We start from the raw sequence: 53,437 nt of genomic DNA, 5'->3' as shown, positions 1-53,437 counted from the left end.
TCCAACGTGACCGGCACAACCCGCGGATGGAAGGCCGCATTGAACGCACTGTCACTGCACTACGGCGACCGCATCACCCTCAACTGACAACGATCACCGCCTCACCCACAAAATTCAGGACAGTCCCGCACGCTGGCGCAGGACGTCAGCAGTACGCGGGCAGTGGAGATCGTGGTTCGTCCAGGCCGACGCCGACAGGGCGTGCTGGGCGGCCTGGTCGGGAGGGGATGGCGCTGATGGCGGTGGCGTTCGTTTGATCCACAGTGGGCGATCGTGGCGGCGGGTGCGCGGCGTGTAGCGGCTTGCCGCGCTTGCTTGGGTGGACGGTTAGCGGGGACGGACGAGGCCAGTTTCGTAGGCGATGATGACGAGCTGAGCCCGGTCACGAGCTTGGAGCTTGGCAAGCAGGTGGCCGATGTGGGTCTTGACGGTGGCCAGGCTCAGCTGCAGGTGCTCTGCGAGCTCCGCGTTCGACAGACCACGAGCGATGAGTGTCAGCACCTCGCGTTCGCGTTCAGTAACGCCGTCGAGTTCCCGGGCGAACTGCTGGGACGGCTCAGGTCGGCGAGCAAACTCGGCGATCAGCCGTCTGGTGACCGTGGGCGCTAGCAACGCCTCGCCCGCGGCGACCACGCGGATGGCGGTCAGGAGATCGCCAGGTGGTGTGTCCTTGAGGAGGAATCCGCTCGCGCCCGCGCGCAACGCCGAATAGACATAGGCGTCCAGGTCGAACGTCGTCAGGATGAGCACGCGGACGTCAGCGGTCTCGGGCGAGCCACAGATGCGGCGGGTGGCCTCAATACCGTCCATCTCCGGCATCCGCACGTCCATCAGGACAACGTCCGGGTGCTCCTTGACGGCAAGCTCACATGCCTCGGCGCCGGTCCCCGCCTCGCCGACGACCTCAAGGCCAGGAGCGGTGTCCACCAGGACGCGGAAGCTGCCGCGCAGTAGTGCCTGGTCGTCGGCTACCAAGACCCGCACTGGGGCGTCTTTCGTCCGCGGCGGTGGTCCGGTCACGCTCACCTCTCCGTGGGGTTGTAGGGCAGGCGTGCCGACACTCCGAAGCCGCCTTCGGGGCGCGGTCCGGCACTGAAGTCCCCGCCGTACATCATCACTCGTTCCCGCATGCCGATCAGACCGTGGCCCTCCCCCAGCCCGGGGACCCGGGGCAGAACGCGAGTGCCGGGGCCGTCGTCGGTCACCGTGATCCGCACTTCGTGCTCGTCAGCCCACACCGAGACCTGGCAGCGCGCGGGAGCGGCGTGCTTCACGACGTTCGTCAACGCCTCTTGAACGATGCGGTACGCCGAGAGTGCCACTCCTTCGGGTAGGGCAACGGCCTGCAGGTCGAGTGCGACCCGTACGCCCGCCATCGCTGCACGGTCCACGAGGGTGGGCAGTGCGGCAAGGCCAGGTGCCGGTGCCAGCGGCACGTCCTGCCAGAGGTTTGGTACCGCGGGAAGGCCAACCTCACCAACGCGCATGGCTTCAGCCCTCGAACTGTGCTGTGGCCCGGTCGCGTCGGTCTCATACGCGTCCGCCACCGCGTCACTCCACCCAGTTGATGCGACGTCCCCCTGGGCGGTCTGTGCTTTGTCCGGCCGTTGAGTCGGCGCGCAGCCCTCTTGGCGGGCCGATCCCTCGCAGTCCCGATGGGGTGTCACATCCGAGCCGCCTGGAGCGTCTGCCGCATGCATACGGTCGGAATGCACGTTGCGAAGCCGCTCAATCGGGCCATCGTCTGTCTGGCTGGCCAATCCATCCCGATTGTCGGAGCCTTGCGGGGTGGATACGCCCTGTGCTCGAGGAGGCGGGGTGTTGTGAAGCTGCCGGGCCGGAGCACGGTCCGCTTCGCCGGTCGAGCCCGTGTCGCCCAACTCAGACATCACATCGGAGCCCTGCGAAGGGAACGCACTGTGCACTCCCGCGAGCCGGATGTCGCGAGACTGCTGGACGGCGCCCTTGTCCGCTCCGCTGGATGACCCCTCGTTGCCCAGCTCGGACGTTGCCTCGGAGCCCTCTGAGGGGAATGCGGAACGTCCTTGCGGGGGCTGGGCACCGTGACCTTGCCCAGCGGCGCTCTTATCCGCTTCGCTGGGCCGGTCCTGGGGGTCCTGCTCAAACGCCACATCGGACGGCTGTGAAGAAGATGCGCTCTGGGCTTGGGCGGGCTGGGTGGTGTGGGACTCCTGGCTGGGAGGGGTGGCCTTGCGCTGGGCGGGGTGTGCTTGCTTGGGCTGGCGTGGATCGGTGTCGGGTTTGCGGTCGTGGGTGTATGAGGCGAAGGTCCTGCTGTGGGGAGCGCCGGGAGTGGGTTTGGCGGCTTGTGGTGTGGGGTCGTTGTAGTCCGGCGGCGCGGGGAAGCCGTAGTCCATGCCGGTACGGAGGACGCCCAGGAGCTGGCGCATCTCCGTTAGCGCTGCCCGGCTGGTGGCCTCGATGACACGGAGGGCATCGCGGGCCTCGTCGGGGCGGGCTTCGGCTACGTGGTTGGCCACTCCGGCCTTGACGACGATGAGGCTCATGCTGTGCGCGACGACGTCGTGGAGTTCGCGGGCGATGCGGATGCGTTCGTCGGTCACGGCTCGGTCGGCCAGCTGGGCGGCCGAGCGCTGCGCGTAGGCCCGGCGCTCACGGAGTGCGCGGCCGAGGGTCCAGGCGCCGCCCATGATGGCGGATCCCATGATCACGCCGCCGGCTCCCTCGGCGGCCCAGCCGTTCGGCCCCACGGTCGCTCCGAACACCAGCGACAGAACGCTCAGCACGCCGATCGCCGATGTCGGGATCCAGCGGCGGCGGGGCTGGGTGAGGGCGACCAGGTAGAGCGCGAAGGCCGATGCCACGAACCAGTCGCTGGGCATGTCCAGAACGATCGACAGCACCGACATCGCCAGCGTCACGCCGAACACCGGCAACGGCCACAGGCGCCGGACAGCCAGGGGCAGCCCGTTCACGGCGACGATCAGGCACTCGGCCCAAAGCGGTACGGCGGCCGGCCCCTGGCGGGCGGTGAAGCCCATGACCACGAACGTGTACGCCAGCGCCGCCAGGGCGTCCAGCCCCATCAGCCGCCGCCGGTCGAGCCGGCGGACGACGAAGGAGCGCAACTCTTCGTCCACGGATCCGACGGTATCCACCCAGGTCCGGGGCCGCCTCCGGCCGGGGGACGTCATACCTGGGTCTGAGCCCGCCCGGTGGTCCTCGAGCTGTCTCCGACCTGGGGGCGAAGGCTCGTTCCCGTCCCCGCTCCGATGTGCCGGAACGCCCCGTACACCACGGTTGAACGCGTGATCGAAGTACGTGAGCTGACCAAGAGTTATGGACGGACCGTCGCAGTCGACGGCCTTTCCTTCCAAGTGAAACCGGGGTCCGTGACAGGCTTCCTCGGGCCGAACGGCGCGGGCAAATCCACGACGATGCGGATCCTGCTGGGCCTGGACGCCGCCTCATCGGGTGAGGCGCTGGTCAACGGCGGGCGCTACGCCAGGCTGCGGCATCCCATGTACGAGGTGGGAGCGCTGCTGGACGCGAACGCCGTGCACAGCGGAAGGTCCGCGTTCGACCATCTCAGGTGCCTGGCGCGGAGCAACCGGATCGGTACGCGGCGGGTCGCGGAGGTGCTGGAGCAGGTAGGCCTGGCCGGGGTCGCCCGCAAGCGAGCCGGGGGGTTCTCGCTCGGCATGAAGCAGCGCCTCGGGATCGCGGCGGCACTCCTCGGAGATCCGGGCGTGCTGATGTTCGATGAGCCGGTCAACGGCCTGGACCCGGACGGGGTCCGCTGGATACGTGAACTGATGCGTTCGCTGGCCGCCGAGGGCCGCACCGTACTGATCTCCAGCCATCTGATGAGCGAGATGGAGCTCACCGCCGACCGCCTGGTCATCATCGGCCGGGGCCGCCTCATCGCCGACACGTCGGTCCGCGAGCTCGCCGACCGTTTCCGGCGAGGCGTGATCGTTCGTTCGCCACGGTCGGCGGATCTCACTGCGGCGCTCGCGACTGCCGGCGCCACAGTGGACGCCATGGCCGGCGGGGCGCTCTCAGTGCAGGGGCTCGCCGTGGATGAGATCGGCGATTTGGCCGCTGCGCGGGGAATTCCTCTGTACGAGGTCACGCCGCACACCGCCACCTTGGAAGAGGCCTACATGGAGCTGACCTCCGACAGCGTCGACTACCGCGCCGAGAGAACCGCGCGATGACAGATGTGCTCGTCGCTGAATGGCTCAAGCTCCGGACGGCCCGGTCCACGCAATGGATACTCGCGACAGTCGCGGGCTTCGTCACGCTGTGTGCGGTCTGGTCGTTCTACATCGCGCGCTACTGGGACGGGTTGTCGCCAGAGCGGCAGGCCAAACTCCAGGCTGCACCCGCCGAACACCCCTTGGTGCTCACGCTGCCGCTCTGCATGGCGGTGCTCGGCGTTCTCGCCGTCACGTCCGAATACGCGACAGGCATGATCCGATCCAGCCTGGCGGCGGTGCCTCGACGGGGGGTTCTCCTGCTGAGCAAGGCAGCTGCCGTGGGCGGAGTGGCATCGGCAACCGGGCTGCTCAGCGTCGGCGTCGCGTTCGCACTCGGCCGGCTCATCGTCGGCGACCGGGCGATCGCCGACTTCCGTACACCGGTGTCGGACGAGCTGCCGTGGCTGCTCAGCCTGGGACTCTCGGCGGTCGTGGTCGCGCTCGTCGGGCTTGGACTGGGGACAGCGGTCCGTTCGACAGCTGGGGCCGTGACGGGTTTGTGCGTGCTCCTCTTCGTTCTGCCGGGACTGGCGCCGCTCCTGCCGACGCCCTGGGACGAACGGTTCGCGGCGATCCTGCCGTCCAACCTGGCTGAGCAGATCGCCGGCGATGCCGCCGATCCGGTCCTGGGGCCCGTTCCCGCGCTGATGATCCTGCTTGCGTACGCGGTGATCGCTTTGATCGCCGGCCTGATCGTTCTGATGCGGAGGGACTCATGACGAAGGACGTCATCGCGGCGGAGTGGCTCAAGCTGCGGTCGGTTCGTTCCACGTACTTCACGCTCGCGATCCCCGTCGCGTTCCTGGCCATGGCGGCGCTGCTCGCGCTCTACGCCGCGAACAGGTGGGACGGCCTCACCTCCGAGGATCGTGATCACTTCGCCCTCTCGTCCCTGTCCACGCTGAACGCCGACGTCACCGGGGTCTGCCTGGCGGTCCTGGGGGTTCTCGTCGTCACCGGCGAATACCGCACCGGCATGATCCGCACGACTCTGACCGTCGTCCCCAGGCGCGGCTCGCTCCTCCACGCCAAGGCGGCCGTCGTCGGGTCCGTCGCTCTGCTGGCCGGGCTGACGGTCACCCTCGGGACGTTCTTCACGGTCAAGCTGATCATTGGCGACCGGCCGATCCGGGGACAGCCGTCCGGTGTGGTCGCCGAGCTTCCCGAGCTGTTCTCCCGGGGCTCGGCCGTGGCCGTCTACGCCCTGCTCGGCCTCGGCCTCGCGGTCATCCTGCGATCAACGGCCGGTGCGATCGTCTCGGTCTTCATGCTCTGGTACGTGGTCCCCATCATCGCCGCGAACCTCCCCGCGCCGTGGAACGAGCGGGCCGGTTCGTTCATGCTGGGCGGACTGCCGGACCAGGTGATCGGCGGCGACAACGAGAACTCCATCTACGGCTCCGTCCTCCCTCCGCCCATCGCCCTGCTCGTCCTCATCGCGTACGCGGCACTGCCACTCACGTCCGCCGCCATACTCCTTAACCGCCGGGACGCCTAAACCAGGAGAGTGACGCCTAAGCCGGACTTTGGACCACCCGCACCACGAACGGCGCGTCCCGAGCTCGGGACGCGCCGTTCTGTAAGAAGCGCGCCATTTGGTAGGGAAGCACGACTTCGGTTAGGCGAGCGCGGTGTTCGCCTAGCGGCGGGCGGGGTCAGCCGGCGCGTAGGTAGGCGGCGCGGACGGCCAGGCGGTCTCGGAGGAGCTGGATGGATTCGGACAGGGTCGGTGCGGCGGCCTGCGCGCGCAGGCGCCGACCGTTCAGGTCTACGACGGCTTGGGCGAGGGCGGGGCGCGGAAGTGACGGGTCGTCGACGACGCTCAGGGTCACCTGGGCCACCGTCACAACTCCTCGGACCTCCGACAGCACGGCCCGGACAGCTCGGTCCGCTGCCTCACGATCTGCATCGGACACGTCACCCGAAGTCAGAAAACGGACCTCAGGGAGCCCACTGTTGTTCGAGTGCATGATTTCCCCCGGATACGCGGTGGTCATCTTTGAACGGGAACGCATGGTCGCTGTTCGGCACATGAGTCCCCAATGAATAAGACTTCGCGGGGATTCCCGGCGTTGACACGGCGTAGACGAGAGCTTCATCACTTAGGGGACGCAGTGCACGGACGCACAAGGGATAGATCATCTGACCGAATGCCGCACAATCGGTCATCTCCGAGTCCACAAGGCAGGCGAGCCACGGCGACCTTCCCGCAGGACAGCCCTGGCTAGAGAGGGGCTCCCGGCGAGAATGACTCCGGAGAGTGACGGCATGTTCTCGTTCCGGAGGAATCACGAGTTCGTCCCGCCACCACGCCAGGATTAGTCGTACAGTTACCTGGCCGGCGCCTCCGGATTTGTGACCACCTGGTCGTTCAGGTCACGAGCGATAACGATCTGACAAGGCCCATACCACGGATGCATCGAGGCACCGAGAGCAATTTTTTCACTCTTCCCAAAAACAGGGTCTGATCCTCTACGATGAGGACCGTTCCTCCGCTTGCGCGGGCCCGTCGACTGGCTGGGTGACCCTTTGCCCCAGGACGCAGCTGCCAACACCCCTCTGGCCGAGGGCGACACCGAGACCGGTCAGTTGATCGACTATCCCCGTCGTGGCGGCCCGACCGTACTGCGCATCCTCCTCGGTTCGCAGCTCCGCAGGCTGCGTGAGGCACACGGCATCTCCACCGAAGAGGCCGGCTACGAGATCCGCGGCTCGCACTCCAAGATCAGCCGGATGGAGCTCGGCAAGGTCGGGTTCAAGGAACGCGACATCGCCGACCTGCTGACCCTGTACGGCGTCGACGACCCGGCCGAGCGCTCGTCACTGCTGGAGCTCGCCCGCGAGGCCAACACGCCCGGCTGGTGGCACCGCTACGGCGACATCCTGCCGAGCTGGTTCGAGGTCTACCTCGGGCTGGAAGAGGCCGCCTCCCTCATCCGCACGTACGAGGTCCAGTTCGTGCCCGGTCTCCTGCAGACCGCCGACTACGCCCGTGCGGTCGTCCGGCTCGGCTTCCCCGAGGCGTCCGACGACGACGTGCAGCGCCGCGTGAACGTCCGGATGACCCGCCAGGAACGCTTCACATCGCCCGGCGCCCCCATGCTCTGGGCCGTCCTCGACGAGGCCGTGCTGCGCCGTCCGCTCGGCGGCGCCACGGTGATGCGCGCCCAGATCGAGCACCTGATCAAGATGGCCGGACTGCCGAACGTGACACTTCAGGTCGTCCCGTTCGGCGCGGGAGGCCACGCGGCCGCCGGCGGCCCGTTCACCATCCTGCGGTTCGCCGAGCCGGGGCTGTCCGACGTCGTCTACCTGGAGCAGCTCACCAGCGCGCTCTACCTCGACAAGCCCGCCGACGTCGACCTCTACATGAAGGCCATGAACAACACCTGCATCACTGCCGCCCGGCCTGATGACACCGTGGCCATCCTCAGCGACATTCTCAGCCAGACCTGATCGCTAGGAGGCGTTGAGCTCCGCTAGGAAGCGTTGAGCTCCGCCAGCGCCCGCCATTCCGCCAACGGCAGTCCGGTGCGGTCCTCGGTGATGACCTGGAGGGCGACATGGTCGGCGCCCGCGTCCAGGTGCTCGTTCGTACGACGGCGGACCGCTTCGACGTCGCCCCAGGCGAAGACCGCGTCCACGAGCCGGTCGGAGCCGCCGTTCGCCAGGTCGGCCTCGTCGAAGTCCAGGCGCAGCAGGTTGCTGGTGTAGTTGGGAAGCCGCAGATAGAGCGCCAGATGCGCACGCGCGGCGGCCCGCGCCTGAGCAGGATCCTCGTCGAGAACGACCTTGACCTCTGGAGCGAGCAGTGGGCCTTGGCCGAGGACCTCCCTGGCTTGCCGCGTGTGCTCGGGGTTCACGAGGTACGGATGGGCTCCGGCAGAGCGGTCCCGGGACGCGGCCAGCATCTTGGGGCCCAAGGCGGCCAGCACCCGCTGGGACGCCGGTGCCCCGGCCGCGTCGAGCCGGTCGAGATAGTCGATCATCGCGCTGTACGGCCGCCGATAGCGATCCCCCACCAGTGGCCCGTGGCTGGCGCCGAGCCCCAAGAGGAAACGTCCGGGATGGTCTATGGCGAGCGCAACCTGTCCTTCGGCAACGGCCTCCGCCTCGTACTGCCAGATGTTGAGAATGCCGGTCGCAACGACCAGCCGCGATGTCGCCTCCAGCAGCGGTACCGCATGGTGCACGCCGGGGCTTGAGCCGAGCCACACCGCGCCGTACCCAAGCTCCTCCAGCTCCGCGGCGGCCTCAGCAATACGCGACCGCGCCGCCGGATCCTCCGAACGAAGCCCGATGCTCCACAACCCCACCCGTCCGATGTCCATCCCGTACCTCCCGACGACGACAACGATGACGACAACCCGGCCGCCCCGCCGCCTATTTCACCCACGTCGGACGGTGCGGCTGGTGCCGCGGAATTCGGCTATGACGGTGGCGTCGGAGCTGCGGCGGACGGTGACGTCGTAGATGCCACTGCGGCCAAAGCGCGTTCGTTCGGTGGCGAAGGCGTCAAGTACATCGCCGTCGTGCGCGGGGGCCACGAAGACGACATCGGCGGCAGCGGCGACGGTCACGGCGTCGTAGGTGTTGCACGCATAGGCGAAGGCGGTGTCGGCCAGGAGGAAGAGATAACCGCCGTGGACGACGCCATGGCCGTTGACCATCGCCTGCGACACGGCCATGCGCGCACGTGCCCGGCCCGGCGCCACGTCGGCGATCTCGATGCCGAGCCGTTGGGCCGCGGTGTCCCGTTCGTACATCGCCTCGGCGCACCGCCGCGCCACCTCCGCTGCGTCGTTCATCCGCTCAGCGTATTGATCGGCAGGAAGGGAAGGATGCATGGAGCGTACATATTCATGAAGGGAACGACGATGTTGTTCGGCAAGGAGCACGTCAAGCGTTACCAGGAGACCGACGGCGCCGAGGGGCACGAGTGGCAGGGCACCACGACCTTGTTGCTCACCACCATCGGGCGGCGCAGCGGCGAGGAGCGCACCACGCCGTTGATCTACCAGAAGAACGGCGACGACCATCTGGTGGTCGCGTCCAAAGGCGGCGCGGACGAGCCGCCCCTCTGGTATCTCAATCTCCAGGCGAACCCCGAGGTGAAAGTCCAGGTGAAGGCTGACAAGTTCACCGCGCGGGCACGGACGGCGACCCCGGAGGAAAAGTCCAAGCTCTGGAAGAAGATGACGGCCGTCTGGCCCGACTACGACAACTATCAGAAGAAGACCGACCGGGAAATTCCCATCGTCATCCTCGAACGCAGCAGCTGATCCGCGGTTCGCTTTCGCCAGGCGCACAGGGGCGTGTACCGTCGGCATGTGAACATTCGTTCGAGCAGCTGAGGTGCCGAGGTGCCGACGTCACAGAACGATCCGCCGCCCCGTCTGCTGAGGCGCTGGGAGATCGGGGACGCCGAGCCGCCGGTCCCGGTCGGAGACGGCCGTTGCTGGCGTGTCGACACCGCCGACGCCTCGTACTTCCTCCGGGAGTACGAGGCGTACGACCGGCGCGCCCTGCTCTTCCGGCACACGGTCACCACCGGGCTCGACGCGGCCGGCCTGCCGGTGCTCGCTCCGGTACCGGCACGCGCCGGCCGCACGCTGGTGACAGCGGGCGGCCTCGGATACGTGCTGCACCCGTGGGTCACCGGGCGCCGGCGGGGCGGTTTGGAGCTGACGTTCGGGCAGTGCGAGCGGCTCGGTGAGCTGCTCGGCGGCCTGCACGCCGCGCTCGACCGGCTGACCGCACCCGTGCAGCAGAGCATGCTGATCTCCACGCCGTGCGCCGCGGACGCCATGGTCGCCGTCGACCAGATGCTCGACGCGCTGCCCGGTGAGGGCAATGACTTCGACGCCCTCACCGAACGCCGCCTGCGCGAACGCCGCGCGCTCCTGAACGAGTTCGCCGACCACCAGCCGCCCGAGATGGAGGTCACCACGGTCGGCCACCTGCACGGCGCCTTCCACGAGGGCAACCTCCGTTACGGCGGATCGGGCAACGTGACCGCCGTCCTGGGCTGGGACTCGCTGACCACCGGCCCGGTCGCGGGTGAGCTTGTGCGCGCGGCTGCCCGGCTGTTCGCCGATGAGGACGAGCGCGGCCTCGACCTCGATCGTGTACGGGCTTTCGTACGCGGTCATCGGGCTGCCTTCCCGCTCGACGCCGGGCAGATCCAGTCGGCCGTCCATCGTGTGTGGTGGGAACGCCTATGCGATGTCGAGCCCCTGCGGGATCGCTACCTGGACCACGACCGAAGGGCCGGACGCGGCCTCCCCGCATCTGACGTGGGCCTGGTCACGTGGTGGTCCGCGAACCTTGAGCTCACGCTCGACCTGTTCGCGACCCCCTACACCGAGCTGCCCGCCGAAAGCCCCGCCTACGGCTGAGCGTCCCCCCGGACTGCCTCCGCCGGAGGCACTCCGCCGGAGGCACTCCGCCAGAGGCACTCCGCCAGAGGTACAGACAGTCACGGCTTGTCAGCGGAGGGCTTCGGATAGGGAACGGATGATTTCGCCTGCCTCCTGCCGGGCCTGGGAACGGTCTTCTGCGGCGGCGATAGCTAGGGCAGCCTCGATGAGGGCGCCGAAGAGGATGCCGGACAGCAGGTCGGGCGAACGACGGCGGATGAGGCCCGCAGCCGTCAGGGACTCGACCTGGGCCCGGATCAAGCCGAGGGCATGGCGTTCCTCGATTTCGCGCCAGCGCGTCCAGCCCAAGGCGATGGGGGCTTGGCGGAGGGCCAGTTCCTGAGTGCGGGGATCGAGGCAGAGGTCGAGATACGCGTCGATCCCCGCCATTGCCTGACTCCAGGCATCGCTCTGGGTCGCGACGGCGGCCACGATCTTGTCGACGATACCGAGTTCGACGTCCTCGAAGACGGCCTCGAAGAGCTCCTGCTTGCTGCGGAAGTGGTGGTAGAGGGCGCCGCGGGTGACGCGCGCCTCGCGGACGACGTCCTCGATCGAGGTGGCGGCGTAGCCGCGTTCGGCGAACAGGTCGGCGCCCGCGTCGAGGAGGGCCTGGCGGGTCGCCTCGGCGTACTCCTCACGGCGGCTCTTGACGGATGGCACGAAGCAAGAGTATTCACATACTAAGGTTATGTTAAATACTACGAGTACGGGAGGTGTCCGGCATGGCACAGAGCACGGCTCTCGGCGAGGCGCATGAGGCACGGCTTCCCCAAGGCGTCATCCGCTATCGGGTCACCGGTCCAGAGGACGGCCCGGTGCTGGTGTTCGTCCACGGCTTCCTGATGAACGGGGATCTGTGGAGGAAGGTCGTCCCGAGGCTGGCCGGCACCTACCGGTGCGTCACCCCCGACTGGCCGGCGGGGGCACACCGGGTGCCGCTCAAGCGGCCGGCCGACTTCTCCCTGCCGGGGATGGCCCAGCTCGTGGCCGACTTCCTCACCGCGCTCGACCTGCGCGGCGTCACGCTGATCGGAAACGACTCGGGCGGGGCGGTCGTCCAGCGCACCGCGGTCGACCATCCCGAACGCCTCGCGCGCATCGTGCTGACGCCGTGCGACGCGTTCGACGTCTTCCCGCCCCGCCCGTTCGGGCTCGTCGTCGCGTCCGCGCACGTGCCGGGGATGCCCTGGCTGTCCCTCCAGGCAATGCGGGTCCGGGCCTTCCGGCGGCTGCCCATCGCGTACGGATGGTTCGCGAAGTACCCGATCGACGAGGCGGCGACGCGCTCGTACATCGAGCCCGGCCTGCGCAGCCCCGGCGTCCGGCGGGACATGCGCGACCTGTTGCTGGCCTTCGACCGCGCCTGGACGCGCGACACCGCGGAGCGGCTGCACGAATTCACCGGTCCGGCGCTGGTCGTGCGGGCCGGGGACGACCGGCTGTTTCCGGCCGAGGACGGCCGCCGGCTCGCGGAAGTGCTCACCGACGCGCGCCTGGTCACGATCCCCGACTGCTACACGGCCATCCCCGAGGATCGTCCCGGCGAGCTCGCCGCGACGATCGCTGACTTCCTGGCCGAAACGGCATCTCTACGGCCCACAGAGGGAAGGCTCATGTGACCATTCGAATAAGGACGTTCGAATAGGGACGTTCGCATCAGGAAGCAGGAGATCATGCCTACCGTCGCGCTGCTCGGCACCGGGATCATGGGTGCCCCGATGGCCCGCAACCTCCTCAAGGAGGGCCTCGCGGTCAACGCCTGGAACCGTACGAGGGCCAAGGCGGAGCCTCTCTCGGCCGACGGCGCGGTCGTGTCCGGATCGCCGGCCGAGGCCGTCGAGAACGCGGACATCATCATCACGATGCTGAACGATGGTGACGCCGTTCTCTCGACCATGGAGTCGGCCGTGCCGGCGCTCCGTTCCGGGCAGATCTGGGCACAGATGAGCACGGTGGGCATTGCCGCGATGCACCCTCTTGCCGTGCTGGCGTCCGAGTACGGCCTGACGTTGGTGGACGCTCCCGTTCAAGGCACGAAGCAGCCCGCCGAGGACGGTCAGCTGGTCATCCTGGCCGCCGGTCCCGAGTCGGTGCGTTCCGCACTGGAGCCGGTGTTCGGCGCGGTCGGCCAGAAGACGCTGTGGCTGGGCACCGAGGGCGCCGAGGGCACCGCCACCCGGCTCAAGCTGGCCGGCGTCAACCTCGCCATCTCCATGACGTCGATCATCGGCGAGTCGGTCGCGCTGACCAAGGCCCTGGGTCTCGATCCGGCGCTCTTCCGCGAGCTCATCACCGGGGGCCCGATGGACAACCCCTACCTTCAGGCGAAGCTGAAGGCCATTCTCACCGACGACTTCACGCCGAGCTTCGCCGTGCGCAACGCCGAAAAGGACACGCGGCTGGTCGCCGAGGCGGCCGCCAGGGCAGGCGTCCGGCTGGACATGACCGAAGCGGCGGGAGAACGTTTCCGGCGCGCGCTCGCCCTGGGCCACGGTGACGAGGACATGGCCGCGAGCTACTTCGCCAGTTTCCCGGCTTGAGCCATCCGGCCTCTGTCGCTGAGCCCTGGGGCCTGGCTCTGGGGCTCTTTGCGCGGTGGCGTCACGGGGTCGTGAGTGAGGGGCGGCCGGTGGGGTGCCAGGAGCGTCAGGTGGTGGGGCGCCAGGAGCCGCCCGTCTCGCGTTCGAACGCCGTGCGGGTGGTCACGGTGTCGTAGAAGATGCGCAGGTTGGTGATCAGTCCCTCGTCGTCGAGTTCCAGGATGTCCACGCATTCGAAGCCGGCTGCGGTGCCCGAGGGCAGTGTCCAGTCGAAGTCGAACCAGACGCCGACGAGGCGCTCGCCCTGGGTGACGCCACGGAGGTGGAGTTCGGAGCGGCCGGTGTCGGTGAGCAGTCTGGGGTAGAACTCCGCGGCGGGCGAGGGCCCGTACAGCGGGGAGTGGACGATCGCCTCAGGGTGGAAGAGCGCTAGGACGCCCTCCAGGTCGCCGCGCTCAAGGGCGGCGAGGTAGGTCGCGGCCAGCGTGCGGGCGGTCAAGAGCGCTCCTCGATAAGGGTGGCCAGGCCGTCGAGGAGGCGGTCCAGGCCGAAGGCGCGGGCGTTGTCGTCCAGGGCCGGCGTGGGGCCGCTGAGCGCCTCGCTGAGCTCGGGGAACAGGTCCGCCCGGCTGCGGATCAGTTCGGCCATCTCGCTGCCGCCCGACCAGGCCTGGGTACCGGCCGTGGTCAAGGACTGGGTGTTGCGGACGTGCCCGAAAAGCACGAACGCGGCGGCCATGCGCTCGTCGCCGGTGAGTCCGGTTCCGGCCAGCGCGGCCACCGCGCTCTCGGTCCATCCGGTCTCGCGTGGGCCCATGACGCGGGCGCCCACGGTGACGGTGGGCAGCCAGGGGTGCTGCCGCCAGACCTCGGCGAGCCGCCGGACGAACTCCTCCAGCTTGGCGCGCCAGCCACCGGGCACCTCGCTCAGGTCGGGCGGTTCTCCCACCGCTGTGTCGATCATGATGCTGAGCAGCTCGGACTTGTTCGAGACGTGGCGGTAGAGCGACATCTTGGTGAAGCCGAGATCGGCGGCGACGCGCTGCATGGAGACCGCCTCGATGCCATCTCCGTCGGCGATCGCGATCGCCGACTCGACGATCGCGGACACCGAGAGCGGCATACGCGGTTTCTTCTCCGGCTGGTCGCGGAGATCCCAGAGCGCCTTCATCTCACCAACCTCTTGTCAACCCGACCACGATGTGTCTAGCTTACATCAAGTGTCCGATGGACACATTGCTTCCATCGGAGATTACTCCCCACGCGAAAGGTCAGGTCAGACCATGACGAGCAACGTCACCTCCAGCAGCCTCGGCACCGCCCAGGTTCCGATGACCGGCGACACGACCACCGCCCGCACCCTCCCGATGTGGCGCACCGGCCTGTTCGCCTGCGTCGCCGCCGCCGTGGCCACCACCGTTGCCGCCGCCGTCGCCAGGGGCGCGGGGGTCCCCCTGAAGATCGACGGCGAGGCGATCCCGCTGCTCGGCTTCACCCAGCTGACACTGCTTTTCAGCGCGATCGGCGTGCTGCTGGCCGTGGCGCTGCGCCGCTGGGCCGCGTCACCCAAGCGCATGTTCCTCACGGTCACCATCGCCCTCACCGCGCTGTCGATCGTGCCCGACCTGCTCATCTCGGCGACGGTCTCGACGAGGCTCACCCTGATCGCCACCCACCTCACGGCCGCGCTGATCGTCATCCCGCTGGTCGCCGGCCGCCTGCCCGTCCGCACCCGATAGCGACCGGCCGAGCTGGCCCGCGCAATCGCGGTACTAGCGCGGCAGACAACGTTCGCCTCGTTTGACGGTGTGACACGCCCGTCGGTCTCCCGGATCGGCGGGCGTGGTCGTTTCAGACTGCGGGCATGGGTGAACGGGTGCGAGTGAGTGAGACCGATGACGACGAGGCACAGCGGCTGCTGCGGATCAACCTCGAAGTCCGTGCGGCAATGCCTAGGAGGAAGACCGTGCGGCACTGCCTAGGAGGAGGCGGACTCGGTGACGGGAGGCGGAGAGGAGGTCAGCGGGGCGGGGAGGTGTGCCGTGGCTCCGGCCACCGCCCGGAGGCCCTCGGGACCGCCTGGACGCAGCTCGACGATGGCGCCGTTCGGCACGACGCAGGTGGCGGTGAACGTGCGGAAGGCACGCATGGCGGCGGGGTCCGGGGCGACGGTGCCCGTGAACAGAGACCAGAGGAGCGCCCGCATGAAGATTCCGTGCGTGAAGACCGCGATGAGCCCGTCTTCCGGGCGTTCCGTCAAGCGGGTCACGCATGCACGGGCCCGCGCGATCAGGTCGTGGAAGGACTCGCCGCCGCCACCGTTGACGTAGGCGGGGTCGGAACGGTCCCAGTAGGCATCGGCGAACGGGCGGCGCTCCGCGCCGGTCGTGCTGGGCCCGTGCAGGCTCCCGAGATAGGTGAACTCCTGGACCGGCCACTCCTCGTACGGCACCTCGGGGAAACGCTCCCGGGTCGGCGCGGCGGTCTCGCGCGCCCGGACGAACGAGGAGCTCACGATGAGGTCGGGCGGCTCCGGGAACGAGGCGGCGACTCGTTCCGCCTGGTGACGGCCCAGCCGGGTGAGCGGAGAGGTCCCGGGGCCATTGGTCGGCAAGCCCGCGTTGGACTCGCTCTCGCCGTGCCTGATCAGCCATACGCGCACGAGGGACAGGCTGGCATGCCCGGGCTGTGGCCAACAAGAGAGGATGGCGGGCAGGGAGGTAACCATCATGGAGGTCCTGAGCAGCCGGATCCTGCTGCGCCCTGCGGATCCTGAGCGCAGCCGCCACTTCTACCGCGACGTGCTGGGACTCGCGGTCTACCGTGAGTTCGGACCGCCGGAGTCACCAGGAGTGGTCTTCTTCCTGGGCTCCGGCTTCCTGGAGGTCTCCGGCGGCCACTCCCCCGGCGAGGGCGGCGCGCCGATGATCTGGCTCCAGGTACGCGACGTGCGGGCCGAACACGAACGCCTCGTCGCCGCCGGAGTGACGATCACCCGTGAACCCCGCGAGGAGCCGTGGGGGCTGCTCGAAATGTGGATCAAGGACCCGGAAGGGGTGCGTATCGTGCTGGTCGAGGTCCCCGAAGACCACCCGCTGCGCCGCGATCAGCGCACGCCCTGAGGACCAGCCCACCGCACATCCTGAGACCAGGGAGCACGATGACGTCCCCGCCCGACGCGTATTGGAACCACAACACCCACTACCACCGGCTCGTGCTCAGCTCGGTCCCACGCGGGTGCGGTAAGGCTCTCGACGTCGGCTGCGGTGACGGGCTGCTCGTACGCAAGCTCGCACGGCGCGCGGAACACGTCACCGGCATCGACCGCGCGCCGGAGATGGTCGAGCGGGCGCGCACGCTGAGCGCCGGGCTGGCGAACGTCGACTTCGTCGAGGCCGACTTCCTCGCCTACGACTTGAAGCCCGAGAGCCACGACTTCATCTGCAGCGTGGCGACCATCCACCACATGGACTTCACTGCGGCCATCACCGCCATGTCCAAGGCCCTGCGTCCCGGCGGCAGCCTTGTCGTGATCAGCCTGGCCGGCAACGCCGGGCCCAGGGACCTGGCGTTCGGTGCGGCTGGGCTCCCGGCGCACTACTTCCACAAGTTGCGTAACCGCGCCACGGCGGGTGACCCGGACGCACCGGTCGCCGATCCCACGATGACGTGGGGCGAGGTGCGCGGCGAGGCGTTGCGGCTGCTGCCGGGCGCGGTCTTCCGGCGCCATCTGCTGTGGCGCTACTCGATCGCCTGGCGCAAGCCACGCTGAGCGGCCGGCCAGCCGCGGAGTCAGCCTGCGGAGTCAGCCGGCGCTGTCAGCCCGGCGGTGTCAGCTGCGGTGTCAGCCGGTGGTGCTGCCGGCCTTGCGGCTCGGGGCGTAGACGTTCTCGACGAACCGGGCCAGCTTCTCCTCCGGAAGGTGCTGGGCCAGGTCCGCCTCACTGATCATGCCGACCAGCCGCTTGTTCTCGATGACGGGGACCCGGCGGATCTGGTGGCGTTCCATCATCCGTACGACCGCGTCGGCGTCGTCGGTGGCGCTCACCATGTGCAGCCGCTGCTGGCCGAACTCACCGGCCTTGACCTTCGCGGGGTCCTTGCCCCGCGCGACACAGCCCACCACGATGTCGCGGTCGGTGATGATGCCGTGGAGCTTGTCGTCGTTGCCGCAGATGGGCAGCGAGCCGACATCGAGCTCGCGCATCTTCCGGGCCGCGTCGCGCAGGCTGTCGTCCTCTCCGATGCATTCGGCGCCCGGGTGCATGATGTCGCGTGCCGTGGTCATGAAACCCCCTCCGTTGAAGATCTGGTGTCGATCAGACAATTCCCCCAGCGCGACTTTCTAGGGCAAAGGCCGCGTCACGGAATGCCCCGTTCAAGCAAAGCCTCCCAAGCCACCGACCAGCAGTAAAGCTGGAAATCACTGGAACTGTCTGGAGGCCGCGCTACAGTCTCCGCCATGCCCGCCGCCCCCGACGTGCCGCCCGCCGAGACGTCCGCGGGTGCCGACGCGCTGGAGGCTCGCATCGGTGAGTTGCGCGCGGCGGTCCGCAGGGCGATCGCGAACGGCGACCGGCAGGCCGCGCGGGTGTTGCGGAGCGAGCTGCGCCGGGCCGAGGAGGCCTGGGACGAGGCGGTGCTGGGTTCCGGCCCGGGGGAAGACGTGCGGCGCCCGCTCGTGCCGGTCCGCGACCAGGTCCACCAGGCGCTCACACTCCTCGGCGTGCCCGCCGCGCCCAAACTGATCGGCTCGGTGTACGCAGCGTTCTTCCCCGGCGAGGTTTCCGGGACACGGCTGACGAGCTTGCGCCGCGACGAGGAACGTTCGTTCCGGACGGCACCGTACGCGCGGCCCTACTATCTGTGCCCGGCGCTGACCGCCGACCTGCTCGCCCCTGCCCGCGGCCTGCTCACGGTGAGCACCTGGCCGCAGGCCCAGCGGATCGTCGGCCCGCTCAGCGCCCGCGCCGACTTCCTCAGCGCGGCCGTCCGGGTCGCGGAGCAGGCCGGGCGCGGCCCGGACGACTCCGGTGTGCAGCGGCTCCTGTGGCGTTTCGCGGCCAACATTCCCGGTGCGACGGCGGGGACGGTCGGTACAGTCGATCCGGCGGTGCTGGCCGAGGCCGCCCAGGCGGAGCTGGACGTTCACGTGGAGGCCGACCGCCACCAGCGGGAGCGGGCAGCCGAGCGCGCCCAGGCCCAGCTCGACGACGCCGGACGGCTGTTCGGCAGCCGCCTGCACGCCCTGCGCCGGACCGGCAACGGAAGCGGCAACGGCCCTGACGGAGAGAACAAGCGATGACGCACGACAGCGCACTGGAACGCCTGCGCGGTGGCGCCGAGCCCCGCAACCATGACGCCCGCACGATCGCGGCGCTGACGGCCAACCCCGGTTGCGCCCGGCGTGGGATCATGGACGCCGCAGGGGTGGACAAGGACGCGGTCGCCCGCGTGCTGGGCTTCCCCGCTCCGTTCGGCCAGTCGCAGTTCGCCATCACCCGCGGCAACGCGTTCGAGGCCCAGGTCAAGGCCGACGGCTGCGCCGAGTTGCTCACCCTGCTCCGCGACGGCCTCGGCCTGGACGTGCCCGAAGTCGCCTACGACGACCTCGAGGTGGTCGCCGGCAACGAGGGCCGCGAGCTCCGGCACGCGCGCACGCGGCGGCTGCTCAAACGGGCCCTGAGCAGCGGTGAGGGCACGCTGTTCGACCATCCGCTGCTGCGGCTGGACATCGCCGGGCAACCCGCCTACCTGGAGCCCGACGTCATCGCGTTCCAGCTGGGCGGCCGCTTCCACATCGTCGAGATCAAGTCGTTCGCCGTCATCGACGGTCAGGCCGAGCCCGAACAGGTCGCGGCCGCCGCCCGGCAGTCCGCGGTGTACGTGCTCGCGCTGCGCAGGCTGCTGGGCGAGCTGGGCGAGCCCGCCGAACGCGTGTCACACGAGGTGTTCCTGGTCTGCCCCGAGAACTTCTCCAATCGGCCCTCCGCGACACGGCTCGACGTCCGCCCGCAGCTGGCGGTGGTCGAACGCCAGCTGGCCCGGCTCACCCGCGTTGAGCAGATCGTCGGCGATCTCCCTGACGATCTGACGTTCGAGCTGGAGGCCGAGGAGCTCCCGGACGCGGTGCGCACGGTCGAGGCCCGGTACGCGCCCGAGTGCATGGCGAGCTGCGAGATGGCGTTCTTCTGCCGGGACGAGGCACGCGCGTGCGGCGGCACCGGTGTGCTCGGCAAGGCGGTCCGCGACGACCTCGGCGGTGTCGACTCGATCGGCACCGCGCTGGCGCTCGCCGATGGTTCGCTCGACCCGTCGCCCGATCTCGCTGAGACCGCCGAACGGCTCCGTACCGCCGCCCGCCTGCGCCGGGAGAGCCTCACCGCATGAGTGTGCTCTCTTCGCTGGCACAGCTGGAGGCCGTCGCCACCGGCCGGGCACAGCCGCTCGCCACAGTGCGGCACTGCCACGTCACCGCTGAGCCGCTGGTCATGGTCCCGCTCAAGCTCGCCGGGGAGGCGGCGGCGCCGCTCGCGGTCATGCTGGGCACCGAGCGCGCCGAGCCGACCCTGCTCGTGGTGCCGCAGCCGCGCAATCGCGATCTGCGGTTCGCGTTCGCGGCCGACCTGGCCAAGCTCGTACTGGAGTACATCGAGTCGAGCCGCGGTGCGACCGAGGAACTGCCGCCAGGGAAGGACGGCGAGGAACGTGTCAGGTACGGGGACGCGCCGCAACTTCTGGTGCCCAACCGCGCCGGCGTCGGGTTCCTGCGGATGCTGGGGCGCTCGACGCGGTTCCGGCGCACCGACGGGCCCTACGCGGTGGATCCCGCGGTGCCGAGGCTCGGCCGCTGGCTGACGTGGTTCGCCGACCGGCACGACAAGCCGGGTGCGTGCCTGCTCATGACGATGACCGAGACGCTGCGGCTGCACTGGGCCACCGGTCAGAGCTCGCTGGAGGACGGCAACCTGGCCGCGCTGCTCGGCTGGATCGATCCGCCGGACGGGCTGGACGGGCCCGCGGCCGCCGCCCGCGCCGAGGATCCGGTGACCTGCCCGCCCGCCGGACCGGCCACCGATCCCACGTTCGACAACGAGGTGCTCGCTCCTGCGATCGCCGCGTTCGACCAGTCGGGTGACGACCGTGCGGAGGAACGGGTCCGCTCCGTCCTGGACGGCCAGCTCAGGCCGACGTGGGAGCTCATGTGGGACGCGATCGGGCTGCTGCGGGCCCTGCCGGAGGGCGCGAGCGTCGCGGCACGCTGGGAACGCGACCGCGACTCGTTCACCTGGTACCACTCGACGTTCGACGAGGGCCACCCGCAGGCCCGCCGCGATCCCGCCGTCCGGGCCGCGCGCCGCCTGCACGACCTGGAACGCGCGCAGGACGCCTATGACGCGCAGCGGGCGTTCGACGACCCCTTGGTCATGGCCGAGCACCGGCTGGCGGGACAGGCGTTCGGCGGCGTCGTCACCGAGAGCGAACCGACCCGGCTGGACGAGTCGGGCAAGCGTCCCAAGCTCCGCCCGCACCTCCGCGTCGCCACCGAGGACCCGCTCCAGCTGGACGTCGGCACGACCGTCTGCGACGCCGCCCGGCCCTCGCTCAAGGGGAAGATCATCGAGTTCGGCGCGGCCGGCGAGGTGCTGCTGGAGCTGACCGGCGGCATGGGCCGCAAGCTGGTCCCCGAGCCAGGGGTCGTGCCGGAGCCCGGCCAGCGGGTGTGCTTCACCTCGCTCGGCACCGGGTCGTGGGGCGCGGCGAAGTTTCCCGAACGGGAGGACACGCCGTGGACCCACGGCGGGCCACCTGAGGACTACGTGCCGACGGACGAGGACGCGGCGGAGGAGTGGTCATGATCGATACAACGGCAGCGCCGGGCCCGGCGCGCACGGACCTGGACCCGTCCGTGGCGGCGAAGCAGGTGGTCGATGCCGTGCTCGCCGACCTGCACGGCGGCCACCGCGGCGTGGTCGTCGACTCGCCGCCCGGCGCGGGCAAGTCCACGCTGGTCGTCCGCGCCGCCGCGCATCTGGCCGCCGCCGGCGACCGCCTGATGATCGTGGCGCAGACCAACGAGCAGGTCGACGACCTGATCGAACGGATCGCGGGCAAGCACCCGGAGGTGAGCCTCGGCCGCCTGTCGGCCTCGACCTACGTGCCGTCCGGGCGCGTCACGGGGCACCCGTCGGTGCGCGTCGCGACGAAGGCCGACGACCTCGCCGACCGGACCGTGGTGATCGCCACGGCGGCCAAGTGGGCGACCCTCACCGAGGGCTCGTGGGCTTGGGCGATCGTGGACGAGGCGTACCAGATGCGCTCGGACATGTTGCTGCGCATCGCGGGCCGCTTCGAGCGGGCGTTGTTCGTGGGCGACCCAGGCCAGCTCGACCCGTTCTCCACGGTCGAGGTCGAACGCTGGGCCGGGCTGTCCTGGGACCCGATGCGCAGCGCCGTCTCGGTACTGCTCGCGCACAACCCCGACCTGCCCGTGCACCGGCTGCCGGTCTCGTGGCGGCTTCCCGCCTCGGCGGCGCCGGTTGTGTCGGACGCGTTCTACCCGTTCACCGGTTTCCGCTCGGGCACCGGGCCGGGCGACCGCCTGCTGGAGTTCGGCGCGGGCGGCATGGGCACCACCTACGACCGTGCGCTGGACGAGGCAGCCGCGAGTGGCTGGGCTCTCTACGAGCTTCCCGCCAGGCATGCGCTTCGTACGGATGGCGAGGCGATCCAGGCGACGGCGGCACTGGCTGTGCGGCTGCTGCAGCGCGGTGGCGTCGCCCACTCGGAGCTCGGCACGTCCCCTGTCGGCGCGGACCGCATCGCCATCGGAGCCGCCCACCGCGACCAGGTCACAGCCATCCGCGCCATGCTCGGCCAACACGGCGCGGGCATCACCGTCGATACGGCCAATCGCCTGCAGGGCCGCGAGTACGACGTGACGGTCGTCCTGCATCCGCTCTCCGGCCGCCGCGACGCGACCGCGTTCCATCTGGAGTCAGGACGGCTGTGCGTCCTCACGTCCCGCCATCGCCACGCGTGCATCGTCGTCGCACGCGCCGGGATCCCCGAGCTGCTGGACGCCCATCCGTCGACCGAGCCGGTGCACCTGGGCGTGCCGGTCAAGTTCCCGGACGGCTGGGAGGCCAACCAGTCCGTCCTCGCCCATCTCGGTGCCCACCGAGTCCGCTCACACCTCTGATGACTGCGCGCGACCAGCGCGGTGGCGGTCCAGCGGCCACTACGCCGCCGTCGCGCAACAGCAGCGTGTGGTCAAAGAAGGATCTTCACGCCGGCGGAACGCCCAGGAGCCCCGGCACGAGGGCGCGCAGCGTCTCCTGATCCTGGGGGCGGTCCGGCTGGTATTCGGTGATGCCGAGCCCTGCGATCTCGAAGCGTTCGGTGAGCGCGCGCACGGAGGCCCCCAGCTGTGCCGGAGTGATGCCGCCGGGCTCCGGGTAGCTGAGCGACGCGAACGACTCGGGGTCCAGTACGTCCAGGTCAATGTGGACGTAGACGACCCGCGCGCCGGTGGCGGCGACCGCCTCGACGACGTCGGCGGGATCCTTGAGCGTCTCCACGGTCACATGCCGTATGCCAGTGGCCTCGATATACGCGAGTTCCCCCGGATCGAGCGCCCGTGCGCCCGCCAGCACAACCTGAGCCGGGCTCAGCGGGCGCGGCGGAATCAGCTCGCCGGGCCCCTCACCCAGCAGGGTGCGCAGGATCATGCCGTGGAACGCGCCGGACGGTGACGACTCCGGGGTGTTGAGATCTCCGTGGGCGTCGAACCAGACGACGGCGAGCGCGTCCCCATGCTGGGCGACGGCCGCTGACACCGGAGCGAGCTCGACGCCGCAGTCGCCACCGACAGTGACCACGACTTCACCTTCGGCTGCCGCGATGCGTGCGCGGGCACCCGCTGCGATCTCGGCGAGGACGTCCAGGCCACGCACGTCACCCGTTTCCGCTCCTGCCTCGTCGGGCACGGTGACCGTGTACCGGCGGACCGCCGGTACGGCCTCCGCCAGGAGGTGCGCGCCGTCGGCGAGCCGCCGGGCGCGCGCCGCCGCGACACTCGACCCCTGCCATTGCGGAACTTCGACCACCGAGATGTCCACCATGTGCCTATCTTTACCACCTGTAACCGCCCTCCCCGCGTGGACTGGGTACGAGGCGGGCCCGGTGCCGGATACTGTGAGATCCGGTGCCACAGCGATCACCGGAGGGGGCATGGAGGAAATCGGCTTCATGTGCGCCCGCTGCGGCGGTGAGGTGCACGACGTCACGCACAACCGGGAAGGCACGCTGGACGGCGTGGGATACCGCCACAACCAGCGGGTGGAGCCCTGGGACCACGAGCTGGAGCTCGCGGTCGGCAGCGCGGCCCCGCGCGACCACGACTGCGACTTCTGCGGTGTCGCCGGTCCGAGCTGGCTCTACTACCCGACCCTGGACCCCGAAGACACCGACATGTTCGAGGTCGAGCTGGACACCACCCAGCTGTCCGACGACGACACGGCCGTGGCCGTGCTCAACATGCTCTACCCGTGGTACTCCTGCGACACCTGCTCGGTCCTGGTGGCCGACCGCAAGATCGAGCTCCTGATCGCGCGTGCCCTGGAGCTCACCCCCGTTCCAGCGGACGGCCCGGTCGACGAGGAGACCGTGCGGGCCCGCCTCAAGGGTTCGTTCTCCGTGTTCTTCACCACCCGCCCGGGGCGCCCCCAGCCGTCCCGCGCCCTCTGAGCCTGAACCTCGTCCCACCTCAGGGCGTCCAACCGCACATGGAGCGGTGAGGCATGCCCGGACCCCGGGCTCGGGAATGTCCGACCGCCTCAATAGGATCGTTCGCGTTTTGGTCGGATTCCGAACTTTCGGGGGTTGGTGTGTACATCGAGACGCGGTTCTGCGGGCCCGACGGCTCGGGCAACGGCGGCTACGTGGCGGGTCTGCTGGCCGGGCACGTCTCGGCCGGCACGGTCACCGTGACGCTGCGCCTCCCACCGCCGCTGGCCACTCCCCTGTCCGTCACGCAGGAGGACGAGCGCGGCCACAGTGTGCGGCTGTGGCACGGTGAGCTGCTGATCGCCGAGGCGCTGGCCGGTGCGATCGTGGTGCCGCCGGTGCCGCCTGTGCCGTACGAGGCGGCGCTGGAGGCGGCGGAGAAGTTCCGGACCACCGAAAACCACCCGTTCCCCCGCTGCTTCGTGTGCGGCCCCGACCGCGAGCCCGGTGACGGCCTCCGGCTGGAGCCCGGCCCGGTGGGCGAAGGCACCGTGGCCTCCCCCTGGACGCCCGACGGGGCGGCCGGGCCGGAGACGGTGTGGGCGGCGCTGGACTGCCCCGGCGGCTGGGCGTTCGACCCGGCGGGCCGCCCTGCGGTGCTGGGCACGATGACCGCACAGGTGGCCGATCTCCCGGCGGCCGGCGAGCAGTGCGTCGTGATGGGGCTTGCGCGCACCCGCGAGGGCCGCAAACTGCACGCGGCCACGGCGGCGTACGGAGCGGACGGACGGCTGCTGGGCCGCGCGGAGCAGATATGGATCGAGATCGACCCTGACCGCTTCAGGCCGTGAGACCGAAGTCCCGGGCGGACCAGGACTTCCGTCCCGCTTGTCAGCCGACGCTCGCCCCCTTCATGGATGAAGCGTCGGAAATGTGTCGCGTGACGCCAATCCGGCGGGGCAGGATGGCTTCAATGCGTTCAGTCTGAGCACCCGCGACCAACGGAGGTCGGGCCAGATGAGCGGAAGTGGATTCCTCATCCTCTGTGTGGCGGCGCTCGCGGCCTACATGGGCATCTCCTGGGAGCGTGCCCGCCGAGCAATCTTCGACGTGCGCGTCGGCCGGCAGCGCGTCTCCAACCTGCGTCATACGGCGGTCCGGGAGCGGCTGCACGCCGTCCTGATCGTCAGCGCCTCGCTCCTGGTGATCTACCTGATCGCCCGGCACCGCTGAAAGATCGCACGGCGGCACTGAGCACCCCGCACCGCTCAGTGCCCGTGCGCTCAGTGCCCGTGCCCAGAGCGCCCGTGCCCACAATGCCCTGGGCCGCAGCGCGCTGGGCCGCAGCGCCGCAGCGCCCGGCGCGGTGCCCGCGATATTCCGGGGTCAGGGGCCGGTGAAGAGGGGGTCCTCGCGGTCGATCACGAGGTCGTCCCGCAGGTGCGGGTTGCCGCCGTTCATTGGCTGGCCGCCGCCCATCGGGTTGCCGCCGCTCATCTGAGGGCCGCCGCTCATCTGAGGGCTGCCGTTCATCGGGTGGCTGCCGGGCGCCGGGGGCTGTCCGAGACCGTTGGGCGGAGGCGTCGGATAGGGGCCGCTCCGCAACGACGGGTCGCCGGGCTGGGCGTAGCCACCGGTCTGCGAACGGCCTGGGGGCGCGCCCAGTGGCGACGCCGCGGTCCCGTGCGCGGGGACTCCCTGGTGCTGTGCTCCCGCAGGCTGGTGCTGTGCTCCACCGGGCGGGATGTTGGACGAGAGGGTGTTGTGGGTCAGCTGGTCGATCTGGCGGCGTGCGCGGTCGGCCTCGGCGCGGGCCGCGTCCCGTTCCTCGGCCAGCGCGGTGAGCGCGGCCTGCTGCTCGGCGACCGACTGGGAGAGCTGACGCAGCTGGAGCGCCTGGTCGCTGATCGTGGTGTTGAGCTCGTCGCGCTCGGCGATGGCCTGCTGCGCCGTCGTCTGCGCGGCGTCGCGTTCCTTGGCGGCCTCCTCGGCCCGGGAGGCGGCACGCGCCGCCTCGGCCTCGGCCTCCGACTTCGCGCGGTGCGCGGCGGTGCGCTCGGCCTCGGCCTTGCTGGCGGACTGCATGGCCCGCTGGCGCTGCGCCTCGGCATCGCGCATCGCGGTACGCAGGTCCTCGGCCCCCTGTTTGGCCACCGCCGCCTCGACGCGGTGTGTCTCGACCGCGCCCTCGGTCTCGGCGAGCTTGGCGTGCAGGGTCACGAGCTCGGCGCGGCTCGATTCGAGCGCGGCGAGGAGTTCGGTCTCGCGGGCCGCGACGCGGTCGCGTTCACTCTCGGCGGCGAGCTTGGCCGACACCGCCTGCTGCGCGATCTGGTGCGCCTCCTCCCAGGCCTGCTGGGCGGCGTCGCGCTTGGCGGTCGCGAGCTTGGCCTCCTCGCGGGCGCCGCCGGCGTCCTTCTCGGCGGCCTCGGCGCGCTGCCGGGCCGTGGCCGCCTCCTGCCAGGCCTCCTCGGCCTGCCGCTGGGACGCGTCGCGCTCGTTCTGCGCGATCGACAGCTCGCGGGCGGCCTCGGCTCGCACCTCGGCGACGCGCTTCTCCACACCGGCGACGCTCAGCTCGGAGGTCAGCGATTCGGCGAGGAGGTCGGCCGTCTGCTCCAGGCGTTCGACCATCTCCCAGGTCGAGGCGACCTGGCCGGTCAGGCCCGGCGCGTCCCGGCCGCGCTCGCGGCGTTCCAGGGCCTCACGCGCACAGGCGCCGTCGTTGTCCTGGCAATAGCGAATCGTGCGAACGGCCCCCATGGGCTGGGGCACGGGCCGGCTGCAATTGGCGCACGGCCACACCGCGACCGGATCGCCGACGCGCGCCACGGCTGTCTCGGCCTTCGGTGCGGGCGCGGCGGCCTGTGTTGCCTGGATCCTCGCCTGCCCCCCGGGCGTGGTGCCGTCATCGGGGACCGCGGCTTTGGAGGTCACGGCCTTCTCCCCGAGGCCGCCATTGTCGCGCTCATCGCTGTTTGGCATGGGATGAACGATACGCACACTTACTCGTGGCTGCAGTGACTTGGGGGGTATATGGGATCCCCCACGTTCGGTCAGCCAGGGGAACCATCCGGCCGTGGTGCGTCCCGATGGGCCCGCCAGCGGTCCATCAGGCCGTCGAGTTCCTTGCGCATGAACTCAAAGAACTCCATCGCCTCGGTGAGCCGGCGGCCAGCGGGAGTCTCGAGACCGACCACACCCGCACCCTCGGCGAAGCCTCCGGAGTACTGGGCGAGGAGGGCGTCCCGGTTGGCCAGGGCGTCCTGCCATGCTTCGTCACGAACGCGGAAGATGTCGCGCCGCGAGCCCGGCTCCCGTTCCCGGGTGACCAGGTGGAGCCGGGTGAGATAGCGGACCGCGCCGGAGACCGCGGCGGGACTGACCCTGAGCGTCTGGGCCAGCTCGGCGGCGGTGAGGGCGCCCGAGTCGGTGACCATGAGCGCCACGAAGACCCGTGCGGGCATCCGCGGCCAGCCGCTCTCGATCAGGATCGAGGCGAACCGCTCGACGAATCTCGACACGGCCTCGCCGTCACGCACGGACGGGGTCGGGTCGGTCACTCGGCATCATCTCCCCAGGTCGGCTACCCCTTCAGTTTATCCGATTCATAAGATTCACGTTTTCGTGAAACTAGTGTACGTTCTGAATTATGAATACCGCCATCTCTGTGCGCGGCCTCGTCAAGACGTTCGGCCGCACGCGCGCGCTCGATGAGCTCGACCTCACCGTCACGAGCGGGGAGGTGCACGGCTTCCTGGGCCCGAACGGCTCGGGCAAGTCGACGACCATCCGGGTCCTGCTCGGGCTGCTCCGGGCCGACGCCGGCAGCGCCGAGCTCCTGGGTGGAGATCCCTGGCGGGAGGCCACCGAGCTGCACCGCCGCCTGGCGTACGTGCCGGGCGACGTGACGTTGTGGCCCAACCTCAGCGGCGGCGAGGTGATCGACCTGCTGGGCCGGCTGCGCGGCGGGCTCAACCGGCAGCGCCGCCAGGACCTCCTCGAAAGGTTCGAGCTCGACCCGAGGAAGAAGGGCCGCGCCTATTCCAAGGGCAACCGGCAGAAGGTCGGCCTCATCGCGGCCCTCGCGTCCGACGTCGAGCTGCTCATCCTGGACGAGCCGACCTCCGGCCTGGACCCGCTGATGGAGGAGGTCTTCCAGCAGTGCATCCAGGACGAGCGCCAGAGCGGCCGCACCGTCCTGCTCTCCAGCCACATCCTGAGCGAGGTCGAGGCCCTCTGCGACCGGGTGACCATCATCCGCAAGGGCCGCGCGGTGGAGTCGGGCACGCTGAGCGAGCTGCGCCACCTGACCCGCACCTCGATCCAGGCCGAGCTCTCGAGCCCGCCGAACGGCCTGTCCACGATGTCCGGCGTGCACGACGTCGAGATCGACGGCACCAAGATCAAGTTCGAGGTCGACAGCGTCCAGCTCGACCCGGTGCTCAAGCAGCTCGTCCAGTCCGGTGTGGTGAGCCTCACCAGCCAGCCGCCGACGCTGGAAGAGCTGTTCCTGCGGCACTACGAGGACGACCTCGCCGTGCAGAACGCGGAGGGGACCGCGTCATGACCTCCCTCACCGGCACGGGCGGCCTGGTGCGGCTCGTCGTGCGGCGCGACCGCGTCCTGCTGCCGATCTGGACGCTGCTGTTCGGGCTCATGCCGATCAGCTTCGTGGCGTCCATCCGTGACCTTTACCCCACCGGGGCCGACCAGGCGAAATACGCGTCCACCAGCGGAACGAATCCGACGTTCCTGGCACTGTACGGCCAGCTGTGGGACAACGGCATCGGGGGCATCGTCGTCCAGCGCGCCGGGCTCATCCCGGTCATGCTGGGCCTGGTCAGCGCGCTCACCGTCATCCGCCACACCCGCACCGAGGAGGAGGCCGGCCGGCGGGAACTCGTCGGCGCCACCGTGGTCGGGCGGCACGCCGCGCTGGCCGCGGCACTGATCGTGACCATCGCCGCCAACCTGGTGATCGGCGCCCTGCTGGCCCTCGGCATGACGGGCCAGGACCTGCCGGCCGCCGGATCGGTCGCTTTCGGGCTCCAGTTGGCCATGGTCGGCATCGTCTTCGCCGCCATCGCCGGCGTGGCCGCACAACTCACGGAGGGCTCGGGTGCCGCGCGCGGGCTGGCGCTGGGCACGCTGGGGGTGCTGTTCGTCGTACGGCTCGCCGCAGACGTCGGCGGAAAGGACGGCGGTCTGTCCTGGCTGGCATGGCTGTCCCCGCTCGGCTGGGGCAATCGCCTCCGGCCGTACGGCGGCGAGCAGTGGTGGGTGCTGGCCTTGTTCGCCGCGCTCATCCTGGCGCTGGTCTACGCCTCGGTCGCGCTCTCGGCGCGGCGCGATGTCGGCGCCGGTTTCCTGCCGCCGCGGCTCGGCCCCGCCACCGCGGCCCGCGGACTGTCCACCCCGCTGGGCTTGGCCTGGCGGCTGCACCGGGCCACGCTGCTCGGCTGGACCGTTGGGCTCGGCGCCCTGGGCGTCGTGTACGGCAGCGTCGCCGAAGGAGTCAAGACCATGGTGGAGGACAACCCCGACCTGGAGAAGTACTTCACCCGGATCGGCGGTCAGGAGGGGCTCATCGACGCCTTCCTCGCCTCCTCTCTGAGCATTCTGGGCGTCATCGCCTCGGGCTATGCCATCCAGGCCGCGCTGCGGATGCGCACGGAGGAGACGTCAGGCCGGGCCGAGCCGGTGCTGGGCACCGCGACCAGCCGGAGCGGCTGGGTCGCCAGCCACCTGGCCTTCTCGCTCTTCGGCCCCACCGTCGCGCTGCTGGCGAGCGGCCTCGCCGTGGGCTTCGCGCACGGGATCAACTCCGGTGACGTGGGCGGTCAGCTGCCGCGTGTTCTGGGCGCCGCGCTGGTGCAGCTGCCCGCCGTCTGGCTTCTCACCGGCATCGCCCTCGCGTTGTTCGGGCTGCTCCCCCGGCTCACCGCCGTCGTCTGGGGAGCCCTGGCACTGTTCTTCCTGCTCGGTCAGTTCGGCGCCGTTCTCCAGCTCAGTCAGAGCGTGATGGACATCTCGCCGTTCACCCATATTCCGAAGCTGCCCGGGGGCGAGCTGCAGGTGGCGCCGCTGGCCTGGCTGCTGGCCCTGACCACGATCCTCGTCGTCGCGGGTCTCTACGGCTTCCGCCGCCGCGATCTTGAGACCACCTGAGCCTGCCGATCGGCGATCGACCGCCCGGGACGCGGCGCTCCCCTGCCGCGCCCGGGCCGCCGTTCGACGCCCAGGCACCCTGGGATGACCCGTCGATATGCTCCCGGAATGGCCGAAATGAAGTGCACCCAGTGCGGCTCGCCCGACCTGGAGCCGGGTTTCATCGAGGACGCGGGCGAGGCCTCCAAGGGCTTCGCGCGCTGGATCGCCGGGCCTCTGGAGCGTGGGGTGTTCGGCGGCGCGAAGCGATTCGGCAAGGAACGCTGGCTGGTGGACGCCTTCCGGTGCCGGCAGTGCGCGCACCTGGAGCTCTTCGCCGGCCACAGGAGCTGATTCAGCGCTGACTCAGCCGGTGGGCCGGTAGGGCTCGGCCAGCCAGTACCCGGGGTCGTCACGCGGCGGAACGTCCGGCGTGCCGAGCAGCCGCAACATCCGGCGCAGCTGCGGGTTCCGGTTTTGCCGATGCCAGACAACCGACCACGGGGCCAGCGGCACAGGATCCACGAGCCGGATGCGGCGCAGGCCGGAGTCCTCTGGCACCTCGATGGAGGCCTCGCCGAGCGCGACCGCGCGGCCCTCGCGCCGGACCATCTCGACGTAGTGGCGGAGGCCGACAGCGGGCTCGGTGAAACGAATCGGGACGCCGAACTGCTGCGCGAGCCGTGTCAGGAAACCGCGAGCCTCGGTGGCGTCACCCGGATCGGGCATCACGATCCCCGCGTCACGCAGCTCCTCCGGCCGCATCGTCTCCCGGTCCGCGAGGGGATGCTCGCCGCCGACGAACGCGTGCATCGGCTGGACGTGCGACAACCGGTGCTCCAGCTCCGGCGGCAAAGGCGCACCGAGATCGTGGACCTGGCCGAACGCGGCGTCGATCTCGCGGCTCCACACGGCGGGCAGCGCGACCGCTAGCCCCTGGCGCATGCTGGGCTCGATCCGCAGCTCCGGGTCGCGGTCGAGCAGCTCGCGGAGCACTTCGAGGGGGCTGAACCGCTCGTCGTAGACGTCCACTCGCAACCGCCCGGCGCTCTCCCGCACGGAGTCCACGGCCGCTTCGAACGAGGCCAGTGCGTCTTTCGCCTTCGGCAGCAGGCGGCGTCCTGCCGGAGTCAGCTCGACCCGGCGTGTGGTGCGTTCGAACAGCGGAACCCCGAGCGCCTCTTCGAGCCGCCGGATGCGCTTGGAGAGGGCCTGCTGGCTGAGGTACATCCGTTCGGCCGCCCTGCCGAAGTGCATCTCCTCGGCAGTGGCCACGAAGGCGCGCATGCCCTGGAGATCCACGTCCATGACCTCAGGATCGATTCACAACCCGCGGTTGTCAAAATCGCGCCAACGGCTGTTGGACACCCGGCATGAGCAGCGGATTTCCTGATGCCATGACCCATACCGCCATGACCAATGACTCCACCCCCGCGCTCTCCATCGGCGATCCGGTCTTCCAGCGGCTGCTCCAGCAGCGCATCGTCTTCCTGGGACAGGAGGTGGACGACGCCATCGCCAACCGGATCTGCGGCGAGATGTTGCTGCTGTCCGCCGAGGACCGCACGCGGGACATCCACCTTTACATCAACTCCCCCGGCGGCTCCGTCACCGCCGGGATGGCCATCTACGACGTCATGCAGTACATCCCGAACGACGTGGCGACGTTGTCGCTGGGCTTCACAGCGTCCATGGGCCAGTTCCTGCTCTGCGCAGGCACGCCCGGCAAGCGCTTCGCCCTTCCGCATGCGCGGATCCTGATGCACCAGCCGTCCGGCGGGATCGGCGGCACGGCCTCCGACATCGCCGTCCAGGCCGAGAACATGATCTTCACCAAGCGCACGATGCAACGGCTGATCGCCCACCACACCGGCCAGACCGTCGAACGGATCGAGGCCGACTCCGACCGTGACCGCTGGTTCACCGCCGAGGAAGCCCAGGCCTACGGCTTCGTGGACGAGGTGGTAGGCAGCGTGCCGAGCATCCCCGCCGCGCCCGCCGGCGTCTGACACCTGGACGCTGGGGTGACCGGCGTCTGACCACCGGAGTAGGGGCGCCCGGCGTAGGGGCGCCGAGCCTGACTGCCCGGTTATGGCGTGAGCTGGGCCATCGCCTTGCGGATTCGCTTGTCGGATACCGGATAGCGGGTGCCGAGCTGCACTGCGAAGAGACTGACTCGCAGCTCCTCCAGCATCCAGCGAATCTGCCGCGCCGCTTCGTCGTCGCGGCGGGCCGGGTGGAGCCGCTGCAGTGTCTGCTCGTACTCCTGCTCCAACACCGCGACCTGATGCGACAGCTGACGGTCGCGGTTCGGGTTTTCGGGGAGCTTGTCGAGCCGGATCTGCAGCGCCCGGAGATAACGCGGCAGGTCCGCCAGGCGATGCCAGCCGGTCTCGGTGACGAACCCCGGGTGGATGAGCTTCCCGAGGCGGTCGCGGATGTCGGTCAGCGACGGTACGAGCGTCAGGCTGGTGGTGCCGCGCAGGCGCCGATCGATCTCGTGGGACTCGGCGAGGATCCGTTCCACCTGCGCCACGATCGCCGCCGTGGCGTCGTGGAGCTCGGCCCTGACGTGGTCGTAGAGGCGGGTGAAGGCCCCCTCGTCCCACGCCGGCCCCCCGGCCTCGGCGATCAGCCGGTCGGCGGCGGCGGTGACGCAGTCGTCGAAGAGCGCGGCCACCGACCCGTGCGGGTTGTGGCTGAGAGCGAGCTTGCCCTGGTTGGTGAGCCGTCCCTGGATGAGCTTGGCCGGGGACGGCGCGTTCAGCAGGACGAGACGCCGCGTGCCCCGCCACATGGCGCGGCGCTGCTCGGCCTCCGTCTCGTACATCCGCACGGCGACGCTGTCGCTCTCGTCGGTCAGGGCCGGATAGGCCTTGACCTCATAGCCCGCCTGCTTGCGCTCGTAGGTGCGCGGCAGCTCGCCGATCGTCCACTCGCGCAGGCCCGCGCGTTCGAGGCCGTCCGCCGATGCCGCCTTGGACAACGTCCCGCGCACCTTGCCCTTGAGCTTGCGCTTAAGGGCGTCCAGGTCGAGGTCCTCGGCGAGCGTGCGTTTGCGGTCGTCGACCACGCGGAAGGTGAGGTGCAGGTGTGCGGGGAGCCGGGACAGGTCCCAGGCCTCGCGGGCGACCGGCACGCTGCTCATGGCGGTGAGCTCGCGTTCGAGGGCGTCGAGCAGCGGCTCGGTGCGCGGTGCCACGCGTTCCAGAACGCGGCGCGCGAAGTCGGGGGCCGGCACGAAGTTGACACGCAGCTGCTTGGGCAGCGAGCGGATGAGCTCGGTGACCAGCTCCGCGCGCAGGCCCGGCACCTGCCACTCGAACCCGTCTGGTCTGACCTGGTTGAGCACCTGCAACGGGATGTGCACGGTGACGCCGTCGGCATCGGTGCCCGGCTCGAACTGGTAGGTCAGGCGAAGGCGCAGCGGCCCCTGCTGCCATACGTCGGGGTAGTCGGCCTCGCTGACGTCGTCGGCGCTCTCGTTGATGAGCATCGACTTCTCGAAGTTGAGCAGGTCGGGCTCGGTATGGCGGGCCTTCTTCCACCAGGAGTCGAAGTGGCGGCCGGAGACGACGTCGTCGGGGACACGTTCGTCGTAGAACTCGAAGAGCGTCTCGTCGTCCACGAGGATGTCGCGGCGCCGGGCGCGGTGCTCCAGCTCCTCGACCTCTTCGAGGAGCTCGCGGTTGTCGCGGAAGAACTCGTGATGGGTCTCCCAGTCGCCTTCGACCAGCGCGTGCCGGATGAACAGCTCACGGGAGAGCTCAGGGTCGATGCGACCGTAGTTGACGTTGCGCTGAGCCACGATGGGCACGCCGTAGAGCGTGACCTTCTCGTACGCGAGGACGGCCGCCTGTTTCTTCGACCAGTGCGGTTCGCTGTAGTTGCGTTTGACGAGGTGCTCGGCGAGCGGCTCGATCCACTCTGGCTCGATCTTGGCGTTGATGCGTCCCCAGAGCCGGGAGGTCTCGACGAGCTCGGCGGCCATCACCCAGCGCGGCGGCTTCTTGAACAGCGCCGATCCGGGGAAGACGGCGAACTTGGCGCCGCGCGCACCGAGGTATTCCTGGCCGCGCCGCCGTGGATCCTTCTTGTCCGTGCCCTTTTTTTCAGTGTCCTTCTTGTCGGTGTCCATCAGGCCGATGTGCGACAGCAGGCCCGCCAGCAACGAGATGTGCACGCGGTCGGGTGGCGCGTCGGCGCTGTTGACGGTGACGCCCAGCGATTTGGCGACCTGGCGGAGCTGGCTGTGCAGGTCCTGCCATTCGCGTACGCGCAGGAAATGCAGGAACTCGTTCTTGCACATTCGCCTGAACGCGCTCCCCGAGAGCTCGCGCTGCTTCTCGCGCAGGTAGTTCCAGAGGTTGAGGTACGCCATGAAGTCGGACGTCGGATCGGCGAAGCGGCGATGCTGCTCGTCGGCGGCCTGCTGATGCTCGGCGGGCCGTTCGCGCGGATCCTGGATGGACAGCGCGGCCGCGATGACCAGGACCTCGCGCACGCACCCGTTCTTGTCGGCCTCCAGCACCATCCGCGCCAGCCGCGGGTCGACCGGCAGCTGCGCCAGCTGGCGGCCCAGCGGGGTGAGGCGCTTGCGCGGGTCGGCCTCGGTGGGATCGATCGCGCCCAGCTCGTGCAGCAGATCGACACCGGCCTTGATGTTGCGCCGGTCCGGCGGCTCGACGAACGGGAACGCGGCGATGTCGCCGAGGCCGAGGGAGGTCATCTGCAGGATGACCGAGGCCAGGTTGGTCCGCAGGATCTCCGGATCGGTGAACTCGGGCCGGGACTCGAAGTCCTCCTCCGAGTAGAGCCGGATGCAGATGCCCTCCGACACACGGCCGCAGCGGCCCTTCCGCTGGTTGGCGGACGCCTGGGAGACCGCCTCGATGGGCAGCCGCTGCACCTTGAGGCGGTGGCTGTAGCGGGAGATGCGCGCCGTGCCGGGGTCGACGACGTACTTGATGCCCGGCACCGTGAGCGAGGTCTCGGCGACGTTGGTCGCCAGCACGATCCGGCGACCTCGGTGGGCCTGGAAGACCCGGTGTTGTTCGGCTGCCGACAGCCGTGCGTAGAGCGGCAGGATCTCGGTGCTCTGGCCCTTGCGCCCCTGGACGTGTTTCTGGAGGGCGTCGGCCGTGTCGCGGATCTCGCGTTCGCCGCTCAGGAAGACGAGGACGTCGCCGGGTGCCTCCAGCGCCAGCTCGTCCACCGCGTCCAGGATCCCCTGGATCTGGTCGCCATCGGATTCGGGGCCCGTGTCTTCTGCGAACGGGCGGTACCGGACCTCCACCGGATAGGTGCGGCCGGACACCTCGACGATCGGCGCGTCGTCGAAGTGCTCGGAGAACCGCTCCGGATCGATGGTCGCCGAGGTGATGATGATCTTGAGGTCGGGGCGGCGGGGCAGGATCTCCTTGAGATAGCCCAGCAGGAAGTCGATGTTGAGGCTGCGCTCGTGCGCCTCGTCGATGATCAGCGTGTCGTACTGGCGCAGCAGCCGGTCGGTCTGGATCTCGGCGAGCAGGATGCCGTCGGTCATCAGCTTGACGAGCGTGTTGTCGCTGGAGTGGTCGGTGAACCGGACCTTGTAGCCGACCGCCTCGCCGAGCGGCGTCGCGAGCTCCTCGGCGATCCGGTCGGCGACCGTGCGCGCCGCCAGCCGCCGCGGCTGGGTGTGGCCGATCGCCCCGTGGATCCCGCGGCCCAGCTCCAGGCAGATCTTGGGCAGCTGGGTGGTCTTGCCGGATCCGGTCTCGCCCGCGACGATCACGATCTGGTGATCGCGGATCGCGGCCAGCAGATCGTCGCGCTTCTGGCTGACCGGCAACTCCGGCGGATAGGTGATCGCGGGCATGGCCGCGCGCCGCCGTGCCACCCGCCGCTCGGCGGCGTCGATGTCGGCGGCTATCTCGCCGGTGATCTTGTCCCGCCTCTTGGCGTCCCGCATCTTCTGCGTGCCATCGATACGGCGGCGGAGCCGATGCTGGTCTCGCAGCATCAGCTCCGGCAGGCGCGCGCGCAGATCGGCGAGCGGCGATTTCACAGGCGTCCTCATACGTTGGCTAAGGATATGACTCCAGGCCGCAGGGCCTGTCCAGCGGGCGAACGGAACCGGCCGGTCTTGCCGGCCGCCCTGCCGATCTTCCCTGCCGATCTTTCCTGGCGGCCTTCCCAGCGGGTCACCCCGCAACCTTGGCACCGTAGCCTCCCGGGTCGCCGGGGGGCGATCCATTTTTCCGGGCGGGCACCGACGCGGCGGGGGTGGTCGCACCGGGCCTTCGACGTTGGCCTCCGGCGTTAGGCGCACCGGGCCTTTGGCAGGCCGGTGAGGACCCGGGGGGCAACCCGATGACGGCCTTTTGTCCAACATTTGCCAGTGCGGGCGCATTCCTGGGTTTGTTATGGACTTGTCCACCGGTTGACCAGGAAAGATCCGGAAACGGGGTCCTTCCGGCGTGACATGTCTGATCCCTCAAAAGGACTCCCCGTAGGGCAGCGAATCATCCATGATTGGCGACCATGGAGACTCCGCGTGCGGCTGGGCGCTACCGGATCGAAAGGCTCCTGGGTTCCGGGGGCTTCGCCGCCGTCTGGCTGGGCCACGACGCCCAGCTGGAGGCCCCCGTGGCGATCAAAATCCTGGCCGACCACTGGGCACAGCGCGCGGACCTACGGGAGCGGTTCGTGCAGGAGGCCCGGTTGCTGCGGTCGGTCGACTCGCACCGGCTCGTCCAGGTCTTCGACATCGGCGAGCTGCCGGACGGCCGGCCCTACTTCGTGATGAGCTACGCCGACAAGGGCACTCTCGACGAACTGCTCGCCGCCGGTCCCCTCCCGCTGAACGACGCGCTCAACCTGGCCCGCGAGATCGCCCACGGCGTGGAGGCGCTCCACGCCCAAGGCATCGTGCACCGCGACCTCAAGCCGTCCAACGTACTGATCCGTTCCACCGACGGCGCCGACCGGATCATGATCGCGGACCTGGGCATCGCCCGTACCGGCGACCGGCTGTCCAGCCTGACCCTGCCCGCCGGGTCGCCGGGCTACATGGCGCCCGAGCAGACCCAGATCGACGGCGCCCCGGACAGGCGTGCCGACGTGTACGGGCTGGGCGCCCTCACCTATCACATGCTCACGGGGCAGCCCCCCACGGAGAGCCGGCGGCTGCCGAGCGAAGTGCAGCCGACCGTCCCGCACAACATCGACGTCGTGGTGCACCGCGCACTGGAACCGGACCGCGAGCGGCGCTGGCCCTCGGCCTCCGACTTCGCCCAGGCCCTGTCCCAGACGCTGGGCAAGGTCGACACCGACCCCCTTCCCCACACCCGGCCGGTCTCGAAGCGGCACCGGGGGCGACGCCGCGTGATCTGGGCGGCCGGCGGCGCGGTCGCGGCCCTGCTGCTGGCCACCGGAGGGACCGTGTGGATGGTCACCGGAGACGACGAGGCCGCTCCCAAGAAGGAGCACGGCGCGTCCATGGGTGACCCGGGCGGGCGGTGGATCCGTACCGACCGCGGCATCCCGACGCAGTACCGCCGCCTGATCGTGCGCGCGGGCACCTGGTGCGAGGTCAGGGGGCTGAGCCCCGCCCTGATCGCCGCCATGCTCAAGGCCGAGAGCAACTTCGATCCCCACCTGTCGGATCCGAAGTCCGACGAGTACGGCATCGCCCGGTGGACGCCCGCGGTGCTGATGCACTGGCAGCCGGGCGGGTCCAACAACCCCGCGCCGCGGCCCGCCGACATCACCCCGGAGCTGTCCATTCCGGCGATGGGCCGGTTCCTGTGCTCGCTCGGCCGCCAGATCCAGGACGTGCCGGGTGATCCGGCGCTCAACCTAGCCGGGCTCTACCGCACGAGCGTCGCCAAGGTGAAGAAGGCCCGCGGTGTGCCTCCCGCGTACAAGTCCTACGCGCAGAAGGTGGACCGATACCTCAAGGACTACCGCCCAAGCTGAGCCCCGCCCAAGCTGAGCCCCGCCCGAGCCGAGCTCCGCCCGAGCCGAGCCACGCCCGAGCTGAGTCCGGCGTGAGCTAAGCCCCGCCCGAGCCGAGTCCCCACGCGGGCTGCCCCGTCCGCCTGCGGTTACTTGCGCGCTTCCTTGGGAACGCGCTGCACCAGGCGGAGGGCCAGGCCGGGGCACATGGCGACCGCCCTCCGCGCGTCCGATTCGAGCATCGAGGGGATCGGCTCGCCAGGGATCACCGGATAGTTGTACTCGTCCATCCGTACGATGCCGCGCAGGATGTCGGCGCAGAGCCCGTGCCCGTCGCAGCGGCTCCAGTCGACCTCCAACTGCAGCTGCGCTTCGGTCTCGGCGGGCAGGACGCCCAGCACGGGACGGCCACAGCTGCCGTACTCCACATGCTCGGCGGCGTCTGCCTCGAAGACGTCCATCGCGGTCAGCACGAACCGCGACAGCCCGTCCGGGTGTGCGCAGGCCCCGCGCCCGACCACCATCCGGGCGGCCTTGCGGAGGCGTTCCAGCGCGTCCGCCGCGTCCTGCCCGCCCGCCAGCGCGGCGAGCGCTCCCGCGACATCAGGCAGACCGAGCCGGCAGGGCCCGCACTGCCCTGCCGACTCGGCGGCCATGTAGCGGGCGACGCGGGCGACCTCCCCGATCGGGCAGGTGCCCCGGCCGAGCGGCATGACGATGCCGGCGCCGAGCGTCCCGCCCGCCTCGCTCAGGCTCACCCGCGACACCTGCGTACGGGTGGCGATGTCGCCGGTGAGCCAGGCACCGTGGTACCCGCCGACCAGCACGCCCTCGCCCGCCCGGCTCCCGCACAGATCCAGCAAATGGGCCAGCGGCGCCCCCGACGGCGTCTCCACGACCGCCGGGAACCGCGCCGACCCCGTCACGGTCAGCAGGACGGTGCCCGGCTCCTCGGGGATGCCGACCTTCCCGTACGCGTCGGGGCCGAGCCCGGCGAGAACGGCGAGCTGCGCGTAGGTCTCCGCGTTCGACAGCAGCGTCGGGAGCCCGTCGACGCCCCGGGTGGAGGCGTGTCCCTTGCGGCCCGGCGGAATGGGCCGGCGCCCGTTGATGCCGCGGACGAGCGCGCCGCTCTCGCCCGTGATGAACCGTTCCGGCAGCCGCACGACCCGGGCGCGCTCGTCCAGCTCCCGTTCCTGGATCGCCAGCTCCATCGAGGCGGCGGCCTCCTCGTCGGTCACTCCGAGCACGATCTCGCGCGACCCGAGTGCGGTGGCGGCCAGCGCCGCCCCGTCCAAGATCAGGTGCGGCGTGCGGCACAGCAGCACCTTGTCCTTGGCACTGCCGGGCTCCCCCTCGGTGCCGTTGACGACCACGACGGTGCGTTTGCGGCGCCGCGCCGCACTGTCGACCACGGCTTGCAACTTGCGGGCGAACGGGAAGCCGGCCCCGCCACGGCCGCACAACTTCCCTGCCTCAGCGAGCGCGATCAGCCGGCCGGACTCCAGCATCTGCGGCTCCGGATGCAGGCCACGGTGGGCATCCCAATCGACGCGGCCGTCACTTTCCAATCCCCGGGTGAGCCGGCCGGGGCCGATCTGCCGAACAGCAATCTTGATCATGACGCCCTCCGCGCCCGCGGGCGAAGAAACGGCCGTGCGATCAGTGCCAGGACCACCGCGACCAGGCAGAGCGCGTAGGCCACCTTCACGTACGGAGCCGCCTCCCGGCCCGCCGACAGTCCGTGCCATATGCCCATCGGCCAGGCGACGTAGGCGGTGAGGTGCAGCAACCGCCACACCCACGGCCTGCCGGTGATGGCGAAGCGCCCCCGCGCGATACCGCTCGCGATCGCCACGACCAGCAGATAGAACGCGACCGTCCCGAGCCCGTACGTCACCGAGGACGAGAACGGCACGAACGCCTCCACCATGCCCACGCGGTGCCGTGCCAACTGCGTGGCCAGATGCGCCACCAGCATCGAGACGGAGATGAAGGCCAGGACACGGTGGACGGACTGCGCGTGGACCCGGTGCCCGGGGGCGAGGATCGTGCGATCTGTCGCGAGCAGCCCGATCAAGACCGTCAGCGACAGCGTGACCAGCGCGAAGACCCCGCAGTAGAAGTCCAGGAACCCTCCCAGCGCCCGGCCGACGGGAGCGATCCAGCCCATGCTGATCGCCAGGCCGAGCAGCCCCCCGGCCAAGGCCGTCACGACCAGGATCACGAGCAGGCCACCCGGCGGACGCCGCCGATGGCGCCTGCCGGAACCCCGCCGCGGCGACGAACCCGTCCCCACGCCGAACCCTCGCGTCCCCTCGTGCGCGAGCCTGCGATGGTCGGGAGCCATCACCTAAGCCTCTCGGGTAGTCCCCTTGTGCACCCCTCGGCCAATTACGACGCGTCCCGTTCGAGGTCAGTTCGCCGGACAGACCTCCCGCACGCGGATACCTTGGCCGTAACCGGCCGTTCTCAGACCGTCACCCCGCTACGGACAGGACCTCGTCGCATTCGGAAGCCGTCCCGGAGGGCACCCCGTCCGTCCACTCCGCGACCCGAACACCCTCAGTATACAAAGCCTGACCTGGGGAGATCCGGGCACCACCCCGCCCCCGGCCGGACGATGATCGCCTGCGACGGGGCCGGTGCGCGTGCGGTGCGCGTGTGGCTAGGCGACGGGTACGGGAGTGCCGTCGCGGGCCGTCAGGGCTGCGTAGTGGCCGTCAAGGGCCAGGAGGTCGTCATGGGTGCCGCGTTCGGCGATGCGGCCTTGATCGAGGACGATGATCTGGTCCGCGTCGCGGACGGTGGAGAGGCGGTGCGCGATCGTGATGGTGGTGCGGCCCTCGGCGAGGCGGTCGATGGCCTCCTGCACGGCCTGCTCGGTCTGGGTGTCCAGGGCGCTGGTCGCCTCGTCCAGGACCAGGATCGGCGGATTGCGAAGGATGGTGCGGGCGAGCGCCAGCCGCTGCTTCTCGCCGCCTGAGAACCGGTAGCCGCGTTCGCCGACCATCGTGTCGTAGCCGTCGGGGAGGCTCATGATGTGGTCGTGGATCTGCGCGGCGCGAGCGGCGCCGTGAAGTTCCTCGTCGGTGGCGTCCGGCTTCGCGAAGCGAAGGTTGTCAGCGACGCTGGCGTGGAAGAGGTAGCTCTCCTGGGAGACCACGCCGACCGCGTTGGACAGGTCCTCGAACGAGAGGTCGCGGACGTCGACACCGTCGATCGTGATCCGGCCGCTGGTGGCGTCGTAGAGGCGCGGGACGAGATAGCCCAGGGTCGTCTTGCCTGAGCCTGTCTCGCCCACGACGGCAAGGCTCGTGCCGGCGGGTACGACCAGGTCGAGGTCTTGCAGGGCCGGGGAGCCGTCATAGGAAAAGCCCACGTGCTCGAAGCGGACCTCGCCCCGGACGTTCTGGATCGGAGCCGGCTTGGCGGGCTCCTCGATGTCCGGGCGGAGGTCGAGATACTCGAAGATCCGGCTGAAGAGGGCCAAGGAGCTCTGGACCTCAACGCCTGTCTGCAGCAGCATCACCATCGGGCGGAAGAGGGAGGCCTGGAGGGTGGTGAACGCCACCAGGGTCCCGATCGAGATCAGCGGCCGGCCACCGGAGGCGGTGAGCCCGGCGGCCCAGTAGATGATCGCGGGCATCGCCGACATGACGATGCCGATGGTCGACTGCCGCCAGCGCCCGGCCATGCTGGACCGGATCTCCAGGTCGACCAGGTCACGGGACTCGGCCGCGAAGTCGTCGGTCAGCGCGCGGGAACGTCCCATCGTCCGGCCGAGCAGGATGCCGCTGACCGAGAGGGACTCTTCGACGATCGCCGACATGGCGGCCAGTTGCTTCTGGCGTTGGCCGGTGATCCGCTTGCGCTCCTTGCCGACGCGGCGGCTGATCCAGACGAAGAACGGCAGCATGAGCAGGGAGACGAGGGTGAGCCGCCATTCGAGGACCGCCATGGCGATGACGGTCGCGATGACCGAGGTGAAGTTGGAGACCAGCGAGGTGGCGGTCGAGGTGACCGTGGACTGCATCCCGCCGATGTCGTTGGCGATCCGGGACTGGACCTCGCCGGTCCGGGTCTTGGTGAAGAACGAGAGCGGCATCCGCTGAAGGTGCCCGTAGACGGCGGTGCGCAGGTCGTGCATGACCCTCTGGCCGACTCCGGTGGAGATGTAGGTCTGCAGTACGCCGAACGCACTGGTGGCGATCACGACGGCGACCATGCCGATGACGAGCAGGCTCAGCAGGCCGGTGCGGCCCTGCGGCAGCGCGACGTCCAGCACCTCGCGGAGCATGAACGGCGTGGCCAGCGAGACCAGCGAGGACAGGCCGACGAGGAGGCCGACGATGGCCAGCCGGCCGCGATAGGGATGGAACAGCCGCAGGATGCGGCGGACCTCTGGTGAGTCGGACTGCATGGGCGGCTCCTCGGTAAGCACGCCCGCTATAACTGAGCCAAGCTCACAGTTATTCCACTGAACAATGAGCTAGACTCCCTTGAATGGAGAAGGATCTGGTGGAGCTGTTCGGCCAGGTCGCCCGCAGGATCCGCCGCAACCAGCTGGAACGCCTGGCGCCACTCGAGCTCACGCCGTCCCAATCCCGGGCCCTGCGAGTGATCACGAACGCCGAGGAGCCCCTGCGCATGGCGGAGCTGGCCGAGCACCTCGGCGTGGTCCCCCGTTCGGTCACCACCGTGGTGGACGCGCTGGAGAAGGCCGGGCTGGCCGGCCGCACGCCTGATCCCGGCAACCGCCGTTCGATCCTGGTGACCCCCACCGCGAAGGGGCGGGCGGTGCGGACGCGGATGGCCGAGGCCCGCCGCGAGGCCGCCGAAGAGGTCTTCCAGCCGCTGACCGCCGAGCAACGCGAGCAGCTCCGCGCTCTGCTCGCGCTGCTCGACGAACACGAATGATCTACAGAGACCAGCTGCCCGCCGCCGCGGCGGCCTTGACGTAGTCGGGGAACGGGCGGGCGTCTCTGCCCAGGGCGCGGCGGACGCCGTCGCTCACCCGGTCGCCCGTGCCTTGGCTGATGCCGTCCAGCAGGCCGGCCAGGAGTTCGGCCATCTCGGTGGGGAAGCCCAGCGACGTGAGCGACGTCACGTACTCCGGCACCTGGAGCGGGGTATAGCGGATCTCCCGGCCGGACGCCTCGGCGATGAGTTCGACGGCGGTACGGAACGACAGGGGCTCGGGGCCGGAGAGCTCGTAGACCTGGCCGGTGTGGCCCTCCTGGGTGAGCGCGGCGACCGCGACGTCGGCGATGTCCTCGGCGTCGATGAACGGCTCGCGCCCCTCCCCCGCAGGAATCGCCAGCTCACCGGCGCGCAGTGGCTCAAGGAAGAAGTCCTCGCTGAAGTTCTGGGCGAACCAGGCCGCGCGGAGGATCGTCCAGGCGATTCCGGACTCGCGGACGGCGCGTTCGGCCTGCTGCTGGGAGGGCTGCGCCTCACCGGCCACGCCACGGGCCGACAGCAGCACGATGCGCTGGACACCGGCTGCGGCGGCCGTGGCAGTGAACTCTGGGATGATGGACTGGTCGACGTACTCGTTCATCGGTACCAGGTAGACGGCCGATACTCCGTCCAGAGCGGCGCCCCAGGTGGCCCGGTCGGCCAGGTCGAAGCCGGTGGTGCGGGAGGCCGCGCGGACGGGGCGGCGGAGATCGTTGAGGCGTGCGACGACCCGGCGGCCGGTCTTGCCGCGGGCGCCGAGCACGAGAGTGATCGATTCGGTCATGGCAACCATGACATCAGGGCGATCCGAGACGATCCATGAGTGTCCGTCTTGATTCCATGTGCGATCGTCCTGAAGATCACACTTTGGGATGACGCGCCTCCCCGCCGAGGACCGCTACCTTGCCACGGAGCGGAGATCGGGTACGACGAGGGTGGCCTCATGCATGAGAAGCAGTGGAACCGGCGGCGCGTGCTCACCACCGGTGGACGTGCCGCCGCGGCGGTCGCGCTGGGTTCCCTTCTCGCCGGCACACGGACCGCGGACGCCGCCGTGGCGAGGCGCTTCGACCTCTTCGGCTCCGTTCACTCGCTGCTGTGGAACAAGACGATCCTTCCGGGCACCGTGATCCAGTCGTTCGGCTTCGACAACCTGCGCGGCCATCTCTACTTCGTGCAGGTCCTCGACGAGGTGGGCGCCGCGCCGGCGGGCCGGCTGCACGTCACCAGGACGGATCTGGCCGGGAACGTCCTCGGCGACATGATCCTGCGCGACCGGGCCGGCCGGGGCTGGGGTCACGGGATGTCCCTCGCTGTCGAGTCGACCCCCCGCCATGTCCGCCTGTGGGTCGAGGTGGACGGCGCAGTGCGGACAGACGGGCTGGATTGCACCGGCCGGGCGCTCGCCAGGATCCCGTTCGTCGACGGCGCCACGTTCACCCCGGACTCGGCGGGGCTCGAGAAGCACAGGCTGATCCGTGGCGCCACCGATGTCACCTGCACCCTCGACCCGGTCAACAACCGGCTGGTGCAGCGGTACGTCGTGGCCGGCAGGGCGCGGTACGCCGTCTATTCGCTGGACGAAGTGATCGCCGGCACGTACCACCCGGTCGCCTGGTTCGCGGAGCCGGTCCTCGAGCAGCCCTACCGTCCAGGGCGCCGGCCGATCGAGGTGTTCGTGGAGGTCCAGGGCTACGCGGCCTACGACCGCCACCTCTACATCCTGGCGGCGAATCTTCAGGACGACGCCCACCTCACCACCGTTGATCTCAGGAGCGGACGCGTGGTGCAGCAGCGTTCCCTCGACTCGGGCCCCTCTGCCGTCTTCTCGCACGTCCACCGGAAGGCGGAGGGCATGGCGATCCAGCAGACCGGGGGCTCGGCGCGGCTCTGTTACGGCTTCGCCGGCGGCGACGCCGGTGCCCGTACGACGACGATCTCGTATGTGGAGTCCATGGCCTGATGTGAGATCGTCTCGGTATGGACCTCCTCGACGACCTCCTCTCCGGGGTCCGGGCACGCGGCGCGACGTTCTGCCGGTCCGTCGCCGAGCCGCCCTGGGCGGTGCACTTCGCCTCGCCGGCCCCGCTGACCCTCGGCACCATGCTCAGCGGGAACGCCTGGATCACACCGGTCGACGGCGAGCCGGTGGAGGCCAAGGAGGGCGACATCGTCCTGGTTCGGGGCAACGGCTCGTTCACCATGGGAGACAGCCCGGACACCCCGGCCCAGGTGGTCATCGAGGGCGCCGACCGATGCTGGCTGACGGCGGACGGGCCGGACACGGCCGGGCACAACTTCGTGTTGGGTCCCCGGACGTACGGGCTCACGGCCGAGGGATCTGATCTCTTCGTCACGGCCGAGTACGCGATGCGCGGGGACGTCTGCGAGCGGCTCCTCAGGGCGCTTCCGGAGCTGGTCGTCGTCCCGTGGGCGCCCGAGTTCGCGCCGCTGCTCGACCTGCTCGCCACGGAGATCGCCCGCGAGGATCCCGGCCAGCAGGTCATCCTCGACCGGCTGCTCGACATGCTGCTGGTCCGGGTGCTGCGCTCATGGTTCGCCCGGCCCGACGCGCAGCCGCCCGCCGGATACCGCGCACTGGCCGATCCGCAGATCGGGCGGGCGCTCCGGCTGCTCCACGACGAGCCCGGCCGGGCCTGGACGGTGGCCGGGCTGGCCACCGAGATCGGCATGTCGCGGGCCGTCTTCGCCCGGCGGTTCAGCGAGCTCGTCGGCCAGCCGCCGCTGACCTACCTGACCGAGTGGCGGATGGCCGTGGCCGCCGATCTGCTGCGCGAGCCGGGTTCGAGCGTCGCGTCGGTGGCACGCAAGGTCGGCTACTCGGACGGGTTCGCATTCAGCAACGCGTTCAAGCGCGTGCGAGGCGAGAGTCCGAGCACGGTCCTGCGCGCCACTGCCGCCGCCGCTACCACCACCACAGGCGCTGCTCCCACCTCTGCCGCTGCCCCACCCAACGCCGCTGGCACCGCCGCTGCCCCAAGCAACGCCGCCATCGCTGGCACTGGCACCACCGGCGCCGGCGTCGACGCTGGCGCCGCTTAGCTCGCGCCGTAGACAGGCTCGGGTGCCGCCGACCGGGCGAGGAGATCGGTGAGAACGGGAGTCAGCTCGGCGGGATCCCAGCGGGCGCCCTTGTCGACGGCGAGGCCGTGCCGGAAGGCGTCCATCACGCAGATCTTGCCGCCCTCGGCCTCGAAGACCCGGCCGGTGACACCGCGCGACTCCGCCGAGCCCAGCCAGACCACCAGCGGAGAAACGTTCTCGGGTGCCATCACGTCGAACTCGCCCTCGGCGGGCGCGGCCATGGTCTGCGCGAAGACCTCCTCGGTCATGCGCGTCCGGGCGGCCGGGGCGATCGCGTTGACCGCCACCCCGTACCGGCCGAGCTCCGCCGACGCGACCAGAGTCAGCCCTACGATGCCGGCCTTCGCAGCCGAGTAGTTGCCCTGGCCCACGCTGCCAAGCAGGCCCGCGCCGGACGAGGTGTTGATGACGCGGGCGTCGACCGGCCGCCCGGCCTTGCTCTCGCCGCGCCAGTACTGCCCGGCGTGCTTGAGCGGCAGGAAGTGCCCCTTGAGGTGAACGCGCATGACCGCGTCCCACTCGTCCTCGGACAGGTTGATCAGCATCCGGTCGCGCAGAAAGCCCGCGTTGTTGACCAGGACGTCGAGGCGGCCGAACGTGTCGATCGCGGTGGCGACCAGGGCGGCCGCTCCCCCCTCGGTGGCGATGTCGTGGGGACTGGCGACCGCCTGCCCGCCGAGCTGCTCGATCTCCTTGACCACCTCGTGCGCGGGGCCCTCGGAGGCGTCTCCGGTGCCGTCGCGGGCGACGCCGAGATCGTTGACGACGACCCTGGCACCCTGGCGGGCGAACTCCAGCGCGTGCGCCCGGCCGAGGCCGCGGCCCGCTCCAGTGACGACGACGACGCGGTCTTTGCAGATCATCCAGTCCTCCTGCTCTTCTCTTGCCACTCACGGCTCTCATGGTTCGTTCACTCGCGGTTGACGTTGGCGGCGTCCAGGAAAGCGGGGCGTTCTCCCCCGCCGTGCAGCAGCAGCGCGGACCCGCTGATGTAACCCGCGAGGTCAGAGGCGAGGAACGCGCAGGCCGCGCCGATGTCGTACGGGTCGGCCAGGCGGCCCAGCGGCACCGTGCCGGCCACGGCGGCGATGCCGTCCTCGTCGCCGTAGTGCAGGTGTGACTGCTCGGTCCGGACCATGCCGAGCGTGAGCGAGTTGACTCGTACGCGCGGCGCCCATTCGACGGCCAGCGAGGTGGCGAGGTTGTCCAGGCCCGCCTTGGCGGCGCCGTAAGCGGCGGTGCCGGGCGAGGGACGCACGCCGCTGACGCTGCTGATCATGATGATCGAGCCGCCCCCCTCCTGGGCCTGCATGCGCGCGTTGGCGGACCTCGACATGATCAGTGCCGAGGTGAGGTTCAGCTCGATGATCTTGGCATGCGTGCGGACCTCGCCCTCGGCGATCGGCAGGAACGGGGTGCCGCCCGCGTTGTTGACCAGGACGTCGACCCGTTCAAGACCGCCGAAGAAGGCCTCCGCCGCGGCCGGGTCGCGGACGTCCAGCGAGGCGAAGCGGGCCGTCCGGCCACCGGCGGCCGGAAGCGACTCCGGCTCGCGGCGGGCAACGGCGACCACGTCCGCCCCGGCCTCCAGGAGGGCGCGGCTGATGCCAAGCCCGACCCCGCGCACTCCCCCGGTGACGACGGCGAGCCTGCCGGTCAGATCCAGCGAAAGAGACATCCGGCCCTCCTCTGCTACGGTCTGTTCTAACAAATGTTTGGTGGAAAGGTAGCGCATGGGAATCTCCACCACGACCCACGCGGGCGGGGTCGCCGAGATCGTCGTCGATGCCCCGCCGGTCAACGCGCTGACCGTCCGCGGGTGGTACGACCTGGCCGACGCCCTGCTCGCGGCCGGACGCGACCAGAAGGTCGGCGCCGTCGTGCTCCGCGCCGAGGGACGCGGATTCAACGCGGGCGTCGACATCAAGGAGATGCAGAACACCGAGGGCCACACCGCGCTCGTGGGCGCCAACCGCGGTTGCTACGCGGCCTTCGCGGCCGTCTACGAATGCGAGGTCCCGGTCGTCGCCGCGGTGAACGGCTTCTGCCTCGGCGGCGGCATCGGACTGGTCGGCAACGCGGACATCATCGTGGCCGCCGAGGACGCCTACTTCGGCCTCCCCGAAGTCGACCGGGGCGCGCTCGGCGCCGCCACCCACCTGGCGCGCCTCGTTCCGCAGCACCTGATGCGCGCGATGGTCTACACGTGCCGCAACGTGACGGCCGAGGAGCTGCACCGGCACGGATCAGTGCTGGAGGTCGTCCCGGCCGCGGACCTGCGCGCGAAGGCCTTCGAAGTCGCCGAGAACATCGCCGCCAAGGATCCGTACGTCATCCGGCGCGCCAAGGAGTCCCTCAACGGGATCGATCCGATCGACGTGAAGCGCAGCTACCGCTACGAGCAGGGCTTCACCTTCGAGCTGAACCTGGTCGGCGCCGGTGACGCCCACCGCGACGCCTTCGTACGGAAGGAGGGCCGGTGAGCAAGGTCACGACGATCGACGAGATCGCCGGGTCGCTGGAGAGCGGCATGACGATCGGGATCGGCGGCTGGGGGTCGCGCCGCAAGCCGATGGCCCTGGTGCGCGCCATCTGCAACTCCCCGGTGACCGACTTGACGGTCATCTCCTACGGCGGGCCCGATGTCGGCCTGCTCTGCGCGTACGGCAAGGTGCGCAGGCTGATCACCGCGTTCGTCACGCTCGACTCGATCCCGCTGGAGCCGCACTTCCGGCAGGCGCGGCAGAACGGTGACATCGAGCTGACCGAGTACGACGAGGGCATGTTCATGTTCGGGCTGTACGCGGCGGCGCACCGGCTGCCGTTCCTGCCGACTCCGGCGGGGCTCGGCTCGGACGTGCTGAAGGTCAATCCGGAGCTGAAGACGATCCGTTCGCCGTACGAGGACGGCCAGGAACTGGTCGCGGTCCCGGCCCTCACGATGGACGTCGCCCTCGTCCACATGAACCGCGCTGACGCACGCGGCAACGCCCAATACCTCGGCCCCGACCCGTACATGGACGACCTCTTCGCCAAGGCCGCCGACCGCACCTACGTCTCGTGTGAACGGCTCGTCGATACCGGCGACCTCCTCAAGGAGGGCCCACTCCAGTCCCTCCTCATCAGCCGTTCCCAGGTCACCGGGGTGGTTGAGACGCCGAACGGCGCGCACTTCACGACCTGCGAGCCCGACCACGAACGCGACGAGGCGTTCCAGAAGCTCTACGCCAAGGCCGCCGCCGACCCCGAGGAATGGGCCGCGTTCCGCGCCCGCTTCCTATCCGGAGACGAGCCCGCCTACCAGGACGCCGTACGCACATGGCAGGAGGAGAGCCGATGACGACGGCGACACGGGCCGAGATCTGCGCCGTCGCCTGCGCCGAACTGTTCCGGGGCGATGGCGAGATCGTGGCTGCGGCAGTCGCGGGCTTCGTCCCGATGCTCGGCTCCCGCCTGGCGCGCGCGACGTTCGAACCAGATCTCCTCACCACCGACGGAGGCCCAGCGCTAAGCGCCGAGCCCGTCCCGCTCGGCGCGAAGGCCTCCGGCGTCGAGGGCTGGCTGCCGTTCCGCGACCACCTCTGGCTGGTGCTGAACGGACGCCGCCATGTCGTCATGGGGCCGGTCCAGATCGACGCGTTCGGCAACACCAACATCTCGTGCATCGGCGACTGGGAGCGGCCCGCCCGCCAGCTTCTCGGTGTACGCGGCGGCCCGGGCAACACCCTGCTCAACACGACGAGCTACTGGGTCCCCAAGCACTCGACCCGCGTCTTCACCGAGAAGGTCGACTTCGTGAGCGGCGTCGGCCACGACCGCGGCGCGCACGAGATCCGCGCCGTCGTCACCAATCTCGCCGTCCTGGACTTCGCCACCCCCACCCGGCGCATGCGCCTCCGCTCGGTCCACCCAGGCGTCTCGGTCGCCGACGTCGTCGGCAACACCGGCTTCGAGCTCGACATCCCCGCCGACGTCCCCGAGACCCGCCTCCCCACCTCCGACGAGCTGCAGGTCATGCGCGAGGTCCTCGACCCCAGAGGCCTCCGCGAACGCGAGGTCTCATGATCGACCAGCTCCTCGACACACCCCTGACCCGCCTCACAGGCGTACGGCACCCGGTCGTCCAAACAGGCATGGGCTGGGTGGCCGGACCGCGCCTCGTCTCGGCCGTGGCGAACGCAGGAGCCCTCGGCATCCTCGCGTCGGCCACCATGACGCTCGACCAGCTGACCCACGCGATCCACGAGGTCAAGGACCGCACGGACGCCCCGTTCGGCGTCAATCTCCGCGCCGACGCCACTGACGCGGGCGACCGCATCGACCTCCTCATCAAAGAAGGCGTACGTGTCGCCTCGTTCGCCCTGGCCCCCAAACAAGAGCTGATCGCCAAGCTCAAGGACGCCGGCACCATCGTGATCCCGTCCGTGGGCGCCCGCCGCCACGCCGAGAAGGTCGCCGCCTGGGGCGCGGACGCGGTGCTCGTCCAGGGCGGCGAGGGGGGCGGCCACACCGGCGCCGTCGCGACCACCCTCCTCCTCCCCCAGGTCGTCGACGCCGTCGACATCCCGGTCATCGCCGCCGGCGGTTTCTTCGACGGCCGCGGCCTCGCCGCCGCCCTCGCGTACGGCGCGGCGGGCGTCGCCATGGGCACCCGCTTCCTCCTGACCGCCGACAGCTCAGTGCCCGACGAGGTCAAGCAGGTCTATCTGGGCACCAACGAGACGATCGTCACCCGTCAGGTGGACGGCATGCCGCACCGCGTCCTGCGCAGCGAACTGGTCGACACCCTAGAACGCGCCGGCCGCCTCACCGGCCTCGTCCGCGCCCTCCGCAACGGCGCCCGCTTCAAAAAGATCTCCGGCATGTCCTGGCGCGCCATGCTCGCCGACGGCAAGGCCATGAAGCACGGCAAGGACCTCTCCTGGTCGCAGGTCCTCATGGCCGCCAACACCCCCATGCTGCTGAAGGCCGCCATGGTCGACGGCCGCCCGGACCTGGGCGTGATGGCCTCAGGCCAGGTGGTCGCGCTCATCGACGAACTCCCCACCTGCGAGGCCCTCATCGACACCATCGTCCAAGACGCCGCTAAGACCATAGCCACCCAGCAAACCCACCTGGTCAATCGCTAGCTGCGCCAAGGCGTTCATGATGCAGGCAACGCCTCGTCCGCTGATCCCATGAGGACCTTTTGCGCAGCGCCACCACTCCGGAGCCGGAGCATCCCGTCGGCGGGTAGCACCGCCGACAGGGGGCTTCGTGGTCGAGTTCCTTGTCGTGCCCACTCCCGCGCCCGGCAGCTTCCTGATCCATAGGGTTGTGCGCGTCTGGATGTCGACGGCGTGAACTCGGCATCGGCCGCCCCTTTGGTGCGGCTGGTCGCCCGCCTGCAGGTCACCGCTGGGCTGGGCCTCAAGCTCGGCAGCGAGGTGAGCGGGGCGCAGAGGTGGGCGCCAACGTGGCCGCGCGTTCGGTGGGAAGAGCTTTTGCCGCGCTGCGCGCGCGGGGAGGCCGGTACTACCGCGCCCCGGCCATGCTCACGGCCTCAGCGGCTCTAGGCCTGTGAACTCGGCATCGGCCGCCCCTTTGGTGCGGCTGGTCACCCGCCTGCAGGTCACCGCAGGGCTGGGCCCCGAACTTGGCAGCGAGGCGAGCGGGAGGCAGGGCTGTGCGCCGACGTGGCCGCACATCTGATGAGGAAGAACTTTGTCACGCTCCGCGCGAGGATGCTGAGACTGCCACAGGCCGACCACGCTCATGGCCGCAGCGACCCTAGGCCTGTGAACTCGGCATCGGCCGCCCCTTTGGTGCGGCTGGTCACCCGCCTGCAGGTCACCGCAGGGCTGGGCCTCGAACTTGGCAGCGAGGTAAGCGGAGAGTAGGGCTGGGCGCCCAGGTGAGCGCACGTCTGCTGGATAGGGCTTTGCCGCGCCGCGCCGCGCCGGGGCGGCTGGTGCTGCCGCGTCCCGGCCATTCTCATGCCCGCAGCGACCCTAGGCCTGTGAACTCGGCATCGGCCGCCCCCTTGATGCGGCTGGTCACCCGCCTGCAGGTCACCGCAGGGCTGGGGTTCGGACTTGGCAGCGAGATGAGTGGGAGGTGGAGGTGGGTGTCGACGTGGCCGCGCATCTGATGAGGAAGAACTTTGTCGCGCCGCACGCGAGGATGCTGAGACTGCCACAGGCCGACCACGCTCATGGCCGCAGCGACCCTAGGCCTGTGATCTCGGCATCGGCCGTCCCTTTGGTGCGGCTGGTCACCCGCCTGCAGGTCACCGCTGGGCTGGGCCTCAAGCTCGGCAGCGAGGTGAGCGGGGCGCAGAGGTGAGCGCCAACGTGGCCGCGCGTTCGGTGGAAGGAGCTTTTGCCGCGCTGCGCGCGGGGAGGCCCGTACTACCGCGCCCCGGCCATGCTCACGGCCTCAGCGGCTCTAGGTCTGTGATCTCGGCGTCGGCCCCCCTTTGGTGCGGCTGCTCGCCCGCCTGCAGGTCGCCGCAGGGCTGGGGTTCGGACTTGGCGGCGAGGTGAGTGGAAGGTGGGGGTGGGTGTCGACGTGGCCGCGCGTGTGGTGGTGAGGGCTTTGTCGCGCTGCGCGGGGACGCTGGCGCTGCTGCGTCCCGACCACGCTCATGCCCGCGGCAGCTCCAGGGCTGCGAACTCGGCATCGGCCACCCCTTTAGTGCGGCGGCTTGCCCGGCTGCGGGTCACCGCAGGGCTGGGGTTCGAACTCGGTGGCGAGGTGACCGGAGGGTAGGGGTGGGCGTCGACGTGGCCGCATATCTGGTGGTGGAGGGAGGGGCTTGTCGCGCTGCGCGCGGGGATGCTGGTGGTGCTGCAAGCTGACCACGCTCATGTCCACAACGGTCTAGGTCTGTGATCTCGGCATCGGCCACCGCCTTTGGTGCGGCTGATTGCCCGGCTGCGGGTCACCGTGGGGCTGGGTTCAGACCCGGCGGCGAGGTGAGCCGGGGGGAGGTCTGGGCGTCAAGGTGGCTGCGCGTCTGGCGGGGGAAGAGCTTTGTCACGTTGTACGCGGGGAGGCTGGTGCTGCTGCGTCCCGGCCGTGCTCACGCCTGCAGCGGCCTTAGGGCTTGCCGACGCGGTGGGTGGCCTGTCCCCTTGGGGCTGGCGGGCACCTGGTCCGGGGCTGCGGGCTGGGGGCGGGCGCCAGGGGCGCCAAGGCTGCCGACCGCGGCTGCCGCCTGTGGTGAGCGGTTGGGCCGGGGGTGGGGGCGTGCCTGTAGGCCCGGTGCAGGAAGGCGCCGGGCTACTACAGGGCTGGGGTGTGTGAGTGGTCAGGCCGCGTGGTCGTGCCAGGGATTGTCGGCCTGATCGACAGGTCTGCCGCGT

52 protein-coding genes are annotated in these 53,437 nt (G+C 70.0%); 31 read left to right on the top strand and 21 right to left on the bottom strand.

Translation table 11 applies throughout. From position 1 onward, the window contains the following. Positions 1–327: 327 nt before the first annotated feature. A complete protein-coding gene (locus tag ACH34W_RS52695) occupies positions 328–984 on the bottom strand; it encodes a response regulator (protein WP_395968845.1) in 657 nt (218 codons plus the stop codon). Positions 985–1,022: 38 nt separating this feature from the next. Continuing rightward, complete coding sequence (locus ACH34W_RS52690) at positions 1,023–3,122, bottom strand: sensor histidine kinase (RefSeq protein WP_395968844.1); 2,100 nt, start codon at positions 3,120–3,122, stop codon at positions 1,023–1,025. Positions 3,123–3,290: 168 nt separating this feature from the next. Between ACH34W_RS52690 and ACH34W_RS52685 the strand changes: the two genes are divergently transcribed. The 3 genes from ACH34W_RS52685 to ACH34W_RS52675 are packed head-to-tail and all read left to right on the top strand — an operon-like array spanning position 3,291 to position 5,742. Further along, the gene (locus ACH34W_RS52685; protein ID WP_395968843.1) at positions 3,291–4,202 is read left to right on the top strand and encodes an ABC transporter ATP-binding protein; all 912 of its coding nucleotides are present in this window, start codon (positions 3,291–3,293) and stop codon (positions 4,200–4,202) included. Then, positions 4,199–4,963 carry an ABC transporter permease gene (locus ACH34W_RS52680; RefSeq protein ID WP_395968842.1) on the top strand — a complete coding sequence of 255 codons (765 nt, stop codon included), beginning with the start codon at positions 4,199–4,201 and terminating at the stop codon, positions 4,961–4,963. Before ACH34W_RS52685 ends, ACH34W_RS52680 begins: the two co-directional genes overlap by 4 nt. Then, positions 4,960–5,742, top strand: a complete 783-nt coding sequence (locus tag ACH34W_RS52675; protein WP_395968841.1) for an ABC transporter permease — start codon at positions 4,960–4,962, stop codon at positions 5,740–5,742. The genes ACH34W_RS52680 and ACH34W_RS52675 overlap by 4 nt, the downstream gene beginning before the upstream one ends. 157 nt (positions 5,743–5,899) lie before the next feature. Here the strand turns inward: ACH34W_RS52675 and ACH34W_RS52670 are convergent, their stop codons facing one another. Continuing rightward, positions 5,900–6,085 carry a hypothetical protein gene (locus ACH34W_RS52670; protein WP_395968840.1) on the bottom strand — a complete coding sequence of 62 codons (186 nt, stop codon included), beginning with the start codon at positions 6,083–6,085 and terminating at the stop codon, positions 5,900–5,902. A 748-nt stretch (positions 6,086–6,833) separates the two neighbouring features. On the opposite strand from ACH34W_RS52670, the gene ACH34W_RS52665 reads away from it, so the two are divergent. Continuing rightward, on the top strand, positions 6,834–7,700 hold the full coding sequence (locus tag ACH34W_RS52665; protein WP_395968847.1) for a helix-turn-helix domain-containing protein: 867 nt from the start codon (positions 6,834–6,836) through the stop codon (positions 7,698–7,700). 23 nt (positions 7,701–7,723) lie between these two features. On the opposite strand, the gene ACH34W_RS52660 is transcribed toward ACH34W_RS52665, so the two are convergent. Then, positions 7,724–8,575, bottom strand: coding sequence for an LLM class F420-dependent oxidoreductase (locus tag ACH34W_RS52660; RefSeq protein WP_395968839.1), 852 nt, complete (start codon positions 8,573–8,575; stop codon positions 7,724–7,726). A 57-nt stretch (positions 8,576–8,632) separates the two neighbouring features. After that, a complete protein-coding gene (gene paaI, locus ACH34W_RS52655) occupies positions 8,633–9,052 on the bottom strand; it encodes a hydroxyphenylacetyl-CoA thioesterase PaaI (protein WP_395968838.1) in 420 nt (139 codons plus the stop codon). A 69-nt stretch (positions 9,053–9,121) separates the two neighbouring features. Here paaI and ACH34W_RS52650 point away from each other — a divergent pair, with 69 nt between their 5' ends. Then, positions 9,122–9,526, top strand: coding sequence for a nitroreductase family deazaflavin-dependent oxidoreductase (locus tag ACH34W_RS52650; RefSeq protein WP_395968846.1), 405 nt, complete (start codon positions 9,122–9,124; stop codon positions 9,524–9,526). 81 nt (positions 9,527–9,607) lie between these two features. Then, positions 9,608–10,642, top strand: a complete 1,035-nt coding sequence (locus ACH34W_RS52645) for a phosphotransferase enzyme family protein (RefSeq protein ID WP_395968837.1) — start codon at positions 9,608–9,610, stop codon at positions 10,640–10,642. Positions 10,643–10,732: 90 nt separating this feature from the next. Here ACH34W_RS52645 and ACH34W_RS52640 read toward each other — a convergent pair whose 3' ends face one another. Then, positions 10,733–11,326 carry a TetR family transcriptional regulator gene (locus ACH34W_RS52640; protein ID WP_395968836.1) on the bottom strand — a complete coding sequence of 198 codons (594 nt, stop codon included), beginning with the start codon at positions 11,324–11,326 and terminating at the stop codon, positions 10,733–10,735. Positions 11,327–11,388: 62 nt separating this feature from the next. On the opposite strand from ACH34W_RS52640, the gene ACH34W_RS52635 reads away from it, so the two are divergent. Further along, a complete protein-coding gene (locus tag ACH34W_RS52635) occupies positions 11,389–12,285 on the top strand; it encodes an alpha/beta fold hydrolase (protein WP_395968835.1) in 897 nt (298 codons plus the stop codon). A 54-nt stretch (positions 12,286–12,339) separates the two neighbouring features. After that, positions 12,340–13,206: an NAD(P)-dependent oxidoreductase gene (locus ACH34W_RS52630; protein ID WP_395968834.1), complete on the top strand. Its 867-nt coding sequence runs from the start codon at positions 12,340–12,342 to the stop codon at positions 13,204–13,206. A 106-nt stretch (positions 13,207–13,312) separates the two neighbouring features. Here ACH34W_RS52630 and ACH34W_RS52625 read toward each other — a convergent pair whose 3' ends face one another. Together ACH34W_RS52625 and ACH34W_RS52620 are read right to left on the bottom strand one after the other, a co-directional pair. Next, positions 13,313–13,705 carry a nuclear transport factor 2 family protein gene (locus tag ACH34W_RS52625; protein WP_395968833.1) on the bottom strand — a complete coding sequence of 131 codons (393 nt, stop codon included), beginning with the start codon at positions 13,703–13,705 and terminating at the stop codon, positions 13,313–13,315. Next, positions 13,702–14,376, bottom strand: coding sequence for a TetR/AcrR family transcriptional regulator (locus ACH34W_RS52620; RefSeq protein ID WP_395968832.1), 675 nt, complete (start codon positions 14,374–14,376; stop codon positions 13,702–13,704). The genes ACH34W_RS52625 and ACH34W_RS52620 overlap by 4 nt, the downstream gene beginning before the upstream one ends. Positions 14,377–14,488: 112 nt before the next feature. On the opposite strand from ACH34W_RS52620, the gene ACH34W_RS52615 reads away from it, so the two are divergent. Then, positions 14,489–14,944 (top strand): DUF6069 family protein, encoded by a 456-nt coding sequence (locus ACH34W_RS52615; RefSeq protein ID WP_395968831.1) that lies wholly within the window; start codon positions 14,489–14,491, stop codon positions 14,942–14,944. A gap of 239 nt (positions 14,945–15,183) precedes the next feature. Here ACH34W_RS52615 and ACH34W_RS52610 read toward each other — a convergent pair whose 3' ends face one another. Next, positions 15,184–15,867, bottom strand: a complete 684-nt coding sequence (locus ACH34W_RS52610) for a histidine phosphatase family protein (RefSeq protein WP_395968830.1) — start codon at positions 15,865–15,867, stop codon at positions 15,184–15,186. Between the two features lie 67 nt (positions 15,868–15,934). Between ACH34W_RS52610 and ACH34W_RS52605 the strand changes: the two genes are divergently transcribed. Continuing rightward, positions 15,935–16,327, top strand: coding sequence for a VOC family protein (locus ACH34W_RS52605; protein WP_395968829.1), 393 nt, complete (start codon positions 15,935–15,937; stop codon positions 16,325–16,327). A gap of 38 nt (positions 16,328–16,365) precedes the next feature. After that, positions 16,366–16,977 (top strand): class I SAM-dependent methyltransferase, encoded by a 612-nt coding sequence (locus ACH34W_RS52600; protein WP_395968828.1) that lies wholly within the window; start codon positions 16,366–16,368, stop codon positions 16,975–16,977. Between the two features lie 72 nt (positions 16,978–17,049). Here the strand turns inward: ACH34W_RS52600 and ACH34W_RS52595 are convergent, their stop codons facing one another. Next, the gene (locus ACH34W_RS52595; protein ID WP_395968827.1) at positions 17,050–17,493 is read right to left on the bottom strand and encodes a CBS domain-containing protein; all 444 of its coding nucleotides are present in this window, start codon (positions 17,491–17,493) and stop codon (positions 17,050–17,052) included. A gap of 174 nt (positions 17,494–17,667) precedes the next feature. Here ACH34W_RS52595 and ACH34W_RS52590 point away from each other — a divergent pair, with 174 nt between their 5' ends. From ACH34W_RS52590 to ACH34W_RS52575, 4 genes are read left to right on the top strand one after another with little or no spacing between them, the layout of a single operon-like run. After that, entirely contained in the window at positions 17,668–18,510 is an 843-nt protein-coding gene (locus ACH34W_RS52590) for a hypothetical protein (RefSeq protein ID WP_395968826.1), read from the top strand. Beyond that, complete coding sequence (locus ACH34W_RS52585; protein WP_395968825.1) at positions 18,507–19,595, top strand: hypothetical protein; 1,089 nt, start codon at positions 18,507–18,509, stop codon at positions 19,593–19,595. Before ACH34W_RS52590 ends, ACH34W_RS52585 begins: the two co-directional genes overlap by 4 nt. Then, entirely contained in the window at positions 19,592–21,064 is a 1,473-nt protein-coding gene (locus ACH34W_RS52580) for a hypothetical protein (protein ID WP_395968824.1), read from the top strand. The genes ACH34W_RS52585 and ACH34W_RS52580 overlap by 4 nt, the downstream gene beginning before the upstream one ends. Further along, the gene (locus ACH34W_RS52575; protein ID WP_395968823.1) at positions 21,061–22,407 is read left to right on the top strand and encodes an AAA domain-containing protein; all 1,347 of its coding nucleotides are present in this window, start codon (positions 21,061–21,063) and stop codon (positions 22,405–22,407) included. The genes ACH34W_RS52580 and ACH34W_RS52575 overlap by 4 nt, the downstream gene beginning before the upstream one ends. A gap of 85 nt (positions 22,408–22,492) precedes the next feature. Here the strand turns inward: ACH34W_RS52575 and ACH34W_RS52570 are convergent, their stop codons facing one another. Next, positions 22,493–23,329, bottom strand: coding sequence for an arginase family protein (locus ACH34W_RS52570; RefSeq protein ID WP_395968822.1), 837 nt, complete (start codon positions 23,327–23,329; stop codon positions 22,493–22,495). A 109-nt stretch (positions 23,330–23,438) separates the two neighbouring features. Between ACH34W_RS52570 and ACH34W_RS52565 the strand changes: the two genes are divergently transcribed. From ACH34W_RS52565 to ACH34W_RS52555, 3 genes are all read left to right on the top strand, one after another. After that, the gene (locus tag ACH34W_RS52565) at positions 23,439–23,954 is read left to right on the top strand and encodes a hypothetical protein (RefSeq protein WP_395968821.1); all 516 of its coding nucleotides are present in this window, start codon (positions 23,439–23,441) and stop codon (positions 23,952–23,954) included. 140 nt (positions 23,955–24,094) lie between these two features. Next, on the top strand, positions 24,095–24,784 hold the full coding sequence (locus tag ACH34W_RS52560; protein ID WP_395968820.1) for a hypothetical protein: 690 nt from the start codon (positions 24,095–24,097) through the stop codon (positions 24,782–24,784). Between the two features lie 166 nt (positions 24,785–24,950). Then, on the top strand, positions 24,951–25,166 hold the full coding sequence (locus ACH34W_RS52555) for a hypothetical protein (RefSeq protein WP_395968819.1): 216 nt from the start codon (positions 24,951–24,953) through the stop codon (positions 25,164–25,166). A 153-nt stretch (positions 25,167–25,319) separates the two neighbouring features. Here ACH34W_RS52555 and ACH34W_RS52550 read toward each other — a convergent pair whose 3' ends face one another. Together ACH34W_RS52550 and ACH34W_RS52545 are read right to left on the bottom strand one after the other, a co-directional pair. Beyond that, on the bottom strand, positions 25,320–26,918 hold the full coding sequence (locus ACH34W_RS52550; RefSeq protein WP_395968818.1) for a chromosome segregation ATPase: 1,599 nt from the start codon (positions 26,916–26,918) through the stop codon (positions 25,320–25,322). Between the two features lie 71 nt (positions 26,919–26,989). Next, positions 26,990–27,496 (bottom strand): GbsR/MarR family transcriptional regulator, encoded by a 507-nt coding sequence (locus ACH34W_RS52545; RefSeq protein ID WP_395968817.1) that lies wholly within the window; start codon positions 27,494–27,496, stop codon positions 26,990–26,992. 89 nt (positions 27,497–27,585) lie between these two features. On the opposite strand from ACH34W_RS52545, the gene ACH34W_RS52540 reads away from it, so the two are divergent. From ACH34W_RS52540 to ACH34W_RS52530, 3 genes are all read left to right on the top strand, one after another. Continuing rightward, positions 27,586–28,503, top strand: a complete 918-nt coding sequence (locus ACH34W_RS52540) for an ATP-binding cassette domain-containing protein (protein WP_395968816.1) — start codon at positions 27,586–27,588, stop codon at positions 28,501–28,503. After that, on the top strand, positions 28,500–30,104 hold the full coding sequence (locus ACH34W_RS52535) for an ABC transporter permease (protein WP_395968815.1): 1,605 nt from the start codon (positions 28,500–28,502) through the stop codon (positions 30,102–30,104). The genes ACH34W_RS52540 and ACH34W_RS52535 overlap by 4 nt, the downstream gene beginning before the upstream one ends. Positions 30,105–30,212: 108 nt before the next feature. Next, positions 30,213–30,437, top strand: coding sequence for a hypothetical protein (locus tag ACH34W_RS52530; protein ID WP_395968814.1), 225 nt, complete (start codon positions 30,213–30,215; stop codon positions 30,435–30,437). Positions 30,438–30,449: 12 nt separating this feature from the next. On the opposite strand, the gene ACH34W_RS52525 is transcribed toward ACH34W_RS52530, so the two are convergent. After that, positions 30,450–31,391, bottom strand: a complete 942-nt coding sequence (locus tag ACH34W_RS52525) for a LysR family transcriptional regulator (RefSeq protein ID WP_395968813.1) — start codon at positions 31,389–31,391, stop codon at positions 30,450–30,452. Positions 31,392–31,495: 104 nt separating this feature from the next. Between ACH34W_RS52525 and ACH34W_RS52520 the strand changes: the two genes are divergently transcribed. After that, on the top strand, positions 31,496–32,092 hold the full coding sequence (locus ACH34W_RS52520; RefSeq protein WP_395968812.1) for an ATP-dependent Clp protease proteolytic subunit: 597 nt from the start codon (positions 31,496–31,498) through the stop codon (positions 32,090–32,092). An 80-nt stretch (positions 32,093–32,172) separates the two neighbouring features. On the opposite strand, the gene hrpA is transcribed toward ACH34W_RS52520, so the two are convergent. Beyond that, on the bottom strand, positions 32,173–36,144 hold the full coding sequence (gene hrpA / locus ACH34W_RS52515; protein ID WP_395968811.1) for an ATP-dependent RNA helicase HrpA: 3,972 nt from the start codon (positions 36,142–36,144) through the stop codon (positions 32,173–32,175). 464 nt (positions 36,145–36,608) lie between these two features. Between hrpA and ACH34W_RS52510 the strand changes: the two genes are divergently transcribed. Further along, positions 36,609–38,045 (top strand): serine/threonine-protein kinase, encoded by a 1,437-nt coding sequence (locus tag ACH34W_RS52510; RefSeq protein ID WP_395968810.1) that lies wholly within the window; start codon positions 36,609–36,611, stop codon positions 38,043–38,045. Between the two features lie 128 nt (positions 38,046–38,173). Here the strand turns inward: ACH34W_RS52510 and ACH34W_RS52505 are convergent, their stop codons facing one another. The 3 genes from ACH34W_RS52505 to ACH34W_RS52495 all read right to left on the bottom strand — a co-directional run bounded on the left by ACH34W_RS52505 (position 38,174) and on the right by ACH34W_RS52495 (position 42,447). Continuing rightward, the gene (locus ACH34W_RS52505; protein WP_395968809.1) at positions 38,174–39,646 is read right to left on the bottom strand and encodes an NADH-ubiquinone oxidoreductase-F iron-sulfur binding region domain-containing protein; all 1,473 of its coding nucleotides are present in this window, start codon (positions 39,644–39,646) and stop codon (positions 38,174–38,176) included. Beyond that, positions 39,643–40,374, bottom strand: a complete 732-nt coding sequence (locus ACH34W_RS52500) for a hypothetical protein (RefSeq protein ID WP_395968808.1) — start codon at positions 40,372–40,374, stop codon at positions 39,643–39,645. Before ACH34W_RS52500 ends, ACH34W_RS52505 begins: the two co-directional genes overlap by 4 nt. Positions 40,375–40,692: 318 nt before the next feature. Beyond that, positions 40,693–42,447, bottom strand: a complete 1,755-nt coding sequence (locus tag ACH34W_RS52495) for an ABC transporter ATP-binding protein (RefSeq protein WP_395968807.1) — start codon at positions 42,445–42,447, stop codon at positions 40,693–40,695. Positions 42,448–42,530: 83 nt separating this feature from the next. Here ACH34W_RS52495 and ACH34W_RS52490 point away from each other — a divergent pair, with 83 nt between their 5' ends. Next, the gene (locus ACH34W_RS52490; protein ID WP_395968806.1) at positions 42,531–42,944 is read left to right on the top strand and encodes a MarR family winged helix-turn-helix transcriptional regulator; all 414 of its coding nucleotides are present in this window, start codon (positions 42,531–42,533) and stop codon (positions 42,942–42,944) included. A gap of 1 nt (position 42,945) precedes the next feature. Here ACH34W_RS52490 and ACH34W_RS52485 read toward each other — a convergent pair whose 3' ends face one another. Continuing rightward, positions 42,946–43,770: an NAD(P)H-binding protein gene (locus ACH34W_RS52485; RefSeq protein ID WP_395968805.1), complete on the bottom strand. Its 825-nt coding sequence runs from the start codon at positions 43,768–43,770 to the stop codon at positions 42,946–42,948. 159 nt (positions 43,771–43,929) lie between these two features. Between ACH34W_RS52485 and ACH34W_RS52480 the strand changes: the two genes are divergently transcribed. Then, positions 43,930–44,949 carry a hypothetical protein gene (locus ACH34W_RS52480; RefSeq protein WP_395968804.1) on the top strand — a complete coding sequence of 340 codons (1,020 nt, stop codon included), beginning with the start codon at positions 43,930–43,932 and terminating at the stop codon, positions 44,947–44,949. A gap of 17 nt (positions 44,950–44,966) precedes the next feature. Next, positions 44,967–46,049 carry an AraC family transcriptional regulator gene (locus ACH34W_RS52475; protein WP_395968803.1) on the top strand — a complete coding sequence of 361 codons (1,083 nt, stop codon included), beginning with the start codon at positions 44,967–44,969 and terminating at the stop codon, positions 46,047–46,049. Here ACH34W_RS52475 and ACH34W_RS52470 read toward each other — a convergent pair. Together ACH34W_RS52470 and ACH34W_RS52465 are read right to left on the bottom strand one after the other, a co-directional pair. Beyond that, the gene (locus ACH34W_RS52470) at positions 46,046–46,954 is read right to left on the bottom strand and encodes an SDR family oxidoreductase (RefSeq protein WP_395968802.1); all 909 of its coding nucleotides are present in this window, start codon (positions 46,952–46,954) and stop codon (positions 46,046–46,048) included. The genes ACH34W_RS52475 and ACH34W_RS52470 overlap by 4 nt on opposite strands. 47 nt (positions 46,955–47,001) lie before the next feature. Further along, positions 47,002–47,769: an SDR family oxidoreductase gene (locus ACH34W_RS52465; RefSeq protein ID WP_395968801.1), complete on the bottom strand. Its 768-nt coding sequence runs from the start codon at positions 47,767–47,769 to the stop codon at positions 47,002–47,004. A 55-nt stretch (positions 47,770–47,824) separates the two neighbouring features. On the opposite strand from ACH34W_RS52465, the gene ACH34W_RS52460 reads away from it, so the two are divergent. From ACH34W_RS52460 to ACH34W_RS52440, 5 genes are all read left to right on the top strand, one after another. After that, positions 47,825–48,574, top strand: a complete 750-nt coding sequence (locus ACH34W_RS52460) for an enoyl-CoA hydratase family protein (RefSeq protein ID WP_395968800.1) — start codon at positions 47,825–47,827, stop codon at positions 48,572–48,574. Beyond that, the gene (locus ACH34W_RS52455) at positions 48,571–49,431 is read left to right on the top strand and encodes a CoA transferase subunit A (RefSeq protein WP_395968799.1); all 861 of its coding nucleotides are present in this window, start codon (positions 48,571–48,573) and stop codon (positions 49,429–49,431) included. Before ACH34W_RS52460 ends, ACH34W_RS52455 begins: the two co-directional genes overlap by 4 nt. Next, complete coding sequence (locus ACH34W_RS52450; RefSeq protein WP_395968798.1) at positions 49,428–50,156, top strand: CoA-transferase subunit beta; 729 nt, start codon at positions 49,428–49,430, stop codon at positions 50,154–50,156. The genes ACH34W_RS52455 and ACH34W_RS52450 overlap by 4 nt, the downstream gene beginning before the upstream one ends. After that, entirely contained in the window at positions 50,153–51,220 is a 1,068-nt protein-coding gene (locus tag ACH34W_RS52445; RefSeq protein WP_395968797.1) for an NAD(P)H-dependent flavin oxidoreductase, read from the top strand. Before ACH34W_RS52450 ends, ACH34W_RS52445 begins: the two co-directional genes overlap by 4 nt. A 1,408-nt stretch (positions 51,221–52,628) precedes the next feature. Continuing rightward, positions 52,629–52,841: a hypothetical protein gene (locus tag ACH34W_RS52440; protein ID WP_395968796.1), complete on the top strand. Its 213-nt coding sequence runs from the start codon at positions 52,629–52,631 to the stop codon at positions 52,839–52,841. Positions 52,842–53,437 lie beyond the last annotated feature (596 nt).

The organism is Actinomadura sp. 6N118, from assembly GCF_044326415.1.
GTDB lineage: Bacteria > Actinomycetota > Actinomycetes > Streptosporangiales > Streptosporangiaceae > Spirillospora.
The sequence above is the reverse complement of the archived record's forward strand: the minus strand, read 5'-3'. Positions and strand labels throughout refer to the sequence as shown.

Excerpts from the sequence above, each read along its gene's own strand:
- ACH34W_RS52680 (WP_395968842.1), top strand. The coding sequence starts at position 4,199 with ATGACAGATGTGCTCGTCGCTGAATGGCTCAAGCTCCGGACGGCCCGG.
- ACH34W_RS52675 (WP_395968841.1), top strand. The coding sequence starts at position 4,960 with ATGACGAAGGACGTCATCGCGGCGGAGTGGCTCAAGCTGCGGTCGGTT.
- ACH34W_RS52660 (WP_395968839.1), bottom strand. The coding sequence starts at position 8,575 with ATGGACATCGGACGGGTGGGGTTGTGGAGCATCGGGCTTCGTTCGGAG.
- paaI (WP_395968838.1), bottom strand. The coding sequence starts at position 9,052 with ATGAACGACGCAGCGGAGGTGGCGCGGCGGTGCGCCGAGGCGATGTAC.
- ACH34W_RS52650 (WP_395968846.1), top strand. The coding sequence starts at position 9,122 with ATGTTGTTCGGCAAGGAGCACGTCAAGCGTTACCAGGAGACCGACGGC.
- ACH34W_RS52635 (WP_395968835.1), top strand. The coding sequence starts at position 11,389 with ATGGCACAGAGCACGGCTCTCGGCGAGGCGCATGAGGCACGGCTTCCC.
- ACH34W_RS52630 (WP_395968834.1), top strand. The coding sequence starts at position 12,340 with ATGCCTACCGTCGCGCTGCTCGGCACCGGGATCATGGGTGCCCCGATG.
- ACH34W_RS52620 (WP_395968832.1), bottom strand. The coding sequence starts at position 14,376 with ATGAAGGCGCTCTGGGATCTCCGCGACCAGCCGGAGAAGAAACCGCGT.
- ACH34W_RS52615 (WP_395968831.1), top strand. The coding sequence starts at position 14,489 with ATGACGAGCAACGTCACCTCCAGCAGCCTCGGCACCGCCCAGGTTCCG.
- ACH34W_RS52605 (WP_395968829.1), top strand. The coding sequence starts at position 15,935 with ATGGAGGTCCTGAGCAGCCGGATCCTGCTGCGCCCTGCGGATCCTGAG.
- ACH34W_RS52600 (WP_395968828.1), top strand. The coding sequence starts at position 16,366 with ATGACGTCCCCGCCCGACGCGTATTGGAACCACAACACCCACTACCAC.
- ACH34W_RS52595 (WP_395968827.1), bottom strand. The coding sequence starts at position 17,493 with ATGACCACGGCACGCGACATCATGCACCCGGGCGCCGAATGCATCGGA.
- ACH34W_RS52590 (WP_395968826.1), top strand. The coding sequence starts at position 17,668 with ATGCCCGCCGCCCCCGACGTGCCGCCCGCCGAGACGTCCGCGGGTGCC.
- ACH34W_RS52585 (WP_395968825.1), top strand. The coding sequence starts at position 18,507 with ATGACGCACGACAGCGCACTGGAACGCCTGCGCGGTGGCGCCGAGCCC.
- ACH34W_RS52580 (WP_395968824.1), top strand. The coding sequence starts at position 19,592 with ATGAGTGTGCTCTCTTCGCTGGCACAGCTGGAGGCCGTCGCCACCGGC.
- ACH34W_RS52575 (WP_395968823.1), top strand. The coding sequence starts at position 21,061 with ATGATCGATACAACGGCAGCGCCGGGCCCGGCGCGCACGGACCTGGAC.
- ACH34W_RS52570 (WP_395968822.1), bottom strand. The coding sequence starts at position 23,329 with ATGGTGGACATCTCGGTGGTCGAAGTTCCGCAATGGCAGGGGTCGAGT.
- ACH34W_RS52565 (WP_395968821.1), top strand. The coding sequence starts at position 23,439 with ATGGAGGAAATCGGCTTCATGTGCGCCCGCTGCGGCGGTGAGGTGCAC.
- ACH34W_RS52555 (WP_395968819.1), top strand. The coding sequence starts at position 24,951 with ATGAGCGGAAGTGGATTCCTCATCCTCTGTGTGGCGGCGCTCGCGGCC.
- ACH34W_RS52550 (WP_395968818.1), bottom strand. The coding sequence starts at position 26,918 with ATGCCAAACAGCGATGAGCGCGACAATGGCGGCCTCGGGGAGAAGGCC.
- ACH34W_RS52540 (WP_395968816.1), top strand. The coding sequence starts at position 27,586 with ATGAATACCGCCATCTCTGTGCGCGGCCTCGTCAAGACGTTCGGCCGC.
- ACH34W_RS52535 (WP_395968815.1), top strand. The coding sequence starts at position 28,500 with ATGACCTCCCTCACCGGCACGGGCGGCCTGGTGCGGCTCGTCGTGCGG.
- ACH34W_RS52530 (WP_395968814.1), top strand. The coding sequence starts at position 30,213 with ATGGCCGAAATGAAGTGCACCCAGTGCGGCTCGCCCGACCTGGAGCCG.
- ACH34W_RS52525 (WP_395968813.1), bottom strand. The coding sequence starts at position 31,391 with ATGGACGTGGATCTCCAGGGCATGCGCGCCTTCGTGGCCACTGCCGAG.
- ACH34W_RS52520 (WP_395968812.1), top strand. The coding sequence starts at position 31,496 with ATGACCAATGACTCCACCCCCGCGCTCTCCATCGGCGATCCGGTCTTC.
- hrpA (WP_395968811.1), bottom strand. The coding sequence starts at position 36,144 with ATGAGGACGCCTGTGAAATCGCCGCTCGCCGATCTGCGCGCGCGCCTG.
- ACH34W_RS52510 (WP_395968810.1), top strand. The coding sequence starts at position 36,609 with ATGGAGACTCCGCGTGCGGCTGGGCGCTACCGGATCGAAAGGCTCCTG.
- ACH34W_RS52505 (WP_395968809.1), bottom strand. The coding sequence starts at position 39,646 with ATGATCAAGATTGCTGTTCGGCAGATCGGCCCCGGCCGGCTCACCCGG.
- ACH34W_RS52500 (WP_395968808.1), bottom strand. The coding sequence starts at position 40,374 with ATGGCTCCCGACCATCGCAGGCTCGCGCACGAGGGGACGCGAGGGTTC.
- ACH34W_RS52495 (WP_395968807.1), bottom strand. The coding sequence starts at position 42,447 with ATGCAGTCCGACTCACCAGAGGTCCGCCGCATCCTGCGGCTGTTCCAT.
- ACH34W_RS52490 (WP_395968806.1), top strand. The coding sequence starts at position 42,531 with ATGGAGAAGGATCTGGTGGAGCTGTTCGGCCAGGTCGCCCGCAGGATC.
- ACH34W_RS52485 (WP_395968805.1), bottom strand. The coding sequence starts at position 43,770 with ATGACCGAATCGATCACTCTCGTGCTCGGCGCCCGCGGCAAGACCGGC.
- ACH34W_RS52480 (WP_395968804.1), top strand. The coding sequence starts at position 43,930 with ATGCATGAGAAGCAGTGGAACCGGCGGCGCGTGCTCACCACCGGTGGA.
- ACH34W_RS52475 (WP_395968803.1), top strand. The coding sequence starts at position 44,967 with ATGGACCTCCTCGACGACCTCCTCTCCGGGGTCCGGGCACGCGGCGCG.
- ACH34W_RS52470 (WP_395968802.1), bottom strand. The coding sequence starts at position 46,954 with ATGATCTGCAAAGACCGCGTCGTCGTCGTCACTGGAGCGGGCCGCGGC.
- ACH34W_RS52465 (WP_395968801.1), bottom strand. The coding sequence starts at position 47,769 with ATGTCTCTTTCGCTGGATCTGACCGGCAGGCTCGCCGTCGTCACCGGG.
- ACH34W_RS52460 (WP_395968800.1), top strand. The coding sequence starts at position 47,825 with ATGGGAATCTCCACCACGACCCACGCGGGCGGGGTCGCCGAGATCGTC.
- ACH34W_RS52450 (WP_395968798.1), top strand. The coding sequence starts at position 49,428 with ATGACGACGGCGACACGGGCCGAGATCTGCGCCGTCGCCTGCGCCGAA.
- ACH34W_RS52445 (WP_395968797.1), top strand. The coding sequence starts at position 50,153 with ATGATCGACCAGCTCCTCGACACACCCCTGACCCGCCTCACAGGCGTA.